The 55,893-nt window shown below is 62.0% G+C and carries 54 protein-coding genes and 1 other RNA gene (2 of these 55 cut by a window edge); 18 read left to right on the top strand and 37 right to left on the bottom strand.

Annotation, left to right across the window (positions count from 1 at the left end):
• The 7 genes from ACQ4WS_RS12485 to yacG form a co-directional block, all read left to right on the top strand.
• Nucleotides 1–928: the 3' portion of a cobyric acid synthase gene (locus ACQ4WS_RS12485; RefSeq protein WP_436476637.1), read on the top strand. It extends 536 nt beyond the left edge of the window; 928 of the gene's 1,464 nt are visible here — the last part of the coding sequence; the start codon falls outside the window, past its left edge; it ends in the stop codon at nt 926–928.
• A gap of 114 nt (nt 929–1,042) precedes the next feature.
• Nucleotides 1,043–2,515 (top strand): DHA2 family efflux MFS transporter permease subunit, encoded by a 1,473-nt coding sequence (locus ACQ4WS_RS12480; protein ID WP_436476635.1) that lies wholly within the window; start codon nt 1,043–1,045, stop codon nt 2,513–2,515.
• A 73-nt stretch (nt 2,516–2,588) separates the two neighbouring features.
• On the top strand, nt 2,589–3,785 hold the full coding sequence (locus tag ACQ4WS_RS12475; RefSeq protein WP_436476675.1) for a type II secretion system F family protein: 1,197 nt from the start codon (nt 2,589–2,591) through the stop codon (nt 3,783–3,785).
• A 106-nt stretch (nt 3,786–3,891) separates the two neighbouring features.
• Entirely contained in the window at nt 3,892–4,761 is an 870-nt protein-coding gene (locus ACQ4WS_RS12470) for a prepilin peptidase (RefSeq protein ID WP_436476633.1), read from the top strand.
• Nucleotides 4,762–4,795: 34 nt separating this feature from the next.
• Nucleotides 4,796–5,443: a dephospho-CoA kinase gene (coaE, locus tag ACQ4WS_RS12465; protein WP_436476631.1), complete on the top strand. Its 648-nt coding sequence runs from the start codon at nt 4,796–4,798 to the stop codon at nt 5,441–5,443.
• A 62-nt stretch (nt 5,444–5,505) separates the two neighbouring features.
• Nucleotides 5,506–6,261 carry a cell division protein ZapD gene (gene zapD / locus ACQ4WS_RS12460; protein ID WP_034748811.1) on the top strand — a complete coding sequence of 252 codons (756 nt, stop codon included), beginning with the start codon at nt 5,506–5,508 and terminating at the stop codon, nt 6,259–6,261.
• Between the two features lie 18 nt (nt 6,262–6,279).
• Nucleotides 6,280–6,471 (top strand): DNA gyrase inhibitor YacG, encoded by a 192-nt coding sequence (yacG, locus tag ACQ4WS_RS12455; protein ID WP_034748814.1) that lies wholly within the window; start codon nt 6,280–6,282, stop codon nt 6,469–6,471.
• 3 nt (nt 6,472–6,474) lie between these two features.
• Here the strand turns inward: yacG and ACQ4WS_RS12450 are convergent, their stop codons facing one another.
• The 5 genes from ACQ4WS_RS12450 to argJ all read right to left on the bottom strand — a co-directional run bounded on the left by ACQ4WS_RS12450 (nt 6,475) and on the right by argJ (nt 9,743).
• Nucleotides 6,475–6,891, bottom strand: coding sequence for a PIN domain-containing protein (locus tag ACQ4WS_RS12450; RefSeq protein ID WP_436476629.1), 417 nt, complete (start codon nt 6,889–6,891; stop codon nt 6,475–6,477).
• A 6-nt stretch (nt 6,892–6,897) separates the two neighbouring features.
• Nucleotides 6,898–7,107 (bottom strand): FitA-like ribbon-helix-helix domain-containing protein, encoded by a 210-nt coding sequence (locus ACQ4WS_RS12445; RefSeq protein ID WP_436476627.1) that lies wholly within the window; start codon nt 7,105–7,107, stop codon nt 6,898–6,900.
• A gap of 115 nt (nt 7,108–7,222) precedes the next feature.
• Entirely contained in the window at nt 7,223–7,645 is a 423-nt protein-coding gene (locus tag ACQ4WS_RS12440; RefSeq protein ID WP_436476625.1) for an NUDIX domain-containing protein, read from the bottom strand.
• Nucleotides 7,642–8,508, bottom strand: coding sequence for an ATP-binding protein (locus ACQ4WS_RS12435; RefSeq protein WP_436476623.1), 867 nt, complete (start codon nt 8,506–8,508; stop codon nt 7,642–7,644). The genes ACQ4WS_RS12440 and ACQ4WS_RS12435 overlap by 4 nt, the downstream gene beginning before the upstream one ends.
• Complete coding sequence (gene argJ, locus ACQ4WS_RS12430; protein WP_436476621.1) at nt 8,505–9,743, bottom strand: bifunctional glutamate N-acetyltransferase/amino-acid acetyltransferase ArgJ; 1,239 nt, start codon at nt 9,741–9,743, stop codon at nt 8,505–8,507. The genes ACQ4WS_RS12435 and argJ overlap by 4 nt, the downstream gene beginning before the upstream one ends.
• A 231-nt stretch (nt 9,744–9,974) precedes the next feature.
• On the opposite strand from argJ, the gene ACQ4WS_RS12425 reads away from it, so the two are divergent.
• Nucleotides 9,975–11,222: an alpha/beta hydrolase gene (locus ACQ4WS_RS12425; protein ID WP_436476619.1), complete on the top strand. Its 1,248-nt coding sequence runs from the start codon at nt 9,975–9,977 to the stop codon at nt 11,220–11,222.
• A 76-nt stretch (nt 11,223–11,298) separates the two neighbouring features.
• Here ACQ4WS_RS12425 and secA read toward each other — a convergent pair whose 3' ends face one another.
• Nucleotides 11,299–14,067 (bottom strand): preprotein translocase subunit SecA, encoded by a 2,769-nt coding sequence (gene secA / locus ACQ4WS_RS12420; protein ID WP_436476618.1) that lies wholly within the window; start codon nt 14,065–14,067, stop codon nt 11,299–11,301.
• A 279-nt stretch (nt 14,068–14,346) separates the two neighbouring features.
• Here secA and ACQ4WS_RS12415 point away from each other — a divergent pair, with 279 nt between their 5' ends.
• Nucleotides 14,347–14,859: a DciA family protein gene (locus ACQ4WS_RS12415; protein ID WP_436476616.1), complete on the top strand. Its 513-nt coding sequence runs from the start codon at nt 14,347–14,349 to the stop codon at nt 14,857–14,859.
• A 125-nt stretch (nt 14,860–14,984) separates the two neighbouring features.
• Here ACQ4WS_RS12415 and lpxC read toward each other — a convergent pair whose 3' ends face one another.
• From lpxC to ACQ4WS_RS12400, 3 genes are all read right to left on the bottom strand, one after another.
• Nucleotides 14,985–15,920 (bottom strand): UDP-3-O-acyl-N-acetylglucosamine deacetylase, encoded by a 936-nt coding sequence (gene lpxC, locus ACQ4WS_RS12410; RefSeq protein ID WP_436476614.1) that lies wholly within the window; start codon nt 15,918–15,920, stop codon nt 14,985–14,987.
• Between the two features lie 61 nt (nt 15,921–15,981).
• Nucleotides 15,982–16,824, bottom strand: a complete 843-nt coding sequence (locus ACQ4WS_RS12405; protein WP_436476673.1) for a DMT family transporter — start codon at nt 16,822–16,824, stop codon at nt 15,982–15,984.
• A 160-nt stretch (nt 16,825–16,984) separates the two neighbouring features.
• Nucleotides 16,985–17,758: a helix-turn-helix transcriptional regulator gene (locus ACQ4WS_RS12400; RefSeq protein WP_436476612.1), complete on the bottom strand. Its 774-nt coding sequence runs from the start codon at nt 17,756–17,758 to the stop codon at nt 16,985–16,987.
• Between the two features lie 104 nt (nt 17,759–17,862).
• On the opposite strand from ACQ4WS_RS12400, the gene ACQ4WS_RS12395 reads away from it, so the two are divergent.
• On the top strand, nt 17,863–18,630 hold the full coding sequence (locus tag ACQ4WS_RS12395; RefSeq protein WP_436476610.1) for a class I SAM-dependent methyltransferase: 768 nt from the start codon (nt 17,863–17,865) through the stop codon (nt 18,628–18,630).
• 36 nt (nt 18,631–18,666) lie between these two features.
• Here ACQ4WS_RS12395 and ACQ4WS_RS12390 read toward each other — a convergent pair whose 3' ends face one another.
• From ACQ4WS_RS12390 to rnpB, 17 genes are all read right to left on the bottom strand, one after another.
• Nucleotides 18,667–19,173, bottom strand: coding sequence for a peroxiredoxin (locus ACQ4WS_RS12390; protein WP_436476608.1), 507 nt, complete (start codon nt 19,171–19,173; stop codon nt 18,667–18,669).
• A gap of 184 nt (nt 19,174–19,357) precedes the next feature.
• Nucleotides 19,358–20,566: a cell division protein FtsZ gene (gene ftsZ / locus ACQ4WS_RS12385; protein ID WP_034784974.1), complete on the bottom strand. Its 1,209-nt coding sequence runs from the start codon at nt 20,564–20,566 to the stop codon at nt 19,358–19,360.
• Between the two features lie 154 nt (nt 20,567–20,720).
• Nucleotides 20,721–21,953 (bottom strand): cell division protein FtsA, encoded by a 1,233-nt coding sequence (gene ftsA, locus ACQ4WS_RS12380; protein WP_010394955.1) that lies wholly within the window; start codon nt 21,951–21,953, stop codon nt 20,721–20,723.
• Nucleotides 21,954–21,998: 45 nt separating this feature from the next.
• On the bottom strand, nt 21,999–22,817 hold the full coding sequence (locus ACQ4WS_RS12375) for a cell division protein FtsQ/DivIB (protein WP_436476606.1): 819 nt from the start codon (nt 22,815–22,817) through the stop codon (nt 21,999–22,001).
• 1 nt (nt 22,818) lies between these two features.
• Nucleotides 22,819–23,787, bottom strand: a complete 969-nt coding sequence (locus tag ACQ4WS_RS12370; RefSeq protein WP_436476604.1) for a D-alanine--D-alanine ligase — start codon at nt 23,785–23,787, stop codon at nt 22,819–22,821.
• A gap of 1 nt (nt 23,788) precedes the next feature.
• Nucleotides 23,789–25,192: a UDP-N-acetylmuramate--L-alanine ligase gene (murC, locus tag ACQ4WS_RS12365; protein WP_436476602.1), complete on the bottom strand. Its 1,404-nt coding sequence runs from the start codon at nt 25,190–25,192 to the stop codon at nt 23,789–23,791.
• Between the two features lie 10 nt (nt 25,193–25,202).
• The gene (murG, locus tag ACQ4WS_RS12360; RefSeq protein WP_436476600.1) at nt 25,203–26,297 is read right to left on the bottom strand and encodes an undecaprenyldiphospho-muramoylpentapeptide beta-N-acetylglucosaminyltransferase; all 1,095 of its coding nucleotides are present in this window, start codon (nt 26,295–26,297) and stop codon (nt 25,203–25,205) included.
• The gene (ftsW, locus tag ACQ4WS_RS12355; protein ID WP_436476598.1) at nt 26,294–27,505 is read right to left on the bottom strand and encodes a putative lipid II flippase FtsW; all 1,212 of its coding nucleotides are present in this window, start codon (nt 27,503–27,505) and stop codon (nt 26,294–26,296) included. The genes murG and ftsW overlap by 4 nt, the downstream gene beginning before the upstream one ends.
• Complete coding sequence (murD, locus tag ACQ4WS_RS12350) at nt 27,505–29,061, bottom strand: UDP-N-acetylmuramoyl-L-alanine--D-glutamate ligase (protein ID WP_436476596.1); 1,557 nt, start codon at nt 29,059–29,061, stop codon at nt 27,505–27,507. The genes ftsW and murD overlap by 1 nt, the downstream gene beginning before the upstream one ends.
• Nucleotides 29,061–30,236: a phospho-N-acetylmuramoyl-pentapeptide-transferase gene (gene mraY / locus ACQ4WS_RS12345; protein WP_436476594.1), complete on the bottom strand. Its 1,176-nt coding sequence runs from the start codon at nt 30,234–30,236 to the stop codon at nt 29,061–29,063. Before mraY ends, murD begins: the two co-directional genes overlap by 1 nt.
• A 2-nt stretch (nt 30,237–30,238) precedes the next feature.
• A complete protein-coding gene (locus tag ACQ4WS_RS12340) occupies nt 30,239–31,669 on the bottom strand; it encodes a UDP-N-acetylmuramoyl-tripeptide--D-alanyl-D-alanine ligase (protein WP_436476671.1) in 1,431 nt (476 codons plus the stop codon).
• A gap of 11 nt (nt 31,670–31,680) precedes the next feature.
• A complete protein-coding gene (locus tag ACQ4WS_RS12335; RefSeq protein ID WP_436476593.1) occupies nt 31,681–33,189 on the bottom strand; it encodes a UDP-N-acetylmuramoyl-L-alanyl-D-glutamate--2,6-diaminopimelate ligase in 1,509 nt (502 codons plus the stop codon).
• A gap of 8 nt (nt 33,190–33,197) precedes the next feature.
• Nucleotides 33,198–34,976, bottom strand: a complete 1,779-nt coding sequence (locus ACQ4WS_RS12330; RefSeq protein ID WP_152254313.1) for a peptidoglycan D,D-transpeptidase FtsI family protein — start codon at nt 34,974–34,976, stop codon at nt 33,198–33,200.
• On the bottom strand, nt 34,976–35,245 hold the full coding sequence (ftsL, locus tag ACQ4WS_RS12325; protein WP_034748894.1) for a cell division protein FtsL: 270 nt from the start codon (nt 35,243–35,245) through the stop codon (nt 34,976–34,978). Before ftsL ends, ACQ4WS_RS12330 begins: the two co-directional genes overlap by 1 nt.
• The gene (gene rsmH / locus ACQ4WS_RS12320) at nt 35,242–36,213 is read right to left on the bottom strand and encodes a 16S rRNA (cytosine(1402)-N(4))-methyltransferase RsmH (RefSeq protein ID WP_436476590.1); all 972 of its coding nucleotides are present in this window, start codon (nt 36,211–36,213) and stop codon (nt 35,242–35,244) included. The genes ftsL and rsmH overlap by 4 nt, the downstream gene beginning before the upstream one ends.
• A gap of 9 nt (nt 36,214–36,222) precedes the next feature.
• Entirely contained in the window at nt 36,223–36,651 is a 429-nt protein-coding gene (mraZ, locus tag ACQ4WS_RS12315; RefSeq protein WP_034748899.1) for a division/cell wall cluster transcriptional repressor MraZ, read from the bottom strand.
• 660 nt (nt 36,652–37,311) lie between these two features.
• Nucleotides 37,312–37,651: RNase P RNA component class A (rnpB, locus tag ACQ4WS_RS12310), an RNA gene on the bottom strand.
• 213 nt (nt 37,652–37,864) lie between these two features.
• Here rnpB and ACQ4WS_RS12305 point away from each other — a divergent pair.
• The gene (locus tag ACQ4WS_RS12305) at nt 37,865–39,568 is read left to right on the top strand and encodes a thiamine pyrophosphate-binding protein (RefSeq protein WP_436476588.1); all 1,704 of its coding nucleotides are present in this window, start codon (nt 37,865–37,867) and stop codon (nt 39,566–39,568) included.
• A 73-nt stretch (nt 39,569–39,641) separates the two neighbouring features.
• Here ACQ4WS_RS12305 and ACQ4WS_RS12300 read toward each other — a convergent pair whose 3' ends face one another.
• The 10 genes from ACQ4WS_RS12300 to ACQ4WS_RS12255 all read right to left on the bottom strand — a co-directional run bounded on the left by ACQ4WS_RS12300 (nt 39,642) and on the right by ACQ4WS_RS12255 (nt 49,309).
• A complete protein-coding gene (locus ACQ4WS_RS12300; protein ID WP_436476586.1) occupies nt 39,642–40,193 on the bottom strand; it encodes a hypothetical protein in 552 nt (183 codons plus the stop codon).
• Between the two features lie 152 nt (nt 40,194–40,345).
• A complete protein-coding gene (locus ACQ4WS_RS12295; RefSeq protein WP_436476584.1) occupies nt 40,346–41,416 on the bottom strand; it encodes a porin in 1,071 nt (356 codons plus the stop codon).
• 974 nt (nt 41,417–42,390) lie between these two features.
• Nucleotides 42,391–42,828, bottom strand: a complete 438-nt coding sequence (locus ACQ4WS_RS12290; protein WP_436476582.1) for a nuclear transport factor 2 family protein — start codon at nt 42,826–42,828, stop codon at nt 42,391–42,393.
• Entirely contained in the window at nt 42,825–43,592 is a 768-nt protein-coding gene (locus ACQ4WS_RS12285) for an SDR family NAD(P)-dependent oxidoreductase (RefSeq protein WP_436476580.1), read from the bottom strand. Before ACQ4WS_RS12285 ends, ACQ4WS_RS12290 begins: the two co-directional genes overlap by 4 nt.
• On the bottom strand, nt 43,589–44,152 hold the full coding sequence (locus ACQ4WS_RS12280; protein ID WP_436476578.1) for a DUF3833 domain-containing protein: 564 nt from the start codon (nt 44,150–44,152) through the stop codon (nt 43,589–43,591). Before ACQ4WS_RS12280 ends, ACQ4WS_RS12285 begins: the two co-directional genes overlap by 4 nt.
• Complete coding sequence (locus ACQ4WS_RS12275) at nt 44,140–45,423, bottom strand: MFS transporter (protein WP_436476576.1); 1,284 nt, start codon at nt 45,421–45,423, stop codon at nt 44,140–44,142. The genes ACQ4WS_RS12280 and ACQ4WS_RS12275 overlap by 13 nt, the downstream gene beginning before the upstream one ends.
• Nucleotides 45,420–45,968 (bottom strand): chalcone isomerase family protein, encoded by a 549-nt coding sequence (locus tag ACQ4WS_RS12270; RefSeq protein ID WP_436476574.1) that lies wholly within the window; start codon nt 45,966–45,968, stop codon nt 45,420–45,422. The genes ACQ4WS_RS12275 and ACQ4WS_RS12270 overlap by 4 nt, the downstream gene beginning before the upstream one ends.
• Before the next feature lie 2 nt (nt 45,969–45,970).
• Nucleotides 45,971–47,185 (bottom strand): class I SAM-dependent methyltransferase, encoded by a 1,215-nt coding sequence (locus ACQ4WS_RS12265; RefSeq protein WP_436476669.1) that lies wholly within the window; start codon nt 47,183–47,185, stop codon nt 45,971–45,973.
• A 23-nt stretch (nt 47,186–47,208) separates the two neighbouring features.
• Nucleotides 47,209–48,006 carry a DUF1365 domain-containing protein gene (locus ACQ4WS_RS12260; RefSeq protein WP_436476572.1) on the bottom strand — a complete coding sequence of 266 codons (798 nt, stop codon included), beginning with the start codon at nt 48,004–48,006 and terminating at the stop codon, nt 47,209–47,211.
• Nucleotides 47,996–49,309 carry an NAD(P)/FAD-dependent oxidoreductase gene (locus tag ACQ4WS_RS12255; protein ID WP_436476570.1) on the bottom strand — a complete coding sequence of 438 codons (1,314 nt, stop codon included), beginning with the start codon at nt 49,307–49,309 and terminating at the stop codon, nt 47,996–47,998. The genes ACQ4WS_RS12260 and ACQ4WS_RS12255 overlap by 11 nt, the downstream gene beginning before the upstream one ends.
• A gap of 217 nt (nt 49,310–49,526) precedes the next feature.
• On the opposite strand from ACQ4WS_RS12255, the gene ACQ4WS_RS12250 reads away from it, so the two are divergent.
• From ACQ4WS_RS12250 to rpoH, 5 genes are all read left to right on the top strand, one after another.
• On the top strand, nt 49,527–50,456 hold the full coding sequence (locus ACQ4WS_RS12250) for a MerR family transcriptional regulator (protein WP_436476568.1): 930 nt from the start codon (nt 49,527–49,529) through the stop codon (nt 50,454–50,456).
• 164 nt (nt 50,457–50,620) lie between these two features.
• Nucleotides 50,621–51,688 carry a signal recognition particle-docking protein FtsY gene (gene ftsY, locus ACQ4WS_RS12245; protein ID WP_436476566.1) on the top strand — a complete coding sequence of 356 codons (1,068 nt, stop codon included), beginning with the start codon at nt 50,621–50,623 and terminating at the stop codon, nt 51,686–51,688.
• Between the two features lie 8 nt (nt 51,689–51,696).
• Entirely contained in the window at nt 51,697–52,440 is a 744-nt protein-coding gene (locus ACQ4WS_RS12240; RefSeq protein ID WP_436476564.1) for a cell division ATP-binding protein FtsE, read from the top strand.
• Nucleotides 52,437–53,357, top strand: a complete 921-nt coding sequence (gene ftsX, locus ACQ4WS_RS12235; protein ID WP_436476562.1) for a permease-like cell division protein FtsX — start codon at nt 52,437–52,439, stop codon at nt 53,355–53,357. Before ACQ4WS_RS12240 ends, ftsX begins: the two co-directional genes overlap by 4 nt.
• Before the next feature lie 426 nt (nt 53,358–53,783).
• Nucleotides 53,784–54,677: an RNA polymerase sigma factor RpoH gene (gene rpoH, locus ACQ4WS_RS12230; RefSeq protein ID WP_436476668.1), complete on the top strand. Its 894-nt coding sequence runs from the start codon at nt 53,784–53,786 to the stop codon at nt 54,675–54,677.
• A gap of 90 nt (nt 54,678–54,767) precedes the next feature.
• Here rpoH and ACQ4WS_RS12225 read toward each other — a convergent pair whose 3' ends face one another.
• Nucleotides 54,768–55,034, bottom strand: a complete 267-nt coding sequence (locus ACQ4WS_RS12225) for a hypothetical protein (protein ID WP_353658831.1) — start codon at nt 55,032–55,034, stop codon at nt 54,768–54,770.
• 178 nt (nt 55,035–55,212) lie between these two features.
• On the opposite strand from ACQ4WS_RS12225, the gene ACQ4WS_RS12220 reads away from it, so the two are divergent.
• Both ACQ4WS_RS12220 and ACQ4WS_RS12215 read left to right on the top strand, forming a co-directional pair.
• Complete coding sequence (locus tag ACQ4WS_RS12220; protein ID WP_436476560.1) at nt 55,213–55,668, top strand: hypothetical protein; 456 nt, start codon at nt 55,213–55,215, stop codon at nt 55,666–55,668.
• 63 nt (nt 55,669–55,731) lie between these two features.
• Nucleotides 55,732–55,893: the start of an ABC transporter ATP-binding protein gene (locus ACQ4WS_RS12215; protein ID WP_436476558.1), read on the top strand. It continues 570 nt past the right edge of the window; the window shows 162 of its 732 coding nt (coding positions 1–162); its start codon is at nt 55,732–55,734; the stop codon falls past the right edge of the window.

Raw genomic sequence — 55,893 nt, 5'->3', positions numbered from 1 at the left:
CGGCACCCTGGCGTGCCTGTCTGACAGCGAACGGGCACGCATCATCGGCTTCGTCATCAACCGCTTCCGCGGCGACATTTCACTGCTCACGCCTGGCATCGAGTGGCTGGAACAGCAGACGGGCAAACCCGTGCTGGCCGTGCTGCCCTACCTGCAAGGCCTGTTCCTCGACGCGGAAGATGCCGTGGTAGCCATGCAGGCCGAACGCGGCGCCTTCAAGGTGGTGGTACCGCAACTGCCGCGCATCAGCAACCACACTGATCTCGACGCGCTGCGCGCCCACCCCGATATCGACCTGCAATTCGTCCAGCAGGGGCAGCCGATTCCAGCGGCCGACCTGGTGATACTGCCCGGCAGCAAGAACACGCGCGGCGACCTGGCCTGGCTGCAGCAGCAAGGCTGGCCCGCCTATCTGGCCAAGCACCTGCGCTATGGCGGCAAGGTGCTCGGCATTTGCGGCGGCTTCCAGATGCTGGGACAAAGCGTGCGCGATCCGCTGGGCGTGGAAGGCGCGGCGGGAGAGTCAAAGGCACTGGGCCTGCTCGACATGGCGACTGAATTGACGGCGGAAAAACGCCTGCGGCAGGTCACCGGCCACTGCGCATTTGCCGGCGCGGCCGATGCGCGCGTGGCAGGCTATGAAATCCATATGGGGGTCTCGCACGGCGCGGCGCTGGCGCAGCCGGCCTTTGTCATCGATGGGCGCGCGGAAGGAGCCGTGTCGGACGACGGCCAAATCCTCGGCAGCTATTTGCACGGCATGTTCGACACGCCCGCCGCGTGTTCGGCGCTGCTGCGCTGGGCCGGTCTGGAATCCGGGCACTCGGTCGATACCGCCGCCCTGCGCGAAGCGAGCCTGGAGCGCATTGCCGATGCGGCGCTGCCATTGATGGAAGCGCTGGACGCATTGGACGGGCTGGGACGCTGATCGACATTTCCCTGTTGCAACAATGGCGCGGTGCGGCGGTGACGCAGCGCGCCTATTTATGTGACAATTGCTGGCATACCACAGGCGCAGCATCCCTTACCAGGCCCCGCATCCATGACCAGTTCCCCGATTAAAAGCTACCTTCCGTGGGTGGTCGCCACCGCCCTGTTCATGGAGCAACTCGACTCCACCATCGTCAACACCGCCATCCCCGCCATGGCCGCCAGCCTCAACGTGACGCCACTGAGCCTGAAGGCCGTCGTCACCAGCTATATCCTGAGCTTGGCCGTGTGCATTCCCATCAGTGGCTGGATGGCCGACCGCTTCGGCACGCGGCGCGTGTTTTCCGCCGCCGTCGCCATCTTTACCATCGCCTCCATCCTGTGCGGCCTGTCCGTGAATGCGCCCATGCTGGTGGCAGCGCGCCTGCTGCAAGGAGTGGGCGCGGCCATGATGATGCCGGTGGGCAGGCTCACCATCATCCGTACCTTTCCCAAGTCGCAATTGCTGGCGGCGATGAACTTCGTCATCATCCCCGCCCTGATCGCCCCCCTGCTGGGGCCCACGGTGGGCGGGCTGATCGTGCACTGGCTGTCGTGGCGCGAGATTTTCTTCGTCAACGTGCCGGTCGGACTCGTGGCCTTATACCTGGCACACCGCTACATGCCCGATTACTACGGTGACAAGCCCCGTCCGCTGGACCTGATCGGCCTGGTGCTGTTCGGCACGGGCATCGCGCTGCTGTCGTGGTTGCTGGAAATTTTCGGCGAACACCGCATCGACGGCACCTCGTTTGCCGTGCTGCTGTTCATCTCCATCAGCCTGCTGGCCGCGTATGCCTGGCATTCGAGCGAAGTGCTGCATCCGCTGCTGCGCCTGACCCTGCTCAAGATCCGCACCTTCCGCGTCTCCGTGGTAGGCGGTTTCGTCACGCGCCTGGGCGTGGGCGGCCTGCCCTTCCTGTTGCCGCTGCTATACCAGCTGGGCCTGGGATTGCCTGCCTGGCAATCGGGCTTGCTGATGATGCCGTCGGCTGCGGCCGCCATGGGCATGAAATTCATTTCCGCGCGCGTGCTGGCCCGCTTCGGCTACCGCCAGGTACTGATCGTCAACACGGTGCTGATCGGCGTCACCATCGCCATGTTTTCGCAGGTGGGCGTGGGCACGCCGCTGTACGTCATCGTCGCCATCAGCCTGTGCATGGGTTTTTTCAATTCGCTGCAGTTTTCCAGCATGAACACCATCGCGTATGCCGATGTCGACAAGAGCGATTCGAGCATGGCCAGCACCATCGCCAGCTCGATGCAGCAACTGTCGATGAGCTTTGGCCTCGCCTTCGGTTCGTTGATCACGGGCTGGTACCTGGGTGACATGCCGCAGTCGGACCGCGCCATGCTCAGCACGGCCCTGCACCACACCTTCCTGACTCTGGCCGCCCTGACGGTGCTGTCCTCGCTGACCTTCTGGACCTTGCGCCGCGACGATGGCGAAAGCATCAGCAAGGGCACGGACAGCGACGAGGACGATGCGGCCGACGTGAAGGCCCAGGCCCTTGTGCAAACGGAAGTGCAAAGCACAAAAGGCTGAGCCACATCAAGCTTGCCGCCAGAGCCACTGGTGCTTTTGCCTGACGCTGCTACCGTGACGGCAGGAGGTGCACATCGTGGCCGAGCGACGCTTTGCGTGGAAAGGCACGGACCGCCATGGCAAGGCGGTCGATGGCGTCTTGCGCGCGGCCGATGCCAGCGCTGCCAAGGCCACATTAAGAAGCCAGGGCATCCTGGCCACCCGGGTGCAGGCTGCGCGCGCCGCGCCCGGCAAGGCCATCACGCGCAACGATATCGCGCTGTTTACGCGCCAGCTGTCGACCATGATGGCGGCCGGCGTGCCGCTGCTGCACGCCTTCGACATAGCCGGCAAGGGCCACGCCAAACCTGCGATCACTGAGCTGATGCGCGACTTGCGCCACGACATCGAAGCGGGCAGCAGCCTGCAGCAGGCATTCCGCCAGTTCCCGTTGCTGTTTGACGAGCTGTATTGCAAGCTGCTGGCGGCGGGCGAACAGGCCGGCATCGTGCAGGACTTGCTGGCACGCCTGGCCACGCACCAGGAAAAGGCCATCGCCCTGCGGCGCAAGGTACGCGGCGCGCTGATGTATCCGCTGGCCATCGTGCTCGTCGCCATCGTCGTCACGGCCATCATCATGAGCGTGGTCGTGCCCGCCTTTCACCAGGTTTTCGACAGCTTTGGCGCACCCTTGCCGCTGCCCACCCTGTTCGTCATGGGCTTGTCCGCCTTTCTTGTCCGCTACTGGCTGGCTCTGCTGGCGGCGCTCGTGCTGGCTTGCCTGCTGCTGCTCCTGGCCTGGCGGCGCTATCCCGCCTGGCGGCGCAACACGCAACTGCGGGCATTGCGCCTGCCCGTGTTCGGCCCCCTCTTGCGCAAGGCGGCGATTGCCCGCTGGACGCGCACCCTGGCCGCCATGTTCGCCGCCGGCGTGCCGCTGCTCGACTCGCTCAGTCTGGTGGGCGCCGCCTCCGGCCACGCGCTGTACCAGGAAGCGACGACACGCATCGAACGCGAGATCCGCGCCGGCGGCAGCCTGGCCCTGGCCATGGAGCACAGCGGGGTATTTCCCCCGCTGCTGACGCAACTGGCCCTGATCGGCGAGGAATCGGGCGCACTCGACGCCATGCTGTCGCGCGCGGCCGATATCATCGAGGCCGATATCGACGCCACCGTGGCCACCCTTTCCACGCTGCTGGAACCGGCGCTGATGGTGGTGCTGGGCGTGCTCGTCGGCTCCCTCGTGATCGCCTTGTATTTACCAATTTTCAAGCTGGGCGCAGTGATTTGACTGCGTACCCTGCGCAAAAGATCCCCATGTGCGGGCAGATGTTTTACACTGCGGCAGTGCCAGGCAATGTTTGCGCGGCAACATCATTACTTCAGACAAATCCACCATGCTGCAAGATACCCTGCTGTTCGCCGCGCCCGGCAACCTGTCCGTCGCCCTCGTCGCCGCCCTGTTCGGCCTGATCGTCGGCAGCTTCCTGAATGTGGTGATCCACCGCGTGCCGAAAATGATGCAGCGCGAGTCCGATAATTACGTGGCGGAAGAAAGCGGCTTGCCCTTGCCGCACACGGATCGCTACAACCTGATGCTGCCGCACTCGAACTGCACCGCTTGCGGCCACCGCATTACGGCCATGGAAAACATCCCCGTCCTCAGCTACCTGCTACTGCGCGGCAAGTGCAGCGCCTGCAATGCACCGATCTCCGTGCGCTATCCGCTGGTGGAACTGCTGACGGGCGCGCTGTCGGCCCTCCTGATCTGGCACTTCGGCAGCGGCTGGACGGGCCTGGCCACCCTCGTGTTTGCCTGGCTGCTGATCGCCATGACCTTCATCGACGCCGATACGCAAATGCTGCCGGACGATCTCACCTTTCCCCTGCTGTGGGCGGGATTGCTGGTCAATATCAACGGCACCTTCGTGCCGCTGCAGGACGCCGTCATCGGCGCGGCCGCCGGCTACCTGGCTTTGTGGACCGTGTACTGGGCCTTCAAGCTGGCGACAGGCAAGGAGGGAATGGGCTATGGTGACTTCAAATTACTGGCTGCGCTCGGTGCGTGGCTGGGCTGGAGCATGCTGCCGACGATCATATTATTGTCATCGCTGGTCGGCGCCGTGGTCGGCATCGGCCTGATCGTGTTTGCCAAGCGGGGGCGCGACAAACCGATTCCGTTCGGTCCTTACCTGGCGGCGGCGGGCCTGATCGCGCTGCTGTACGGTACGCCCCTGTCGCGCCTCACGCTGGGCCTGACCGGCTGACCGGTGCAGTACCGCACACCTAATGGATAAACACATGCAACAACAAAACGCCCCTTATTTCAGCGTGGGCCTCACCGGCGGCATCGGTTGCGGCAAGAGCACCGTGGCCGACCTGTTCGCCGCGCGCGGTGCCAGCATCGTCGATACCGACCAGATCGCGCACAGCCTGACGGCGCAAAATGGGGCGGCCATGCCAGCCCTGGTGGCGGAATTTGGCCCCGACTACGCCGATGCGCGCGGCGCCCTCGACCGCAGCAAAATGCGCAACCTCGTATTCTCCGACGCCGCCGCCAAGGCGAAACTGGAAGCCATCCTGCACCCGCGCATCCGCCAGGCCACACTGGCGGCGGCCGCCGAAGCGACGGGCAGCTATGTGGTCTTCGCCGTGCCCCTGCTCGTCGAGTCCGGCGGATGGGTGGAGCGTGTCAACCGCGTGCTGGTCATCGATTGCCTGGAAAGCTTGCAAGTGTCGCGCGTGATGGCGCGCAATGGCTTGTCGGAAGAACAAGTCAAAGCCATCATGGCCACGCAGGCTACGCGGGCCATGCGCCTGGCGGCGGCGGACGATGTGATCGACAATAACGGCGATTTGGCCGCCCTGGCGCCGCAGATTGCCCAGTTGCACGATTTATATCTGGCATTTTCAAAAAGAATGGCCGGAATCGGGCCGCAACGTTTGTAATTTGTCGACGCTTGGTTCAAAATCACGGGATTGTTTGCAGGTCCTTACTTAAGGGAATTATTTTGATTGTCTACGAATACCCTTTCAACGAACGCATACGTACCTTGTTGCGGCTGGAAGACCTGTACGACAAATTCAAGTTCTTCATCCAGCAAGAGCATGCAATGCAGCACCATGTTGCCTTGGCAACTATTTTCGATATGCTCGAAGTGGCTGGCCGTGCCGACCTGAAGTCCGACCTGCTGCAGGAACTCGAGCGCCAGCGTCAGAGCCTGCTGGGCTACCGCAGCAATCCGAATGTGGAACCGGAAACCCTCGATGCCATCCTTGGCGAACTCGACAGTGTCAGCGGCGCCCTGGTGGCGGCGCAAGGCAAGACGGGGCAGAATATCCGCGACAATGAATGGCTGATGAGCATCCGCGGCCGCACCATCATCCCCGGCGGCGCCTGCGAATTTGACTTGCCGTCGTACTTTGCCTGGCAAAAACGCAGCTCCGAGCAGCGCCTGACCGACATCCACGCCTGGTTCGCCCCGCTGGCGCCTCTGTTCGATGCGCTGGCCTTGGTATTGCGCCTGCTGCGCGATTCTGGCGGACCCGTTAAACTGATCGCCAATGGCGGCAGCTACCAGCAAATGCTGCAAGGCAAGGTGTATCAGATGCTGCGCCTGAGCCTGGATGAAAACAGCGGCGCCATCCCGGAAATTTCCGCCAACAAATATATGCTGTGGGTACGCTTCACCACCCAGGGCGGCGACTTGAAACCCAAGCCGCTGGAGGAAGATGTCCCGTTCGAGCTCACGCTCTGTAATTTTTAACTGTTACTTATTTGCCCCATCATGACCGTCGTTAATTGCCCTACCTGTGCCGCCAAAGTCGAATGGACTGAAGCCAACAAATTCCGCCCCTTCTGCTCGGAACGCTGCAAGCAGATCGACCTGGGTGCCTGGGCCGAAGAAAAATACACGATTCCCGCTGCCGATCCGTTCGAAGATCCGCTGGCAGACGAAGACAACAAACCGCAATAATCCTCAGGAAAACGGATTTTCCAGGCGCAGCCCCTGCGCCACGAAACTGTCGAGCCTGCCGCTGACCACCGTCAAGCCATACGCGATGCCCATTGCCGCGATCTGTCCATCCACGCCGTGCGCGTGGCCGCGAGCATGCAGGCGCGCCCACACGAGCGCGCAATCGAGGTCGAATTCCAGCAGCCGCGGCGCATACTCTGCCTGCACGGCATCCAGCCAGCCTTCCAGCGCCAGTGCTTCCAGCGCCGCTTCGCGCCGCCAGCTGCGCTGTATGCCTGCGCGCAATTGCGCGATCACCTGCACCGGCACATAGCGCATTTCCGGTGCCACCCGTTCGAAAAAATCGAGCACGCCTGCCGGCGCAACGCCGCCCTTGCGCGCTGCAACGATCACATCCGTGTCGACCAGATAGGCGGGCATGGCACGTCAGGAGCGGCGCTCGAAATCCGTGGCCAGCCCCACGTCGGGCATGCCGCGCAGAATATCCTCGAGCGGGCGCTTCGGCAGCGGACGCAAGGCGCTGCGCAAAATGTCGCGGTGCTCGTCTTCGATGCTGCGTCCATGCGCGCGGGCACGCTTGTGCAGCGCGGCGATCAGCAATTCATCGGTATCGGTAAAGGTCAGTGTCAGCGGCATGCGAAACTCCCCAGTGCTTGATGCAAGCACTCTAGCGCAAAGCGCCGACTATACAAGGAAAGTAACAGGAAGGCTTGCGCCAGCGCGCAGCATGCTGCTGCCTGCTGGCACCAGATCAGGCAGGCGCCAGGGATTCCCGGCGCACTTCGTCGAGCCATTCCAGCAGGGGAATGGTGGCAGGCAGCAAGGGTTCCACGCCGACCGTGCCCTGCCAGGCGAACGCCTGCCCTTCCAGGCTTTGCGGCTCGCCACGCCATTCGCGGCTGATATAGAAATGCAGGCGCACATGCGCGTGCGGATACACATATTCGACACCGCACCAGGCCTCGGCGCTGTCGATATACAGCCCCAGTTCCTCGACAAACTCGCGTTTCAAGGCATCAAAAATGGCTTCGCCCGGTTCAACTTTTCCGCCAGGAAATTCCCAATAGCCGTCATACGGCTTGCCGGCCGGGCGCTGGCCCAGCAGTACGTCACCATTCGGCTTCATCAGGATGCCGACGGCCACGTCCACGGGTATGACTTTCACTTCGCTCATTGCGGCAGCTTTCCCGCGTAGTCGCGCGCAAACTGCCACGCCACCCGGCCCGAACGGGAACCGCGCTGCAAGGCCCAGCGCAGGGCGTCGCCGCGCGCCTGCGCGATCTGTTGCGGCGTGCAGCCGAACGAGGCGAGCCAGTGCGCCGCGATATCGAGGTAATCGTCCTGCTTGAACGGGTAGAACGACAGCCACAGGCCGAAGCGCTCGGACAGCGAGATTTTCTCTTCCACCGTCTCGCCCGGATGCAAATCGCCATCGTCGTCCGTCTTGTAGCTGCTGTTGTCGGACATGCGTTCCGGCATCAGGTGACGCCGGTTCGACGTGGCATAGATCAGCACATTGTCCGATTGCGTGGCGATGCTGCCATCGAGCGCCACTTTCAGCGCCTTGTAGCCGCTCTCGCCCTCTTCGAACGACAGGTCGTCGCAAAAGATGATGAAGCGCTCGGGGCGCGCCGCCACCAGGTCGACGATGTCGGGCAAGTCGGCCAGGTCGGCCTTGTCGACTTCGATCAGGCGCAGGCCCTGGTCGGAAAACTGGTTCAGGCAAGCCTTGATCAGCGACGACTTGCCCGTGCCGCGCGCGCCCGTCAGCAGCACGTTGTTGGCTGGACGGCCATTCACGAACTGGCGCGTGTTCTGTTCAATTTGCGCTTTTTGCGTGCCGATATTGTGCAAGTCGTCCAACGCGATGTTCGACACGTGGGCCACCGCCTGCAAATAGGCGAGCGCGCCCGGGCGCCGGCGCCAGCGAAAGGCAAAGCTGCTCCAGTCCGGCGCGGGTGTCGGCTGCGGCAGGATCGCTTCCACGCGCGCCAGCAAGCTTTCCGCGCGCAGCAGGAATTGATCGAGGCCGGTCATGAACGGTAGTCGGCGTTGATCGACACGTAGTCATGCGACAGGTCGCACGTCCACAGGGTGGCCGTGGCATCGCCGCGCGCCAGCTTGACGCGGATGGTGATTTCGCTTTGCTGCATCACGCGCTGGCCATCCTGCTCCTGGTAGTCCGGGTTGCGGCCGCCATTCTTGGCCACCCACACGTCGTCCAGGTACAGGTTCAGCTGGCCCACGTCCAGGTCGTCCACGCCCGCATAGCCGATGGCGGCCAGGATGCGGCCCAGGTTCGGGTCGGAGGCGAAGAAGGCCGTTTTCACCAGCGGCGAATGGGCGATGGAATAGGCGATCTTGCGGCATTCGTCCACGTTGCGGCCGTCTTCCACGGTCACGGTCATGAACTTGGTCGCGCCTTCGCCGTCGCGCACGATGGCTTGCGCCAAAAAGGTCGACAGTTCGGTGACGGCAGCAGCCAGTTCCGCATAGTGCGGTGTATCGGTCGAATCGATGACCAGGCTGCCGGCACCCGTCGCCACCAGCATGAACGAGTCATTGGTGGAGGTGTCGCCGTCGATAGTGATGCAGTTGAACGATTTATCGGCTGCCTGCTTCACCAGCTGGTCCAGCACGGGCTGGGCCACGGTGGCGTCGAACGCGAGGAAACCCAGCATGGTGGCCATGTTCGGCTTGATCATGCCGGCGCCCTTGCTGATGCCCGTCAGGGTGACCGCGTGGCCACCGATGGTGACGCTGCGCGAACCGGCTTTCGGCTGCGTGTCGGTGGTCATGATGGCTTCGGCGGCCGAGAACCAGTTATCCGATGTCAATGCCGATACGGCTTGCGGCAAGCCGGCGACCAGGCGCTGCACAGGCAGCGGTTCGAGGATCACGCCGGTGGAAAACGGCAGGATTTGCTGCGGCGTGCAGCCCAGCAGCTCGGCCAGCGCGGCGCAGCTGGCCTGCGCGTCGGCCAGGCCCGATTCGCCCGTGCCCGCATTCGCGTTGCCCGTGTTGACCAGCAGCGCGCGGATAGGCGCGGCGCCGGCCGTCACGGCCGCCAGGTTGGCTTTCGCAATTTGCACGGGCGCGGCGCAGAAGCGGTTCAAGGTGAACACGCCAGCCACGGTGGCCGTCGGCGCCAGTTTCAATACCAGCAAATCCTTGCGGTTGGGTTTCTTGATGCCGGCTTCGGCAACACCGATTTCAATGCCGGCGACGGCTTTCAGGTCGGCGGCGACGGGCTTGGGAGAATTGACGGCCATGGTGATTTCTTCTGCGAGGGAAAAGGGAAGCGCTATTGTAGCGCCTTCGCGGCCCCGTTGAACATGCGGCGTGCATCCGGGAACGATACGCCTGCCATCAGCCAGCGCGCCATGCGCTTGCGATTTGTCATGGCAGGCCAGGCCGGCGCAGCTAAAGTAAAAAGACACGGCATCCCCGCCCGTCCTGCCCGCGACCGGGCAAGGTACTACCCGCAAGAGGAGACTGCCATCATGAACCGAAAAAAGTGTCTGAGCCTCGCATGCATGGCTTTGCTGTGCAACATGCTCACGGCCTGCACCATCATCGAGGGACAAGGAAACATAGGCAGTGCCGACCTTGCCTCGCAAGCACCGCCATCCGTCGCGCCCATACCGCTGCCAGTACTGGCAGCGCCACCGCCGCCGGAAGCAAAAGCGCCGCACAAGCTCGTCCTCTCCGGCTCGAGCCCGGGCATAAGGGGCAGCACGGCACCGTTGCCGCAGGCCCCCGCCGGCGCGATGCTGGTCAAGGTGTATTACGCTACCGACAGACAATTCCAGCCGGGTAAGAAAAACTATGGCTGGCAACCGAACCGTACGGCGCCGCATCTGAGCTACGGTAGCGTGCTGGTCAGCGTTCCTGACAAGCGCGCCTATGGCGAGACGCCACGGCCACCATGGTGGTATTTTAATTTCAGCAACAGAGCTGAAAAATACATGCTCATCCAGGAAACGCAGCGCTGGTCGCGTGCCAGCTTCCTCGCCGCCGTCAAGGAGCGCATGCGCGCCGTGCCCGGCCGCCAAGCCGCCTTCATCTATATCCACGGCTATTCCAACTCTTTTGCCGACGCCGCCCTGCGCACGGCGCAGATGGCCGTCGACCTCGATATCGGCGCCATGCCGGTGTTCTACAGCTGGCCCTCGAAGGGGAAACTGGCCAGCTATATGTTCGACGACAATGCCGCGCAATGGACACAAACCCATCTGCAAGATTTTCTGGCCGATTTCGCCCAGCATTCCAGCGCCACCGATATTTACCTGATCGCGCACAGCATGGGCAACCGCCCGGCAACCATGGCGCTGGCCAACTTGCTGGAACAGCGCCCGGATCTGCTGCCACGCTTCAAACAGGTCGTGCTGGCCGCACCCGACATTAACGCCGACGTGTTCCGTGAGCAGATCGCGCCGCGCCTTGCCAGGCTCAGCCTGCCGGTAACCCTGTATGCGTCGAAAAACGACAAGGCGATCCGCAGCGCCTACCGCTTTTCCAGCTGGGACCGGATCGGCGACATACGCGGCCCCGTCGTCGGCGTGCCCGGCATGGACTTTGTCGATGCCTCGAACGTGACCATGAACTTCATCGGCCATGACTACGTTGCCAGCAACCGAGTCTTGCTGACCGACATCGCCACCATGATCAAGACGGGTGGCCGGGCCAAGGACCGCGGCGGCTTGCGCGGCCGCCCAGCGCCTTCGCCACGGCATTGGGAATTTCCCTGACCCCGCCGGCGACACGGGCGCACCATAAAAAACGGAGACCGCAGTCTCCGTTCTTGTTCAAGCCATGAAGCCAGCTTTAGGCCAGCTTGCCGTGGCAAGCCTTGTACTTCTTGCCGCTGCCGCAAGGGCATGGGTCGTTGCGGCCCACTTTGACGCCCATGCTCACGCTCATGTCGTCGACGCTGTCCATGTTGCCGCCGGCCACAGGTGCCAGCAGTTCTTCCGGCGCCGCATTCGGGTCGAATTCAGCGTGCTGGTAATGCACGTTTTCCACGTGCGACTGCTGCATCGCCTGTTCAGCTGCGTCGACTTCTTCGCGCGACTGGATGCGTACCGTCATCACGTGCTTGGTGACGTCGTTCTTGATCATGTCGAGCATCTGGCCAAACAGTTCAAACGCTTCGCGCTTGTATTCCTGTTTCGGGTTCTTCTGCGCATAGCCGCGCAGGTGTATACCCTGGCGCAGGTGATCGAGCGCCGCCAGGTGTTCGCGCCAGTGGCTGTCCACGCTTTGCAGCATGACATTGCGCTCGAAGCCGCCAAACGATTCCTTGCCAACGATATCGATCTTCGACTGGTACACGGCATCGGCCGCGACCAGCACTTTTTCCAGGATCTCTTCGTCCGTCAGGGTCGCATCGGCTTCCAGCATCTGCTGCAGCGGCAAGTCGAGCTGCCATTCGCTGGACAGGGTGTTTTCCAGGCCCTTGATATCCCACTGCTCTTCCACCGATTCATGCGGCACGTACTCGTGCACCAGGTCGGTGAACACGCCATGGCGCAGCGAGCCGATCATGTCAGAAATATCGGTCGTTTCCAGCAACTCGTTACGCTGCTGGTAGATGACTTTACGCTGGTCATTGGCGACGTCATCGTATTCCAGCAATTGCTTGCGGATGTCGAAGTTGCGCGCTTCGACTTTGCGCTGGGCCGATTCGATCGAACGCGAGACGATGCCCGCCTCGATCGGTTCGCCTTCCGGCATTTTCAAACGGTCCATCACGGCGCGCACGCGGTCGCCGGCGAAGATGCGCAGCAACGCGTCGTCGAGCGACAGGTAGAAGCGCGACGAACCCGGATCGCCCTGGCGACCAGCACGGCCACGCAGCTGATTGTCCACACGACGCGATTCGTGGCGTTCTGTGCCGATGATGTGCAAACCGCCCGCATTGACCACGTGGTCATGCAGCGATTGCCATTCATCGCGCAGCTTCTGCGACTGGGCGGCCTTGTCGGCGTCGCTCAGTTCAGCATTGGCTTCGATGAACTTGATCTGGTTCTCGACGTTGCCGCCCAACACGATGTCCGTACCGCGACCGGCCATGTTGGTGGCAATGGTGATGGCTTTCGGACGGCCTGCCTGGGCGATGATTTCCGCTTCGCGGGCATGCTGCTTCGCGTTCAGCACGTTGTGCGGCAAACTGGCCTTGTTCAGGATGCCCGACAGCAGTTCCGAGTTTTCGATCGAGGTCGTACCCACCAGCACGGGCTGGCCGCGCTCGTAGCAATCGCGGATGTCGTTCAACATCGCGTTGTATTTTTCCGCCGACGATTTGTAGACCTGATCCTGGCGATCCTTGCGCTGCAACGGACGGTTTTGCGGGATCACGACCGTTTCCAGGCCGTAGATTTCCTGGAATTCGTACGCTTCGGTATCGGCCGTACCCGTCATGCCGGCCAGCTTGGCGTACATGCGGAAGTAGTTCTGGAAGGTGATCGAAGCCAGGGTCTGGTTCTCGTTCTGGATCTTGACGCCTTCTTTCGCTTCGACGGCCTGGTGCAAGCCATCGGACCAGCGGCGGCCCGTCATCAGACGGCCCGTAAATTCATCGACGATGACGACTTCACTGTTCTGCACCACGTAGTGCTGATCCTTGAAGTACAGCGCGTGCGCGCGCAGCGCCGCATACAGGTGATGCACGAGGGTGATGTTGGCCGAATCGTACAGCGAAGCGCCTTCCGGCAGCAGGCCCATTTCCATCAGAATGCGCTCGGCCTTTTCGTGGCCCGCTTCCGTCAGCAGCACCTGGTGCGCCTTTTCATCCTTGGTATAGTCGCCCGGCACGTCAACCTTGCCCTTGCCGTCCGGCGTTTCTTCGCCGATCTGCAAGGTCAGCAATGCAGGCACTTCATTGATCTTGTAATACAGGTCCGTATGGTTCTCGGCCTGGCCCGAAATGATCAGAGGCGTACGCGCTTCATCGATCAGGATCGAGTCGACTTCATCGACGATGCCGAAGTTCAGGCTGCGCTGCACGCGCTCACGCGCTTCGTAGACCATGTTGTCGCGCAAGAAATCGAAACCGAATTCATTGTTGGTACCATACGTGATGTCGGAGTTATACGCCTGCTGCTTGGCGCTATGCTCCATCTGCGACATGTTCACGCCCGTCGACAGGCCCAGCCAGGCGTACAGGCGGCCCATGGTCTCGGCATCGCGCTGCGCCAGGTAATCATTGACGGTGACGATATGCACGCCCTTGCCCGACAAGGCATTCAGGTAGGCTGGCAAGGTGGCCATCAGGGTCTTGCCCTCGCCCGTGCCCATCTCCGCGATCTTGCCAAAATGCAAGACCATGCCGCCGATCATTTGCACATCGAAGTGGCGCATGCGCAGGACGCGCTTGCTGGCCTCACGGCAGACGGCAAAGGCTTCCGGCAACAAGGCATCGAGTGATTCGCCAGCGGCGATGCGTTCCTTGAAGGCAGGCGTCTTCGCTTGCAGCTCGGCATCCGACAGCTTTTCGATGGCCGGCTCGAGCGCATTGATCTCGCGTACCGTTTTTTGGTATTGCTTGAGCAGCCGCTGGTTGCGGCTACCGAAAATCTGGGTCAGTAATGACATGCTTGAATTCTTGAAAAAACGCCGTTAAAAAAAGCTCGGTAGGTGACAACGAGATAACAATCGCGTGACCGCACGGAGTTCGACTATGGCAAAAGACGATGATTTTATCATGCGTTCCCGCCAAGGTTGGGCTAATGCACCATATAACAATAGCTTAATGACAAACAAATGGCAGAAATTGCGGACATTTCCCATACTGTAAGGCAATACGGCCCGCACGCCTGCACGGCACCCGCCGCCGCACTCGTCATGCACGGGCGAGTGTGCTATGTTTCGGCCATGCGAACTCCCTCTTACTCTCCGGCACCGCGCCGCGGCTACGGCTTTGCCCGTTCAGGCCCGGCCGTCACGGGCGCGACCGATTTTCTGCGCGGCAACGCCACGATGGCCTCCCTGATGCCCACCGTCACGCGCCTGGCCGCCCTGCAAAAAGATTGCGCCAAGGCCTTGCCGGCGATGTTCGAGCATTGCGACATCCTGCAATTCGAGGGTGGCCAACTGGTGCTGGCCACGCCGAACGCGGCGCTGGCGGCCAAGCTCAAGCAGCAATTGCCGAAGTTGCAAGGGGAACTGGAAAGAAAGGGTTGGCAGATTTCAGGCATCAAGCTGAAAGTGCAAGTCATCAAGAGCATCGCGCCCATCGTGCATACGCGGGCGCTGGTCTTGCCGGAAAAAGCCATGTCGGCCCTGGAAGAGCTGAGCACGGCCCTGCCCGCGTCGAAGCAGAACGAGCAACTGATCGCGGCGCTGCGCAACATGGTCCGCCACCACCGCGAACCTGGGAACACCTGAGAAAAAGTCCATGGCGGCGTTGCATTGCCTGGCCGTACTATTCGTACTGCCTGCGGCAATGCGCCTTGCCCTGAACATTTTTCAGGCGTTCCCGTTAAAGAGCCACATAAAAACAGCAGAAATCGTCAAGTCAAAGACCACTCGCGTTCCATTTGACGAAGATACGACTGCGGTGCCGCCTCGTTGGTGGCGAACGACACGATTTCATACGCTTCCGGCTGCTCCAGCAGCGCCAGCAGCAACTGGTTGTTCAGCGCGTGGCCGGACTTGTGCGCCGTGTAGTACGCCAGCAAGGGGTGGCCCACCAGATACAGGTCGCCGATGGCGTCGAGGATCTTGTGGCGCACGAATTCGTCTTCATAGCGCAAACCATCGGCGTTCAGGATGCGGTACTCGTCCATGACGATGGCGTTTTCCAGCGAACCGCCACGGGCCAGGCCCATGCCGCGCAAGCTTTCCACGTCCTGCATGAAACCAAACGTGCGCGCGCGCGCCACATCGTGCACATATGACACGTCGCCGAAGTCGACCGAGGCGCGCTGCATCGTGCCATCGACGGCCGGATGGTTGAATTCGATGAAGAAATCGAGCTTGAAGCCATCGTACGGCGACAATCGCGCCCATTTCTCGGCGTCACCCTTGCCGTGACGCACTTCCACCGGCTTGATGACCTTGATGAATTTCTTCGCCGCCTGCTGCTCTTCCACGCCAGCCTGCTGCAGCAGATAGACGAAGGACGAGGCGGAACCGTCCATGATGGGAATTTCTTCCGCATTCACATCGATAACCATATTATCGATGCCCAGGCCAGCCGCCGCCGACATCAGGTGTTCCACGGTGGACACCCTGGCGCCGTCCTTGATCAGCACGGAAGCCATGCGCGTATCTCCCACGGCCATGGCGCTGGCGGGGAATTCCACGATGGGATCGAGGTCGATGCGGCGAAACACGATGCCCGTATCGATCGCGGCAGGACGCAAGATCAGCTCCACCTTGGTGCCAGAGTGCAAACCGACACCGATGGTGCGGACCTGTTGTTTGATAGTGCGTTGTTTTAACATTTCACGATTATATCCAGTTGCGGCCCGGCATGCCTGCCGCCGAAAAAAGCACCATTCGGCATCATGGATGCTCGCTCTCGGCGTGCACAGCCTCCCTGCGCACGAGGTAAATGCCGCTGCCGATGATGATGGCCGCGCCAATCAAGGTGTATTCGTCGGGCAAGGCACGCCACAGCATCCAGTCCAGGGCCATGCCCCAGGCCAGGGCCGAGTATTCGAACGGCGCCACGCTGGATGCCTTGCCAAAACGAAATGCCTCCGTGATGGCCAGCTGCCCCAGGAAGCCACTCAGTGACAAGCCCGCCAGCAGCCACCAGTCTTCGCGGCGGATACTCACCCACTCGTGCGCCGACAGGGCCACGCCGCCAAAAGCCATCATCACCATCAGCCAGAAGACCATGCTTTCGCTGGCGTCCGTGCGGCTCAGGATGCGCCCCGTGACGGCGGAAATGGCGTAACAGGCAGCCGAGCCCAGCACGGCCAGTCCGGCCAGCGAAAAGAATCCCGAACCGTCGGGGCGCAGCGCCACCAGCACGCCCAGCAGACCCACGGCGACGGCGCACCAGCGCGCGAAGTCGACTTTCTCCTTGAGGATAAAAACCGACAGGACCGTGATCAGCAAGGGCGCGACGAAGAACAGCGCATACGTCTCGGCCAGCGACATGCGCTTCAAGCCGTAGGCGAACAAGGTGATCATCAGCACACCCAGGGCGCCGCGCAGCAAGTGCAACGGCCAGCGCACCTTCAGCACGTTCCTGAAGGCGCCACGGTACAGCAGGTACAGACAGACGAGCGGCAAGGATGACAGGGCGCGCAAGGCCGTCACCTGCATGGGCGGATAATGGGCGGACAACAGCTTCATGGCCGTGTCCATCAGGGAAAACATGGCGACGGCGACCAGCATCACATAGATGCTGCGCAGGTTTTGATTGCGGGGTAGCAGGACAGACTCCTGGCGAAAGAGCGGGACCGTCATCATGGCGACGGCCGGAGCCAGGACAGCATGGTCTGGAAAGTCAGGGCCAGGCGGTCAGCCCGATTATAGCAAGCGCGGCCGTCTTACCTTATGACACCGGCAACAGCATCACCAGTTTCAGCTCATGCTGGCGCGCCAGGTGCAAGGTCACCTGATTGAACGCAAGCAGCCCCTTTTGCGCGTGCTGGAACTGACGCAAGCCGCCATCGCGGCCCTGCACCTGCTGCGCGCCCCACCACTGGCGAAATTCAACGCTGGCGCCGGCCAGCTCCGCGATCAGGCCGGCCAGCGGCGCCTGGTCCGCCTGGCGGCCGATATCGGCGCGAAACTCCGCCACCAGGCGCTGCGCCCGTTCGGGCCAGCCAATCACCAGGTCGCGCGCCCCCGCGTCCTGGAACATGAAGCGCAACTGGTTCGGTGCGGCCGCGTCGCCCTGCAGCCAGCCGGCAAACAGCGTGGACGCCGCCCCGTTCCACGCCACGGCGTTCCATTCCCGGTCCAGGATGTACGCGGGCGCGTCGATGGCGGCAACGATGGCGGCAAGCTCGGCGCTAGCAAGCCCGCCGCCCTCGCCTGTGCCATGGCTGGGGTCATGCTTGTCGGCCACCTCGAACAGATAGGCCCGCTCGGCCGCGCTCAGCTGCAACACTTGTGCCAGGCGGGCCAGCATCTTGGCCGACGCCGACACGGGCCGCCCCTGCTCCAGCCACGTCAGCCAGGTGGGGCTGACATCGCACAGCTGCGCCAGCTCTTCACGCCGCAAGCCCGGCGTGCGTCGCCGCCCGCCACCAGGCAAGCCGGCCATGGCGGGCGTGACGGCTTCGCGCCGGACACGGATAAATTCAGCGAGTTTATTTGACATGAGATGCCTGCATGGTAGTGGATATACCAGTATAAGTTATGGCCTTGTTACAGGATAATTTTATCCTTATTCTGCAGGAACTCACCCATCAACAGGAGAAAACCATGCAGCAGCACGATGTCGTTACCGAACAGTTTGGCAAGACGGCGAATGCCTACCTGAGCAGCGCAGTACACGCGCAAGGGGCCGACCTGGTGCTGATGCAGGAATGCGCGCGCCGCCATGGCAAGCCGGTGGTACTGGACCTGGGCTGCGGCGCCGGCCACGCCAGCTTCGCCGTCGCCCCCGTGGCGCAATCGGTGGTCGCCTATGACCTGGCGCAGCCCATGCTCGACGTGGTCGACTGCGCCAGGGTGCAGCGCGGCTTGCACAACATCCACACGCAGCAGGGCGACGTGGCCCGCCTGCCGTTTGCCGACGCCAGCTTCGACATGGTAGTCACGCGCTTTTCCGCCCACCACTGGAACGACGTGGCCGCGGCCCTGGCCGAAGCCTGGCGCGTGCTGCGCCCGAACGGCACCTTGCTGGTGATCGACATCGTTGCGCCCAAGACGGCCCTGTACGACAGCACCTTGCAGGCGGTGGAAATGCTGCGCGACGCATCCCACGTGCGCGACTACCGCAGCTGCGAATGGGGCGCGAAGTTCGACAACGCGGGATTCACGCACAGCTTGCGCAGCGTGTGGAAACTGACGATGCAGTTTGACGAATGGGTGGCGCGCATGCGCACGCCAGTAGAAAGAGTGGCGGCCATCCGCAATCTGTTCGATGGCGCGCCCGAGGAAGCGCGCCGATATTTCGCGCTGCAGGACGACTATTCGTTCAGCATCGATGCGGCCATGTTCGAGGCGACAAAGCCGCAGGTGCAATAAAAATGGGGTCGGACCCGAAGGGTCTGACCCCGACCATCAAGCCAGTTGGCCCAGCAGCGTCTCGGCATTCGACACTTCAAACTTGCCGCCCTGCTCGACGTTCAATTGCGTCACCACGCCATTGTCGACCAGCATCGAGTAACGCTGCGAGCGCGTGCCCATGCCGAACTTGCTAAAGTCGGCGTCCAGGCCCAGGGCCTTGCTGTAGGCGGCATTGCCGTCAGCCATCATGCGCACGACGCCGGTGGCTTTCTGATCGCGGCCCCAGGCACCCATCACGAACGCGTCGTTGACGGAGATGCACCAGATTTCATCGACGCCCGCAGCTTTCAGGTCGGCAGCGTGCTGCACGTAGCCTGGCACGTGCTGTGCGGAGCAGGTCGGGGTGTAGGCGCCTGGCAGGCCGAAGATGGCGATCTTCTTGCCCTTGACCAGGTCTTGCACGTTGAACGTGTTCGGGCCCAGTGCGCAGCCTTCGGTTTCGCTTTCGATGAATTCGGCCAGGGTGCCTTCTGGCAGGGTGTCGCCGATCTTGATGGTCATGTTGACTCCTTGTGTACTGTCGGTTGAGAATGCTGCCGGCATGATGCCGACACTGCGCAATAGTATGCCTGACTTGCCGTATTTGTGCAGAAAATGGCCGGAAATGCAAAGTCAAAAGTCAAAAACCGGGCAAAAAAAACGGCGACCCTCAGGCCGCCGTCATCGCTGCGTGCATCAAACCACCTTAGTCGGCTTGCTTGCGCAGGAATGCAGGAATGTCGTACGTTTCCATGCCATTCTTTTCCATCGCGCGCACTTGCTCGGAAGCCGATTCGCGGCGCCATACTGCCGGCGCCTTCATGCCGTCGAAACCGGCAGCAGGCGTGGCCACGCCAACCGTCGTCGTCGCCGCTTGCGCGCTACCCATGGCAGCCGATGGAGTCAGAGGGCTGTTGTGGGTGCCAGTGCGCAGTACTTGCTGCGGTACCAGCTGGATGTTTTTCTTCGCGCGGCCCAGGCCCGTGGCCACCACGGTAACTCGGATATCGTCGCCCATGGCGTCGTCGTAGGCGATACCTTGCGCGATCGACGCGTCCGGCGCGGCAAACGCGCGCACGGCAGCCATGACTTCCTTGATCTCTTTACCTTTCAAGCCACGGCTGGCCGTGACGTTGACCAGCACGCCGCGCGCACCAGACAGATCGATGCCATCCAACAGCGGCGAAGCGACAGCCTGTTCGGCGGCGATACGCGCGCGGTCGACGCCGGAAGCCGTCGCCGTGCCCATCATGGCCTTGCCCTGCTCTCCCATGATGGTTTTCACGTCGTTGAAGTCGACGTTGATATGGCCCGGCACGTTGATGATCTCGGCAATGCCGGCCACCGCGTTGTTGAGCACATCATCGGCGTGCTGCATCCATTCCAGCATGCTTTCATCTTCGTAGATCTCTTCCAGTTTTTCATTCAGGATGATGATCAGCGAATCGACGTGCAGGGACAGCTGCTCCAGGCCTTCGTCGGCGATGTCCATGCACTTCTGGCCTTCGTACGAAAATGGCTTGGAGACCACGGCCACCGTCAGCGCGCCCAGTTCCTTGGCCACTTCGGCCACGATAGGAGCGGCGCCCGTGCCCGTGCCGCCGCCCATGCCGGCAGCGATGAAGACCATGTGCGCGCCGCGCAGCGAATCGGCGATGCGCGCGCGCGATTCTTCCGCCAACTGGCGGCCAACGGCAGGCTTCATGCCGGCGCCCAGACCGGTATCACCGATCTGGATGATGTTGTGGGCCTTCGATGTCGACAGGGCCTGTGCGTCGGTGTTGGCGGCAATGAACTCCACACCCGACATGCCTTTGTTGATCATGTGTTGGACTGCATTGCCACCCGCACCGCCGACGCCGACGACCTTGATGACGGTACCTAAAGCTGTGTTATCGACCATATCGAACTCCATGATGTGCTCCTATCAGATGCGGTTTCCAAGCGCCAGGCCTCATATTGGTAGGAGAACTGGAGATTGAAAACTGCGGTTAAATATAAAATAAAGTTATGTGTGTGTACCTGCGATGCTGCCAAAAAACCTGTACTGCCGGGCGAAAATCATGCCCTTAAAAATTCCCTAAAAACCATTCCTTCATGCGCTGCCAGACTGCCTTCACCGAGCCGTCCTGACGCGTCACGATGTGGCCGCGCAGGTATTGCTTCTTCGCTTCCAGCAGCAGACCAAGCACCGTGGCATAGCGCGGACTGCGCACCACGTCGGCCAGCTGGCCCCGATACTCGGGCGTGCCAAGGCGCGCCGGTTTCAGGAAAATATCTTCCGCCATTTCCACCATGCCGGGCATGATGGAAGTGCCGCCCGTGAGCACGATACCCGACGACAGCACGCCTTCGTAACCGGATTCGCGCACCACCTGGTGCACCATCGCGAATAGCTCTTCGACGCGCGGCTCGATCACGGCCGCCAGCGCCTGGCGCGACAGGTTGCGCGGGCCGCGGTCGCCCAGTCCAGGCACTTCCAGCGATTCGCCAGGATCGGCCAGGACCTGCTTGGCCACGCCATAGCGGATCTTGATTTCTTCCGCTTCCGCGGTCGGGGTACGCAAGGCCATGGCGATGTCGTTGGTGATCTGGTCGCCGGCGATGGGAATGACTGCCGTATGGCGGATCGCGCCATCGGAAAATACCGCCACATCGGTCGTGCCGCCGCCGATGTCGATCAGCACCACGCCCAGTTCCTTCTCGTCAGGAGTAAGCACCGCATCGGCCGAGGCCATCGGCTGCAGGATCAGGTCCGACACTTCCAGGCCGCAGCGGCGCACGCACTTGACGATGTTCTGCACTGCCGACACGGCACCGGTGACGATATGCACCTTCACCTCCAGGCGGATGCCGCTCATGCCGATAGGCTCGCGCACATCTTCCTGGCTGTCGACGATGAACTCTTGCGGCACCGTGTGCAGCAATTGCTGATCGGTCGGAATGTTAACCGCTTTTGCCGTCTCGATGACGCGCGCCACGTCGGTCGCCGTCACTTCCTTGTCCTTGATGGCCACCATGCCGCTGGAATTGAAGCTGCGGATATGGCTGCCCGCAATGCCCGCGTAGACATTGCGGATCTTGCAGTCGGCCATCAGCTCGGCCTCTTCCAGCGCGCGCTGGATGGACTCCACCGTGGCCTCGATATTGACCACCACGCCCTTTTTCAGGCCCTTCGATTCGTGCTGGCCCAGCCCGATCACTTCGTGGCGCCCGTCGGACATCACTTCGGCTACCACCGCCACCACTTTCGAGGTGCCGATGTCGAGGCCGACGATCAGGTTTTTCGCGTCTTTTGTCATTTCTGTCGCCTAGTTTTTTGGGCTATTGTTAAATTGAGTATTCGGTTAAGTCGGTTTTTTAATCGGACTGCCATTTTTCTTCCTGATCGCTGGCGCCGGCCTGCCATCCTTGCCTTCGGCCGGTATCACCAGGCCGACGGAACTGAGTGCCAAGCCATTCTGGTAGCGCATATCGATCGTGTCGATATTTTCCAGCCGGCTCGCCAGCTGCGGGTAAATGCCCACCAGCCGGTCAACCCGCGCCTTCAGGGTCGTATGATTCTGCTCGCGCCCCAGCGCCACGCTCATGCCATTATTCAGTTTCACGGTCCACGCGTAACGACTAGACAGCGACAGGGTTTCCGGCACCATCTTCAGCGGCGCAAACCACTTTGCCAGCTGCAGGTAAGTGGCCAGCACTTCCTTTTCACTGCCATCCGGGCCGGCAAACGCAGGCAATTCATGGTCGTCCTCGGCTTCGGCCACATTGGCCGTAAACACATCGCCCTTGACCGACAGCAGGCGTCCATCCTCGCCCCATGTACCCAGTGCTTCGTGTTCTTCCAGCGCCACGATCAGCTGGTTGGGCCACTCGCGCCGCACGCTGGCACGGCGCACCCAGGGCACTGATTCGAACACCCCGCGCACGCTTTCCAGATTGGTCGTGAAGAAATTGCCCTTGATGCGGCCCAGAGTGCCGCTGCGCAGGGTCAGGTAATTCACATGGCGCAGCCCCTTGTCGTCCGCGCTTTCCACCTTGATCGTGCGCAGGTCGAACATGGGACGCTGCGACACCCACCAGACGCCGGCGGCCACGCACACGACAAGAACCGCGGCCAGCAAGCCGTTGGCAGTCGTATTGAGGCTTTTAGCGTCATGCCACATATCAGCGCTGTCCCTTGTGCATTTTCAAGCTTGCGCCGGCGACGATTTCCAGGCACAGGTCTTCATAGCTGGTGCCTTCCGCGCGCGCCGCCATCGGCACGAGCGAATGTCCCGTCATGCCGGGCGAGGTATTCACCTCCAGCAGGAACAGCTTGCTGTCGGCCGCGCGCATCAGCACATCCACTCGTCCCCAGCCTTCGCAGCCGAGCGCACGGTAGGCTGCCAGGGCGATGCGTTCCATTTCGGCCACGATCGCCGGGTCCAGCTGCGGCGGGCAGAAGTACTTGGTGTCGTCCGTGAAGTACTTGTTCTGATAGTCGTAATTACCTTGCGGGGCGACGATTTCAATCGGCGGCAGCGCGCGTGCCGTGGCGCCCTTGCCCAGGATGGCGACGGTGAACTCGCGGCCCGTGATGAATTCTTCGGCCAGCACCGAATCATCGAGGCCGGCGGCGATGTCGTAGGCCGCCTGGAAGGCTGATGCTTCGTTGACCGTCGTGATGCCAATGCTCGAACCTTCATGCGGCGGCTTGACGATCAGCGGCAAGCCCAGTTCCGCTGCCACCTTGGCCAGGTCGGAGCTATCGTCCAGCACCGCGTACTTTGGCGTCGGCAGCTGGTGCATCAGCCAGATCATCTTGGTGTAAACCTTGTCCATGCCCACCGAGCAAGCCATCACGCCGCTGCCCGTATACGGGATACCCAGTTGCTCCAGCGCGCCCTGCAGGCTGCCGTCTTCGCCGAAACGGCCGTGCAGCGCGATGAAGACGCGGTCAAATTGTTCAGCGGCCAGTTCGGCCAGGCTGCGTTCGCCCGTATCGAAACCATGCGCATCCACGCCATGGCTTTTCAGAGCGGCCAGCACGCCCGCGCCGGACATCAGCGACACTTCGCGCTCGGCCGAGCGGCCGCCGAACAGGACGCCGACTTTGCCCAATTGTTTAACGTCGATAGCTGAAGCTTGGTTCACGTCAGTCCTTTACAGTGTGAGATTGATACGTTGTCAGTTGTTGCGGGATGCCGCTGATGGAGCCCGCGCCCATGGTCAGCACGACGTCGCCGTCGCGCGCCACGCTCATGATGGTGTCGGCCATGTCCGTCATGAACTCGACGAAAATAGGTTCGATCTTGCCGCGCGCGCGCAGCGCATGCGCCAGGGCGCGGCCGTCGGCGGCGACGATAGGCGCTTCGCCCGCCGAATACACTTCAGACAGCAGCAGCACATCGGGCGCGCCCAGCACCTTGACGAAATCTTCGAACAGGTCGCGCGTGCGACTGTAGCGGTGCGGCTGGAACGCCAGCACCAGGCGGCGGCCAGGATACGCGGCGCGTGCGGCGGCCAGGGTCACTTCCGTTTCCACCGGATGGTGGCCGAAATCGTCGACCAGAGCGAAGCTGCCGCCGTTCGGTAGCGCCACGTCGCCATAGCGCGTGAAGCGCCGGCCCACGCCGGAAAACTCGGCCAGGCCCTGTTGCGTGGCGCTGTCGGCGATGCCGATTTCGCGCGCGATGGCGATCGCCGAGCAGGCATTTTGCACATTGTGCATGCCGGGCTGGTTCAGCACCACGTCGAGATCAGGATAGCCTTCCTGCAGCACCGTGAAATGCATTTCCAGTCCCACGGCGCGCGCGTTGATGGCGCGCACTTCGGCGTCTTCCGCGAAACCATAAGTGGTGACCGGTTTGGTGACGAAAGGGATGATGGCGCGCACGTGCGGATCGTCGATGCACAGCATGGCGCGGCCATAGAAGGGCAGACGGTGCGTGAACTGCACGAAGGCCTGCTTGAGCTTTTCGAAATCGTGCTCGTAGGTGTCCATGTGATCGGCGTCGATATTCGTGATCACTTCGATCATCGGCGTCAGATTCAGGAACGAGGCATCCGACTCATCGGCTTCGGCCACCAGGTAGTCGCCCGAACCGAGCTTGGCGTTCGCGCCCGCGCTGGTCAGGCGTCCACCGATCACAAAAGTAGGATCCAGGCCGCCCTGCGCCAGCACGGAAGCGACCAGGCTGGTGGTCGTCGTCTTGCCGTGCGTGCCGGCGATGGCGATACCACGCTTCAGGCGCATCAACTCGCCGAGCATCACGGCGCGCGGCACCAGCGGGATCTTGCGCGCACGCGCGGCCGCCACTTCCGGATTGTCTTGCGGGACGGCGCCCGAGGTCACCACCGCATCGGCGTCGCCGATGTTCTCGGCCGCGTGGCCCAGCATGACGGTCGCACCAAGGCTCGCCAGGCGCTGCGTCGCCGCATTGCTGCCCAGATCGGAGCCCGACACCTTGTAGCCCAGGTTGACCAGCACTTCGGCGATGCCGCTCATGCCGCTGCCGCCAATGCCGACAAAGTGGATATTGTTTACTTTATGCTTCACAGAGCTAACCTCATGCCAATTTTTCCAATACGTGTGCGATCGCCTCATTGGCGTCGCGCTTGCCTGCTGCCAGTGCCGCTTGCGCCATCTGCTGGCAGCTGTCTCGCGTCAAGGACGCCAGCAGGGTGCTCAGCGACGCCGCACTCATTTCCGTCTGCGGCAGATGAATCGCCGCGCCCTGCTTCGCCATCCATTGCGCGTTGTCGCGCTGGTGGCTGGTGGTTGACGCCACCAGCGGCACCAGCACGCTGGCCACGCCGGCCGCCGTCAATTCCGACAGGGTGATCGCGCCTGCGCGGCAAATCACCAGGTCGGCCTCGGTATACGCCCTGGCCATATCATCGATGAAATCGACCACATTGGCTTGCACGCCCGCCTGCGCATACGCGGCATGCAGGGCGTCGATATTTTTCTTGCCCGACTGGTGCGTCACCAGCGGGCGTTCGCTCTCCGGCATCAGAGCCAGCGCGGCAGGCAGATTGTCGTTCAGCGCTTTCGCGCCCAGGCTGCCGCCCACCACCAGGATGCGCAGCGGCCCGCTGCGGTCCGCGAAACGGGGCGCCGGCGGCGCCATGGCGAGGATCTCGGCGCGCACGGGATTGCCCGTGACGACGGCCTTGCCGGCGGCGCTGCCGAAATCGGCGGGAAAGCCGAAACACACTTGCTGCGCCAGCGGCACCAGGGTCTTGTTCGACAACAGCAGCGCCGCGTCGGCATTGACCAGCACCAGCGGCACGCCCTTCAGGCGCGCCATCAGGCCGCCCGGCACGGTGACGTAACCGCCCATGCCCATCACCACGTCCGGCTTGCGGCTGGCGATGAAGCGGCGGATGGCAAAAAAGCTGGCCAGCATCCTGAAGCCGCCCTGGATGGTGTGCGCCAGGCCTTTGCCGCGCATGCCGGAAAATTCGATTGCGTCCATGGGAATGCCGCTTTTCGGCACCAGTTCCTGCTCCATGCCGTGGGTCGTGCCCAGCCAGCTCACTTCCCAGCCGCGCGCGCGCATCGTCTGCGCAATCGCCAGGCCCGGGAAAATATGGCCGCCGGTGCCGGCCGCCATGATCATCAGTCTTTTCGTCGTTTTCAAGTTCGTCACGTTGTTCATAGCCGGCCTCCCCGCATCAGGATCCGGTTTTCGTAATCGATGCGCAGCAAAATCGCCAGGCCGATACAGTTAATCAGTACGCCCGTGCCGCCATAACTCATCAAAGGCAAGGTCAGGCCCTTGGTCGGCAGCAGGCCCAGGTTCACGCCCATGTTGATGAAGGTCTGCACGCCGATCCAGATGGCGATGCCTTTCGCGGTCAGGCCGGCAAAGGTCTGGTCGATGGCGATTGCCTGGCGGCCGATGTCGAACGCCCGCTTGATAATCCAGTAGAACATGCCGATCACGATCAGCACGCCCACCAGGCCCAGTTCCTCGCCGATCACGGCCAGCAAAAAGTCCGTATGCGCTTCGGGCAGGTAATGCAGTTTTTCCACGCTGCCGCCCAGGCCCACGCCAAACAGTTCGCCGCGCCCGAAGGCAATCAGCGAGTGCGTCAGCTGGTAAGCCTTGTTCAGCGCATTGTCTTCCTGCCAAGGATCGAGATACGCAAAAAACCGCTCGCGGCGGAATTTCGACAAGGCGATGATGGTGACGAAGATCGCCGTCAGCATGGCGCCGATGCCGCCGAACCAGATGGCGTTGACGCCGCCCAGAAACAGAATGCCCATGGCGATGCAGACGATCACGCCGAAAGCACCGAGATCGGGTTCCATCAGCAGCAGCAGACCGACGAAGCTGACGGCCAGCGCCATCGGCATGAAGCCCTTGGTCAGCTTGTGCATGTATTCCTGCTTGCGCACCGTGTAGTCGGCCGCGTACAGCACCATTACCACCTTCATCAGCTCGGACGGCTGCGGCCGCAGGCCCGGCAGGTTCAGCCAGCGGCGCCCGCCATTGACCGACACGCCCAGGCCCGGTATCAGCACCATCACCAGCAGCACCAGGGTGCCGATGAACAGCCACGGCGCGATCTTTTGCCAGGTGGCGACAGGGATGCGAAACACCAGCGCGGCGACGATGATCGACACGCCGATGAACATCGCCTGGCGCACGACAAAGTAATTGTTCGTGTAGGCGGCAAACTTGCGCGCGTCCGACAGCGAAATCGACGCCGAGTACACCATCACCATGCCCAGCAACATGAGCAGCAGAACCACCCACACCAGCGGCTTGTCATAGTCCATCATCTTCGACTGCCGCGCACGGCTATCCAGCGGCTTGGCAGCCGAGCCGGAACCAAAGCTGAAGGGCAGTTGGAAGGCCATCAGATATCCTGTCCGTTTTCCAGGGCGATGTCGCGCACGGCGTCGACAAACACCTGCGCGCGGTGCGCATAGTTCTTGAACATGTCCAGGCTTGCGCAGGCGGGCGACAGCAGCACGGCATCGCCGGCCAGCGCCAGGCTGCTGGCGCGCTTGACCGCTTCCGGCAAGGTGGCGCAGTCGACGATGTCCACGCCGGCCGGTTCGAGCGCCGCGCGCAAGGCCGGCGCATCGCGGCCGATCAGCACCACGGCGCGCACATAGCGCGACACGGGTTCAGCCAGCGGCGAGAAATCCTGCCCCTTGCCGTCGCCGCCGGCGATCAGCACCAGGCGCTGCTGCGCGCCGCCAAACGCCTTGCCCAGGCCGAACAGGGCCGCCACTGTCGCGCCCACATTCGTGCCCTTGCTGTCGTCGTAGTATTCGACTTCATTCACGGCCGTGATCAGCTCCACCCGGTGCGGCTCGCCCTGGTATTCGCGCAAGCCATGCAGCAGCGGCGCGAATGGCAGGCCGATGGCGCGGCACAGGGCCAGCGCCGCCAGCGCATTCGAGGCATTGTGCTGGCCACGGATTTTCAGCGCATCGGCCGGCATCAGTTTCTTGGCCATCGTCGGCACCGGTTCCGGCGCCGGATCGTTCTTCTTGCGTTTTTTCTCGATCACTTCTTCGCTGGGCACGGCTTGCGCCAGCCAGAAGATGCCCCGTTCATTGACCAGGCCAAAGCTGTCCACGTCAAGCGGCTCGCTCGTGCCAAAGGTGATGGTTTCGGTCAGCGGATCGGCCATGTGCATCACGGCGGCATCGTCGCGGTTCAGGATGCGCACGGTCTGGTCGCCGAAGATGCGCGCCTTGTCGCTCGCATAGGAGGCCATGTCGCCATGCCAGTCCAGGTGGTCCTGCGACAGATTCAGGACCGTGGCCGCATCGGCCTGCAGGCTGAAGGTTGTGTGCAACTGGAAGCTGGACAACTCCAAAATCCACGCCTGGGGCAAAGTGCTGGCGACGGGTTCGGCCACTTCAGCTTCCGCATCCACCGGCTGCGGCGCAGGCTCGGCATCGAGCACTTCGCGCAGCACATCCAGCGCGGCCGGGCTGATATTGCCGGCCACGCGCGTGGCCAGGCCCGCGCGTTCACACAGCAAGCCTACCAGGCTGGTCACCGTCGTCTTGCCATTCGTTCCCGTGATGGCGATGACTTTCGGCGCATAGCCGCGTTCCGCCTTGAGCGCGGCCAGCGCCTGCGCGAACAGTTCGATCTCGCCCCACACGGGGATATTTTTTTCCAAAGCGGCCGGTGCGATTCCAGCCAGTTCGCGCTGCGGCGCCAGGCCGGGACTGACGGCGACGAAGTCGACGCCGTCGAGCAATTCGGCCGTGAAGGCGCCGGCGATGAACTGCGCCTGTGGCACAGCGGCCTGCAACGCGGCCAGGCGCTCCGGGGTTTCCCTTGTATCTGCCACGCGCACGCAGGCACCGCTGCGGGCCAGCCACAGGGCCATGGCCAGCCCCGATTCGCCGAGGCCCAGTACCAGTGCTGTTTTAGCGTCGTACATCATCAGCGCAGCTTCAAGGTGGTCAGGCCGAGCAACACCAGCATCATGGTGATGATCCAGAAACGCACGACAACCTGCGTCTCTTTCCAGCCTTTTTGTTCAAAATGGTGATGCAATGGCGCCATCAAGAAAACGCGGCGGCCCACGCCATAGCGCTTCTTCGTATACTTGAACCAGACGACCTGGATGATCACGGACAGCGTTTCGACGACGAAGATGCCGCCCATGATGAACAGGACGATTTCCTGGCGCACGATGACGGCGACGGTGCCCAGTGCGCCGCCCAGTGCCAGCGCGCCCACATCACCCATGAACACTTTCGCGGGGTGCGTGTTATACCAGAGGAAGGCCAGGCCGGAACCGGCCAGCGCGCCACAGAAGATCACCAGCTCGCCGGCGCCCGGGATGTGCGGGATGAACAGGTAGCGCGCGTACGTGGCGTTACCGGTCAGATAAGCGAACAGGCCCAGGGCCGTGCCCACCATCACGGTCGGCATGATGGCCAGGCCATCCAGACCGTCCGTGAAATTGACGGCGTTGCTGGTGCCAACGATGACGCAATAGGTCAGCGCGATGAAGCCCCACACGCCCAGCGGGTAGCTGATGGTCTTGAAGAACGGGACGATCAGGTCGGCCTTCGGCGGCAAGTCCATGGCGAAGCCCGATTGCACCCAGGCGTAGATCAGATTCCACACCTGGCCCGCATCCGGTTCCGACACAGAGACGGAAAACGCCAGGTAAAACGCGGCGGCGATGCCGATCAGCGACTGCCAGAAATATTTTTCGCGCGAGCGCATGCCTTCCGGGTCCTGGTGCACCACCTTGCGGTAGTCATCGGCCCAGCCGACGGCGCCAAAGCCCAGCGTGACGATCAATACGGGCCAGATGAAGCGGTTCGACAGGTCGGCCCACAGCAAGGTGGAAATGCCGATGGCGATGAGGATCAGCACACCGCCCATGGTCGGGGTGCCGTGTTTTTTCAGATGCGTTTGCGGACCGTCCGTACGCACGGCCTGGCCGACCTTCATGCGCGTGAGCATGCGGATCACGGCGGGACCGGCGCACAGACCGATCAAAATCGCCGTCAGGGTGGCGAAGACGGCGCGGAATGTGATGAAGTTAAAGACCCGCAGTGGGCCAATGTCGTCCTGGAAATAATGAGCGAGCCAGAGCAGCATGATTAGTGAGCTTCCTTGTTATTGTTGTTTGAACCAATCAAATGCTGCACGGCCCGTTCCATCTTCATGAAGCGGGAGCCCTTGATTAATACTGTTGCATCCGAACGGCCGGACAAATGCGCATCAAGCGCCGCCAGCAAACCGTCGAACTGTTCGAAATACTCCACGACCGTGCCTGATTCCTGGCTCGCGGCAGCCTGCGCCGCATTCACCAGATGGCGCGCCAGGCCGCCCGTCGCCAGCACGTGTTCGATGCCTTTGGCGGCGGCGTAGGCGCCGATCTCTTCGTGGAACTGCTGCCCCTGCGTGCCGACTTCGCCCATCTCGCCCAGCACCAGGATGCGCGGTGCCGCGGCCTGCGCCAGCACATCGATGGCCGCGCGCGCCGAATCCGGATTGGCGTTATACGTGTCGTCGATGATGGTGGCGCCATTGGCGGCACGTTTTTTCTGCAGGCGGCCATTCACGGGAGAAAACGCCTCCAGGCCCTGCTGGATATGTTCAATGGCAATGCCGGCGCCAATCGCGCATGCCACGGCCGCCAGCGCATTGCGCACATTGTGGTCGCCCGCCGCCTGCAAGCCGACGAAGAACTGGCGCAAGCTGCCGTCCAGTGCGCGCACGCTGACGAACAGGTCGCTGCCAAAATCCTCGGCCGCGCGGTGCGTGCAACTCACATCCGCCTCTTTCGACAGGCCAAACGTGATGACGGTGCGTGCACCGGCCAGTTCGCGCCACACGGGCGTGAATTCATCGCCATGCGGGAAGACGGCCACGCCGTCGGCGGCCAATGCCGCCAGCGCGGCGCCGTTTTCGCGCGCCACCGCTACCACCGTGTGCATGAACTCCTGGTGCTCGCGCTGCGCATTGTTGACCATCGCCAGCGTCGGCGCGGCGATTGCCGCCAGGCGGGCGATTTCGCCCGGATGGTTCATGCCCATCTCGATCACGGCCGCCTTGTGCTGCTCGCTCAGACGGAACAGGGTCAATGGCACGCCGATCTCATTATTCAGATTGCCGCGCGTGGCCAGGCGAGCTTCTTCGCCAAAGGCCGTCGCCAGGATGGACGAAATCATCTCCTTGACGGTGGTCTTGCCATTGCTGCCGGTGACGCCGATGACGGGCAGGTTGAAACGACCGCGCCAGTCATTGGCGATGCGGCCCAGCGCGACCAGGGTATCGGCCACCACGATGGCGGGCACCTTGCTGCTATCCCAGCCTGCAGGCAGGCGCTCGACCACCACGGCGGCGACGCCGCGCGCAGCTACCTGATCGAGGAAATCGTGGGCGTCGAAATTCGCGCCGCGCAAGGCGACGAAGAGCGAACCGGCTTGGGCATTGCGGCTGTCGGTGGATACGCCGTCAAAAACGGCATTGCCCGTCAGTTGCGCGCCATCCAGCGCTGGCATCAGTTCTGTCAGGGTCGCATGCATGAGGCTATCCATCAGTTCGTCCTCATCATCGTCAGGCGCGCGGACAGGGCCAGCTGCGCATGGTCGGCATCGGAGAACGGCAGTTTCTTGCCCTTGATTTCCTGGTACGGTTCATGGCCCTTGCCCGCCAACAGGATCACGTCCGGCTTGGCGGCATGCTTGACGGCTGACAAAATGGCACCGGCACGGTCTTCGATGGCCTGCGGCTGCGGACCGTCGGCACGCATGCCGGCGACGATCTGCGCGATGATGGCGTGCGGATCTTCGCTGCGCGGATTGTCGCTGGTGACCAGCACGTGATCGGCCAGTTGCGCGATGGCGCCCATCTGCGGACGCTTGCCCGGATCGCGGTCGCCGCCGCAGCCGAACACGCACCACAACTGTCCGCCCCGCTCCTGCGCCACCTGGCGCAAGGCGGCCAGGGTTTTTTCCAGTGCGTCCGGCGTATGCGCGTAATCGATGACGACCATCGGCGCTTCCTGGCCGCCCACCTGCTGCATGCGGCCGGGGGCCGGCTGCAGGGATTCGATGCCGTCGATGGCCGCGCGCAGGCCGGTGCCGTGCGCCAGCAAGGCGCCCAGCACGGCCAGCGCATTGCTGATATTGAAGTGGCCCACCAGTTGCGTCTTGACCAGTGCCACACCCAGCGCGCATTCCAGGTGGAAGTCGGTACCGGCATGGCGGCTGCGGAACTGGCTGGCGCGCAGCATCAGCACACCCGGCAGATCGGGCAGAGTTGCCGCATCCTGCAGGGTGTAGCCGATGACAGGATACTCACCCGCCAGCTTGCCTTCCACATGGCGCGCCAGGCGCAAGCCCATGGCGTCATCCAGGTTGATGACGGCCGTTTTCAGGCCGGGCCAGTCGAACAGCTTGACCTTGGCCGCCTCGTAGGCCGCCATGTCGCCATGGTAGTCGAGGTGGTCGCGCGTCAAATTGGTAAACATGGCCACGTCGAAATGCATGCCGGCCGCGCGGTCCTGGTCCAGGCCGATCGACGACACTTCGATGGCGACGGCCTTGGCGCCGGCGTCACGCATGGCAGCGAGTTTGCGCGCCAGCAGCACGGCGTCCGGCGTGGTATAGCCGGTGACGTCGAATTCGATGGCGCCGCGCGGCTTGCACAAGCCTACGCCCAAAGTCCCAATGACGGACGAGGTGTCACCTAGGCGCGCCAATGCCTGCGCCAGCCATAGCGCGCAGGAGGTTTTGCCATTCGTGCCCGTCACGCCAGCGCTGAACATGGCGCTGTCGGGCATGTCGTAGAAAGCATGCGCCACGGGGCCGGCCAGGCGTTTCAGGTCGCTGACCAGCAGGTGCGGCACGCTCCATGCGGCGTTCCATTCGACGGCATCATGCACGATGGCGGCGGCGCCCTGCTCAATGGCGGCGGCGATGAAATGCGTGGCGCCCGCGTAGGCGAAAAACACGTCGCCGCGCTGCACGCGGCGCGAATCGGACGTCAGCTGCCCGGACGGGGCAGCCGTTTTGATCCACAAACTGATGTCTTGTATGGTCATGAGTGACTTCACATGGCCTCCGGGCCGGCATTGGCCGGGACCACGATTTCGGTAACGGAGGAATCAGGCGGTACGTTCATCGCGCGCAGCGCGTTGGTCGCAATCGCCGCGAAAGCGGGAGCGGCAACCTGGCCACCATAGTGGGCAGGTCCGGTCGGTTCATCGATCATCACGGCAATGATGAAGCGCGGCGCCGACATCGGCACCATGCCCACGAAAGAGCCGATGTATTTGCGCGGCATCGCATAGCGGCCGTTTTCCACTTTGTACGCGGTACCCGTCTTGCCGCCCACGCGGTAGCCGGCGACCTGGGCGCGCTTGGCCGAGCCGTGCGCGCCGGAGACCACGAGTTCGAGCATGGCACGCATTTCGGCGGCCGTCTTCGGCTTGATCACTTGCTGGCCCACGGGCAGTTCATTGACCTTCTGGAACGACAGGGGAATCGTGTCGCCGTCGCGCGCGAACATCATATAAGAGCGCGCCAGCTGAATCAGCGACACGGAAATGCCGTTACCGTAGCTCATGGTGGCTTGCTCCACCGGGCGCCACGATTTATACGGACGCACGCGGCCGGCCACGGCGCCGGGGAAGCCCCATTTCGGCTGCTGGCCGAAGCCCACCTTGGTAAACATTTCCCACATTTCCTGCGACGGCATGCCCAGCGCGATTTTCGATGTGCCGATGTTCGACGACATTTCGATGATCTCGGAGACATTGATCACGCCGTGCGGCTTGGTGTCGGTGATCGTGCGGTCAGCGATGGTGTAGCGGCCCGGGCCCGTGTCGATCAGGGTGGTCGGCTTGACCCGGCCCGTGTCGAGCGCCAGCGACACCGTGATCGGTTTCAGGGTCGAACCGGGTTCAAAGGTATCGGTCATGACGCGGTTGCGCAGCTGCTGGCCCGTAAGCTTGCGGCGGTCGTTCGGGTCGTAGCTGGGGTAATTGGCCAGGGCCAGCACTTCGCCAGTGTGCACGTCGAGCACCACGGCGCCGCCAGCCTTGGCGTTGAATTTTTCCACCGCTTCCTTCAACTGCGTGAAGGCGATGTACTGGATCTTGCTGTCGACGGACAGGGTCAGATCCTTGCCATCATGCGGTTCGTGGATGAAGCCGATGTCTTCGACGATGTGGCCCAGGCGGTCCTTGATCACGCGGCGGCTGCCGGTGGTGCCGACGAGGGTCTTCTGCTGCGCCAGTTCCATGCTTTCCTGGCCAACGTCTTCCACATTGGTAAAGCCGACCACGTGGGTCATCACTTCGCCCTGTGGATAAAAGCGCTTGTACTCCTTGCGTTCGTCGATGCCGTCGATACCCAGCTTGGAAATCTTGTCGGCTACGTCCATCTCGACCTGGCGCTTCAGGTAAACGAAGCTGCGGTCCGAATCGAGCTTCTTGCGCAATTCGTTGACGTTCATTTCCAGCAGGCCGGCCAGCGCATTGATTTTCTCGGGCGACGCCTGCAGCACGTCGTCGGGAATGGCCCAGATGGCTTTCACGGGCACGGACGAGGCGAGCACCTGGCCATTGCGGTCGGTGATCTTGCCGCGCGTCGCCGGCAATTCCAGCGTGCGCTCATAGCGCGCCTTGCCCTGTTTTTGCAAAAACTGCGTCGACACGCCCTGCAGCCACAGGGCGCGCGCGCCCAGGCCGGCGAAAGCGAAGAACAGCAGGAACAGCACGACGCGCGAACGCCAGACGGGCAGGCGCACCGCCAGTACGGGGTTCTTCGAGAATGGCACGCCTTTCGATGCCGCCACCCGGCCGTTGCTGTTACCGCCCAGCTTCATTATTCGCCCTCCGTCAGGTATTGCGTACGCGCCGCCGTCAGCGGCGTCATGCTCAGGTCGCGCCGTGCGATCGATTCGATGCGTTCATGCTTGCCCAGAGTGGACTGGTCCAGCTGCAGTTGCGCCCAGTCGATGTCGAGCTGGCGCGACAGCGCTTGCGCGCGCTCCAGGTCGATCAGCAGGTGACGCGACTGGTACTGCGCGTTCACCAGCGACAGGCCGCAGCACACCAGCAGGGCCGACAGCACGACACACAGCTTGCCAGTCATCGGGAGCCGCCACGAACTGGGATGGGCAAACGCTGCGCCACGCGCATCACGGCCGAACGCGAACGGGGATTGCCCTCGATTTCGGCGTCGGACGGCTTCATTTTCGAAATCAGCTTCATTTCCGGCTGCGGCAAGTCGACCGCGCGGATCGGCAGGCGGCGGTCAGGCTGCTCCACGTTCGCCTTCGAGGCGAAGAAGCGCTTGACCATGCGGTCTTCCAGCGAGTGAAAGCTGATCACGGCCATGCGCGCGCCGGGCGCCAGGCAGGCATACGCCTGATTCAGGCCGATCTCGAGATCCTCGAGCTCTTTGTTAATGAAAATGCGTATGGCCTGAAAGGTGCGGGTAGCGGGGTCCTTACCCTTCTCGCGGGTCTTGACGGCGCCTGCCACGATGCCGGCAAGCTGTCGTGTGCTTGAAATTGGCTGGACTGCCCGGCCAGCAACAATCGCCTTTGCAATCTGAAAAGCAAACCGTTCTTCCCCATAATCGCGTATCACTTTCTCTAAATTCTGCTCGGTCTCCACCGCCAGCCATTCGGCCGCGGAGATGCCGCGCGTGGTATCCATGCGCATGTCCAGCGGTCCGTCGTTGCGGAAGCTGAAACCGCGCGCCGCGTCGTCGACCTGCGGCGACGAGATGCCCAGGTCGAGCAAAATGCCATCGACCTGCTGCACGCCACGTTCGGCCAGGCTGGCCGTCATGGTGGCAAAGCTGTCGTGGACGATCTGGAAACGGGGGTCGCCGATCTGTTCGGCCGTGGCGATGGCCTGCAAGTCCTTGTCGAAGCCGATCAGGCGCGCGTCGGGCGCCAGGCGCGACAAGATCAAACGGCTATGACCGCCGCGGCCAAACGTGCCGTCGACATAAATGCCGTGCGCGCGGTCGCCCGACAGGTCGAGCGCATCGACCGCTTCATCGAGCAGCACCGTGCGATGCTGAAATTCCGGCACCGTGAGTTGTGTCATTACGGAGCCTTAGAAAGAAAAATTGGAAAGTACATCGGGAGTGCCGGCATCGATCGCCTGCTGTTCTTTGTCGGCCAACTTGGCGGCATCCCATATTTCAAAGTGGCTGCCCATGCCGATCATCATGACTTCGCGCGCCAGCCCGACGGCGTTGCGCAATTCAGGCGAGATCAGCACGCGGCCGGCCGAGTCCAGCTCGACGTCAACGGCGTTGCCGAGGAAGATGCGCTGCCAGGCGCGCGCCGACATGGGCCAGGCGGCGATTTGCTGGCGGTGGCTTTCCCACACGGGACGGGGGAAAAACAGCAGGCAGCCATCGGGGTGTTTGGTGAGTGTCAAACGGCCTTCGCATTGAATCGCCAGCGCGTCACGGTGCTTGGCAGGGATAGACATCCTGCCTTTGGCATCGAGATTGATTGCGGACGCGCCTTGAAACACGGAAGACCTTTTTGAGCTTGGATTGCGACGCTTGCGCATCACGATGAAAAGGGAAAATTTCCCACAAAAACACACTTTTTCACACAGTTGCCCACTTTAGAGGAAGCAAAGATAGTGGTCAAGCGGTTTCCGATTGGCAAAACAGGAATTTTATTAATGAAATTAAGGACTTAGCGCATATCGTTGAAGGAGTCTCAAATTAAAATATATCGATAAATTAGATACTTATGAAAGATAGTGAATGTGCTACCTCATCTGCACACATGTGTTTTCCTACCGTAAACATCGAAAAAAACGAAATCGAAAAATTGAATTTTTTACAGTTAGTTGACACATGACAATAGTTTCGTCATCCGGACACAACAGCAATCAGCCACCGAAAAAGACTTGGTTTAAAGCAAAAGAAAAGCACCCATGACGCGTATCGGCCCTGTTTTCCGGGGCTGGCCTGTCACAGGAAAATTATTTTTGCAAGGCAGCAATTAATTGTAACCAAGAAACTTTAACCAATTATTCATCTTTAGTTGTATATACAACTTTATCTCGAATGCTATATTTTTGGAAACAAAAAAAGCCCCGTTGCGGGGGCTTTTTGGCGGCGCGCAGCAAGAAAAACACTGCCGCCGATATACTCCCTGACAAGCCAGGGAACAGGAATTCAAGTGAAGCAGGCCGGTAGGCCGGATTTTGTTACGGCGCCTTCCCTTGCAGGTTGGCGCTATGACAGTCATTCCTCTAGGCGCCAGATTACTCGGGCGCTCAAGCTTTCTACCCGCACGCTCCGCGAGCAGCATCATCGCGTGCCTATTTGAAATTGCACCAGGTGGAGGTTACCGCGTTTCACCGTAACTTAATACGCTCGTCTCTGTGGCCCTATTCCTCGCCTTATACCTTGCGGCTTTCGACGGACGGCCGTTAACCGTCACCCCGCTCTATGGAGTCCGGACCTTCCTCCCGCCAGCACATTGCTGCGCCAGCCAGCGACTGTCTGGCCTGCTTCACCCGCCATTGTACCGCGCTGCAGCATGTTTCTGCAAAAAGGCCTGTGCAGGCCCCTCGCCCCCCTGCCCGGGGGATTGTGTAATTCGGTGTCGCCATTTCAAAAGCCGGGCCAAATCGGCTCACATAGAATGAGGCAAGCTGCTTGCATGCAGGCGCATGCGCACCGCTTGCCCCACTTCTTTGCCACCCACTAGAATATAAAGAGCCGAACATGACGCAACAACCCCGTACCGGCGGCCAGATCCTGGTCGATGCCCTGCAGATCCACGGTGTCGACACCGCCTTTGGCGTGCCTGGCGAAAGCTACCTCGACGTACTCGACGCCCTGCACGATTCGGGCATCCGCTTCATCATCAACCGCCAGGAAGGCGGCGCCGCCTTCATGGCCGAAGCCTACGGCAAGCTGACGGGCAAGCCGGGCATCTGTTTCGTCACGCGCGGACCGGGTGCCACCAACGCCTCGATCGGCGTGCACACGGCGTACCAGGATTCCACGCCGATGATCTTGTTCATCGGCCAGGTGGGCAATGATTTCGTCGACCGCGAAGCGTTCCAGGAAATCGACTACCGCCGCATGTACGGCCAGATGGCCAAGTGGGTGGCGCAGATCGACCGCGCCGAGCGCATCCCCGAATACCTGGCGCGCGCCTTCCAGGTGGCCACTAGCGGGCGTCCCGGCCCCGTCGTGCTGGCCCTGCCGGAAGACATGCTCATTTCCATGGCGACGGTGGCCGACACGCGCGCCTACCAGCCGGTGCAGGCGGCGCCATCGGACGCCCAGCTGCAGCAGCTGCGCGGCATGCTGGCCGGCGCGAAGCGGCCGCTGGTCTTGCTGGGCGGCACCACCTGGACCCCGCAAGCGTGCGCCGACCTGCAGCTGTTCGCGGAAAGCAACCACCTGCCCGTCGCCTGCGCCTTCCGTTTCCAGGACTTGCTCGACAATGCCCACCCGAACTACATCGGCGACGTCGGCATCGGCATCAACCCGAAGCTTGCCGCGCGCGTGAAAAATGCCGACCTGGTCATCGCCATCGGCCCACGCCTGGGCGAAATGACGACGGGCGGCTACACGCTGTTCGACTCGCCCGTGCCGCGCCAGCGCCTGGTGCACATCCATACGGATGCCGAGGAGCTGGGCAGCGTTTACCAGGCCGAACTGATGATCAACAGCGGCATGCCGCAAGTGTGCGCCATGCTGGTCGCCATGGCACCCGTAGACGCTTCCGCATGGAAACAGTCGCCGGCCGAAGCGAAGGCCGAACTGGCTGCCTATCAGGAGCAGCCGCCCATCTTCCAGGATGGCCAGGCGCCGCTGGACCTGTGGCAAGTGACGCAGGAAATCATGGCGCAAGTGCCGGCGGACACCATCCTGACGAACGGCGCCGGCAATTATGCCTCGTGGGCGCACCGCTTTTATCGCTATGGCGGCATGCGCACGCAGCTGGCGCCGACGAATGGCGCCATGGGCTACGGCGTGCCGTCCGGCGTGGCGGCGAAGATCGTGCATCCGGAGCGCACCGTGATCACCTTTGCCGGCGATGGCGAATACATGATGAATGGCCAGGAACTGGCCACGGCCGTGCAATACCAGGCGGGCGTGGTCATCATCGTCTTCAATAACCAGATGTTCGGCACCATCCGCATGCACCAGGAACGCGACTACCCGGGCCGCGTGTCGGGCACGACCCTGCACAACCCGGATTTTGCGGCGCTGGCGCAAGCGTATGGCGCGCATGGCGAAGTGGTGAATACGACAGCAGAGTTCGCTCCCGCCCTGCAGCGCGCGCTGGCGCACGCCAAGGCCAACAACTTGCCGGCCCTGATCGAACTGCGCTACGACGGCAACCTGATCACGCCGAACGCCACTCTGGCCACCATCCGCGCCACGGCGGAAAAGGCGCAGGCGGCCAAATAAGCCGCTTGCAAGCCGAGAAATAACAAAGGCCCGGTCGATACCGGGCCTTTGTCTTTTTGATAGCAGCAATCGTTCAGGCAGCGGGCGCTGGTGCGCTTTCCTCGGCAGGCACTGCTTCGGCCGGCACTTCCGGCACCGGTGGGCATGGCGTGCAATGTTTCAGGGGGCGGCCGAAATCGCGCACGCGGCTCAGTTTCATGGGCATGCGCACGTTGCCGCCGCAGTAATCCCCCTCCAGGGTCAGGGTCTGCCCATCCCTGGAAAATTTGCCGACAATGGTGCGCTCTTCACTGTCGGCGCCGGCGATGGTGAAGTCGAAGGCGCCCGTAGCGGCATCCAGGTTGACATCGCTGGCCACGATAGGCCAGCTAAGGGCGCCAGCCGTGAATTCATAGATGACGGAATCGGCTTCGGCAAAGCGGTGCAGGGTGACGCGCTGGCCGCCGATTTCGCCGCTATCCTTTTGCAGGCACAGGTCAGAGTAGACGGCCACGCCATAGCGCTCCAGTCCGGCCGGCTTCTTGCTTTTGACGGCAGCGGCAGCTGCGCCCGTGGCGCCAGCGAAAAACAACGCGCCCAGCGCGGCCAGCAGGGCGGCCAGGCGCGGCGAGGTGAGTGAATACATGGCATTCCTTTACTTGAGTAACGGCGCCATTATAACTGGCGCCGCACATGCAAAAACGCGCCGCCAGGCCGAAGCCAGACAGCGCGTTTCCTTGCTTGCCAACACCCCCGGAGGGATGCTGACAGCGGTACTAAGCTTCGCTTGCGCGAATATTAGAACGAGTGACGAACACCAACGTTGAAGGCTTTGTCGCCCGTACCGACGTTGCTGTTGTTGCCAACAGTGTAGCCAGCGTTGTTTTTGTTCTTGATCTTGGCGTACGAAGCGTAGGTGCTCGTGCGCTTCGACAGAGCATAGGAGTAACCCAGTGCCCATTGATCAGCATCAGCGTTAGCAACGGTTTTGTCGTTCGTGCGAATGAACGAAGCCATTACGGTGCCAGCTGGGCCAACAGGTACGGTTGCGCCGACCAGGATGTTGTTGCTGTCGGCGCTAGGAGCTGCCGATGCTTGGGTCAGGCTGTAAGCAAAACGGTCTTCGTTGTTGTGCTTAGCGCTGTTTTGGCCTTTGTTCACGCCGTATGCGACGAAAGCTTTAGCAACTGCGAAGTCGTAGTTAGCTGCAGCCAACCAGTTACGGCCGCTGCCAACTTCGGTCGTTGCGCTGTCGTTAGCGGTGTTGTTGTATGCCAGACGAGCATTCAAAGGACCGTTCGAGTAACCAACCGACGCGCCAATTTTACGGCCGATTTTGTTCGACTCAGCTTGCTCGCCGAAGGTGTAAGCTACGTCAGCGTCAAAGCCGCTGAAGTTTGGCGAGGTGTACAGCACGGTGTTGCTGGTGCGGGTGTTCGCTGGGAACAAGTTTTTAGCGGAACCAGCGTAACCAGCTGCGAATGGATCAGCAACTTTCGACAGGGTGTTGTACCAAGGCGTGTATTGACGACCCAGGGTCAGGGTACCGGTCGTTTTGCTGCTCAAGCCTACGTAGGCTTGACGGCCGAACAGGCCTTCGTCTTTACCTTGCGCGCCGGAGTCAACGTTGAAACCCGATTCCAACAGGAACAGTGCCGACAGGCCGCTGCCCAGATCTTCGGTGCCTTTGAAGCCCAGACGGGAAGCCGAAGCAACGCCGCTGTCCAGTTTGTTAACGTTGCCTTTAACACCGCCGCGCTCGCTGACGAAACCAGCGTCAACGGTACCGTAGATAACAACGCTCGATTGAGCTTGGGCTACGCCAGTGGCTGCTGCCAGGACTGCCAGGGTGATCAGAGTTTTTTTCATTGCGATTTCCTTTAATTTTGAAGCAAAAAGTAATACAGCCTATGCATCTCGAGCTGCGCTCTAACAGAGCGCTTTTTATGAGTGAGGGCAAGGTCTCCACCTGCCACATTGCTGTTCCGGTCAGGGGAACAATTCATATCGGTATCGGCACGCTATTGCACCGATAAGCTTGAAGGCTGCACAGCGACCGTAATTCATGCGCCGGTTCGGTGCTCAAAGGGCACCGGAAGCGGCACTATAACGACCGTTTCACATTCCATCAAGTTCCAACATGTTACTTCCGGTACCAGGCCACGTGCTTTTTCAGGCATCCCGACCATCGCCAACCGTACTACGCGACAGAGCCACTGCCCCTTGCCAACCAATGCATTGGCCTGATTGACCATTCCATCATAGCGCATGCCTTGTCGACACCCGTTGTATTAGTGCAACAGTATCAAGCGCATGATTAAAACATCAACATGCTTTACCCATCATTCGCCCTGCATGATTTACGCGACAAAGCGCACAATTTGTCAGGCGATAATGGATAAACGGGACGAAGCATACACGGCATCGCCAATGTTTGCTGCCGGATGGCCAAAAATGGGAAATAATGTGCTCTATTTTGGTGCGTTGCCGCATTATTCAGGGGCGTAGGCGGCTTTTTCGACGTCGGTGCGCGCGGCGGAAAAATAGGCAGAGTATCAACACAATTACTGACTTTGCGGTAATTTAAATTGCTCGCATAGAAAGGTTTTCCATGTTTTGCAGCCAACTCTTCAGAAACACACCTAGAACGGATGAGGACGACTTTTGCTTGCAAATTGCGCATCATTTGAAACAATTTCTTACAATGTTGCCTTCTCAATATTTCGACATATTTGTGTCAAAAAAACGACACATTGAGCGAAATCAAGTTTTCGCAGCCCCCATTCCGCACAATTTACTTTTTCTTTTTCGCATTTTTTGCTCAAAAGCATCAGAAAACACGCTCAACGCTGGCTGGCGCGCCGGAGCATGCGCATGAAAGGGCCCAGCACCGGCAATTTTTCATACAGCTCTTCCGCCGCATCCCAATAATCGCGGTGCAATACCACCCTTCCCTGTGTATCGAAACGCACATGTGTCGCGCCACGAATACATTGTTCGCCGGATACCAGGCGTTTCATACGGAAGCGGAACTCCCACGTCAGGAACGCTTGCTCCCCCTGCCCCAGGCTTTCCAGCACGACAAACCGGGGTGCATCGACTTGCACGAACATGTGCTCGAAGATGGCCAGGATGGCGGCATGCCCCACCACCTGATTGAACGGGTCCTTGAAATGGGCTTCTGGCGCATACACGGTGGCCAGCTGGGCCAGGCTCTCGATGCTCAGGTGCTCATAAAACGCCACCAGGCGCGCCAGCGCACCTTCCATGGTTGCGCTCATAGGCCCGTCACCTTGCGGATCAGCCAAAAATAGACGCGGTACGGCAACAGCCGCGCCAGGCGCATGCTATTGGTAAAGCGCTTCGGGAAATGGATGTGAAACTGCCCCCGCTCGATGCCGTCGAGCATGGCGGCGGCCGCGGCCTGCGCCGTCATCAGGGCCGGCATGGTGAAATCATTGTCCGCCGTCAAGGGCGTGGCCACGAAACCGGGATTGATCTGATACACGCCGATGCCGCGCGGATGCAAATCCAGGTACAGCGACTCCGTCAGGTTGATCAGCGCCGCCTTGCTGGCGCCATATGCGAGCGCCTTGGGCAAGCCACCATAGCCGGCTACCGAGCCGACAATGCCGATGCCGCCGCTGCCCTGGCGCAACAGCCACGGCAAGGCCTGTTCCAGGCAATTGAAGACGCCGCCCACATTCAGGGCCAGCAAGCCCTGGGCGGCTTCCAGGTCAAAGCTATCGGCGCGCATGGCCTGATAGCCGCCAGCGACTACGAGTATCAGGTCAATATGCGGCCACTGCTGCATGAGTTCGGCACAGACGGCCCGCAGCTGCGGCGGCTGGGTGATATCGAGCGGCAATGCCTGCGCCAGCGGGTGCCCCTCGCATAGCCGTTCGAGGCTGGCGCGGTGGCGGGCTGACAAGGCTACGCAGGCGCCCTGTTCCAGCAACAAGGTGGCGCAGGCGGCGCCGATGCCGCTGGAAGCGCCGATGACCCACACGCGCTTGCCGGCCCAGCTGGTGATCTTGCGATTCATGGGCTCGCCTGTGGTGGACGCTTGCTGAACGATAAAGTAACGGCGCCCAGGCTGAAGCCGAACTTGCTCATGGCAGCGCGATTGAGCATGACCTTATCATCCATCAGGAACATCCAGTCCTCGAAGTCGACGTGGTAGACCGTGCCATCGACGGGCAGCGCCAGCACGTATTGCCAGCGCAAGGCATTGCCGGCCACTTCGCCGATGGCCTCGCCGATCACATCGGGCGCCGTGCCGATGAAGCGCCCGGGCGCCGTCTTGCGCAAGGTCCACACGCGCCGTTGTTTGCTTCCGTCCGAATACGTGAAGTCTTCATCCAGGGTGCCAATCTCGCCCGCCCAGCTGGCCCGCATCACCACGGTGAAACGCTTGACTACCTTGCCGGAGCGGTCCTGGAAGATGCCGTGGGCGTCGAGCGTGCCGTTGAAGTACTGCTGCAGATCCAGTACGGGCAGTTCCTGCGCGTACGTGGCGGGCAAGGGCGACGTGGAGCAGGCGGTCAGCGCCAGCAACAAGGCGGCGGCCGTCAGGCCGCGCCGGCAGCATTTCATGAGGTACATGGTCGGTTCTCCCCGGGTTCACTATATATATGTTGTAGAGGCGCGCGCCACAGCAGCAGCGCCGCCAGCAGTTTCAAAGCGCAGGGCAGCAAGGCGTAGGCCGCCGTCAGGGCCGGCAAGCCACCGCTGCTGCTGCCCGGCACATACCCGAGCCAGGCCAGCAGGGGCAAGGCGATGCCGGCCGCCAGGGCTAGGCTCATCTGCACGCCCCAGTTCCACCAGCCGAAATACGCCGCCTCATGCCGCCCGGCATGGCCGGCCGCGCCGATCAGCCCTGCCAGCAGGGCCGGCGGCAAGGCCAGGTCGGCGCCCAGCGCCAGGCCCGACAGCAGGCAGATACTGGCAAAGCCCCAGGCGGCGCCCGCGCCCAGGCCATACGCCCAGACAAACACGGCCGCGGCCAGCAGCATGGCGCCGCCCCAGGCGCGCGCTTCGCCAAAGCGGCGCGCCAGGGCTACCCACACAGGCATCGAGGCGGCCGCCGCGCAAAAGTAGACGATCAGGAACGCTCCGGCGTAATGGCCCAGGCGCAAGTAATCGGTGGCAAAGAACAGGAACAGGGTGGCGGGGATGGCGGCCGCCACGCCGTTGACGAGCAGGACGGCAAACAGCCAGCGAAACGCGCGCTGGCGAAATGGCAGGCGCCAGGCGCCAGCGGGCAGCGCCTCCATGCCTTGGCGCAAGGCCGGACGCGGCGCGCGCGCCAGCAGCAGCGCGCCCGCCGCCAACAGGCAGACGGCAAAGGCCAGCGACAAGCCGTCATAGCCGAGCACGGAAGTCAGCCCCGCCGCCAGGATCACGCCGAGCAAGCCGCAGCCTTCGCGCACGGCCGCCACCCGCGCCCGCTGCGCGCGCGCCTGGCTCAGGGCCGCGCCCCAGCTCTGGTGCGCGATGCCGGCCAGGCCATAGGCCGCATACACGAGCAGCAAGGCGGCCAAAAACCAGGCCAGGGTGGCCGCTTGCGGCATGGCCGGTGGGTGGAACAGGGCGCCGAAGCCCAGCAGCAGCAAGGGTAGCGACGCAGCGACATAGATGGCATAGCTGCGTCCGCCCCGCGCCATCCAGGCACCGAGGGCAGGATCGATGAAGGCGGCGGCGATGCGTGCTGCCAGCAGCACGGCGCCGATCTGCGCCAGGTCAAGACTGCTGCGCTGCGCATAAAACGGCGCAACATATATATAGATGGGCAGCGCCAGCATGGCCAGCGGCAAGCCGAACAGGCCATAACTGAACAAGGCAGGCAAGGTCAAGGCGCTGGCCCCGGCAGTCATGGCAGCGGCGCCGCATTCTGCAGCAAGGCCGCGCGCAGCTTCGGCGCCGTGGTCGACGGCGACAGCCAGATGGCAAAGAAGGCGCGCGCAAAGTCGCCATCGCTGACATCGGCCAGCACTTTGCCATCCAGATAAAAACGCACGCCGGGCGCGATGCCGGCCCGGTAGGCGCCCGCGATGCGCTGGTCTTCCTTGACGTCAGGAAAGATGCGCTGCATGGTGGCCAGCCAGGCCAGGCGCTGCTCCGGCGTGCCGGCGCCGACTTTCTGCATCTGTTCATAACTTGCTTCGGCGATCTTCTTGCCGTCGAGCGCACGCGCGTAGCGCAATTCCAGCGCGAACGGCGCCGTTGCCGACGCCGCGCCCTGGTAGCCGTTCGCGCCCACCCAGAGTTGCGCCCGATAAATACGCATGCCGAACCACGTGTATTCGCCTTCGCCCGCCAGGCGGGCCTCGGGCACGTCGGCAGCGATAAAGGCAGGCGGCGCGGCCATGGCGCCGGACATGCTCAACGACAGCACAACAGTGGCAAGCAGGCGGCGCATGGTCAGTCCTTGATCAGAGTAAATTGCATCACATCCGTATTGTGCGCCTGGAAGGCGGCCTCGCAATACGCGAGGTAAAACTCCCAGGTCAGCAGGAAACGGCCATCGAAACCCTGCTTTTCCAGCGCCGTGCGCTGGGCCAGGAAGCTGGCGCGCCACTGGCGCAAGGTTTCCGCGTAATCGAGGCCAAAGCGGAAAGCGTCTTCCACGCGCAAGCCCTGTGCCTCGGCGGCGCGGCGAAACTCGGCCGGCGAAGGCAGCATGCCGCCCGGGAAAATGTACTGTTGAATAAAATCCGTGCTCTTGCTGTAGCGCTCGAACAGTTCGTCGGCAATGACGATGGTCTGGATGCAGGCACGTCCGCCCCGCTTCAGGTTGCGCGCCACGCACTCGAAATAGCCGGGCCAGTAGCTTTGCCCCACGGCTTCGAACATCTCGATCGAGGCGATGGCGTCGTACTGGCCGTGGCTGTCGCGGTAGTCGCACAGCTGCAAGTCGGCCTGCCCTGCCAGCCCCGCATCCTGCAGGCGCTGGCGCGCATACGCAAGTTGCTCGGACGACAAGGTCAGTCCCGTCACGTGGACGCCGTAATCGCGCGCCGCCGTTTCCGCGAAACCGCCCCAGCCGCAGCCAATTTCCAGCACGCGCGCCCCTTGCTGCAGTTGCAACTGGTCGGCGATGCGCGCGTATTTCGCCCCCTGCGCCGCTTCCAGGCTGGCGCCTTCACTAAACAGGGCGCTCGAATACGTCATCGATGGATCCAGCCACAGCTGATAAAAGGTGTTGCCGATGTCATAATGGGCGTGGATATTCTTCTTGCTGCCGGCGCGCGAATTGCGGTTGAGCAAATGCCGAGCCTTGTAGACGAGGTTGCCCCACCAATTGCCGTAGATCAAGGACTCTATGTGCGCGCGGTTGCGTATCATCAGCTCGATCAAGCCCGGCAAATTGTCCGTGCGCCAGTCGCCGGCGATGAAGGTTTCCGCAAAGCCGATGTCGCCAGAGCGCAGGACGGCCGCACACAAACGCCAATTGTGCAAATCCAGCGTGACGGGGTGGCTGCCATCGCCGCACAGCAAGATACTGCCGTCCGGCGTACGCAGGCGCAGGGCGCCATATTGCAATTTTTGCAGCAAGCGCACAATCATGCGCGCGCTAGCTGGCATGTCCAGATGATCATGCACATGCTCGGGAGTGGCGCTGCTGCGCGCATGCATGCCGGTCGGCAGGGAATCGGAGCTCATCGGGACACCTTTTCTTGTGGAGGGTGGGGTTTGCTGAAAAACGGCACGCGGCGCAGCCACAGGCGCAAGGCTTGCCAATGGATGCGCGCCATCACGCCAAACGTCATCAGGGGATAGCGCAGCAAGGCCCAGGCGATGGCGCCATCGCGCAGCGGCTGCGCCGTGCCGGACAAGCTCGTCTGCAGCAGCGGGCCGTCGAGGTCGTCGTAATCGACACGGGCCAGGTGGCGCTCACCGCCCTGTTCGCTATTGCGCAGGAAACGGAAGCGATAGTGTCCTTCCACCTTGCAAAACGGCGACACGTGGAAAATTTTCTTGGCGGCCAGTTCGCTGCCATACGCGATGGCGCCGCCCTGCTCGAGCAAATACAGGTGGCGTTCGCCAAAGGTATTGCGCACATCGCAGACCACGGCGCGCAACGCGCCATCCGGGCGGTGGCAAAACCAGAAGCTGACGGGATTGAAGACATAGCCGAACATGCGCGGCATGGTTTGCAGCCAGATCTCGCCGCCCGCGTCCAACACGCCATGCTGGTGCAGCAAGCCATCGATCCAGTCCAGCAGCGGCGTCGCGCCATCGCCATGGTCGCTGTCGCGGAAGGACAGCACATTGGCGCCGTTGCGCGAAATCAAACGGGCAGGAAAACCGTGCGTACCCAGGCTGCGCAGGGGCAGGCGCAGATAAAACATGCCGTAAGCAAAAGCATGCGCGCGCGGCCTCGACCGCGCATGGCGCACCCGTCCCAGACACAGCTGGGGCTGCGGCGGCACGGGCGGCGCTGGATCACGCGGCATGGCCAAGCTCCGCCGACGCCAGGCCATTGAGCGCTTGCGCCACGGCCAGGCCCGACTTCAAGCCGTCTTCATGGAAGCCGTAGCCCGTCCAGGCGCCCGCGAACCACGTATGCTGCGTGCCCTGGAAACCGGCCAGGCGCGCCTGGGCGGCAATGGCCGCGCCATCGAACACGGGGTGGGCATACGAAAACTCGTCGAGGATGGTCGATGGATCGGGTTCGTCGAGCGGATTGAGCGAAACGATGACGGGCGTGGTGAACGGCAGCGGCTGCAACTGGTTCAGCAAATAATGCACGCACACTTGCGGCGCCTCGCCTTCCTCCACTGCCGGCCGTCCCTGGTAATTCCAGGCCGACCAGGCACGGCGGCGCTGCGGCAGGCAGGACGCATCCGTATGCAGCACGGCCCGGTTCGGCTGGTAGCGCACGGCTTCGAGCACGCCGCGCTCGTCGTCGCGGATATCTCCCAGCAAGGCCAGCGACTGGTCGCTGTGGCAAGCGAGCACGACGTGATCGACATGCTCGACGCCGGCGGCCGTGTGCAGCTCGACCATCCGCGCGCCAGCGTGAGCCTGGCGGCGCACGGCCAGCACGGGACACGCCAGGCGCTGCTGCGGGATGCCCGCCAGCAGTTTTTCCACGTACACGCGCGAACCGCCCCGCACCGTGCGCCATTGCGGCCGGTCGCTCACTTGCAGCAAGCCATGGTTGTGGCAGAAACGGATGAAGGTGGCCAAGGGAAAGGCCAGCATCTGGCGCGCCGGGCACGACCAGATACAGGCGGCCATCGGCAGCAGATACCAGTGGCGGAACTCGTCGCCATAGCCGTGCAGGTCGAGAAACTCGCCCAGCGACATGGCCGGCGCCGGCACGCTGGCCGTTGCCAGCGCGCTGGCCTGCCGGTTGAAGCGCAGAATATCGCGCAGCATGCGCAGGAAGGCGGGACGCAGCAAGTTGCTGCGCTGGGTAAACACGGTATCGAAATTGGCGCCCGCCCATTCCAGCACGCGGGCATCGGGGGTGCTGCCCAGCGGCATCTTCACGGAAAACGACATATCGCTGTCGGCCGCCTCGATGCCGAGTTCGTCAAACAGTTGCACCAGGTGCGGATACGTGGCGTGATTGAACACGAGAAACCCCGTGTCGACGCCATGCGTGACGCCATCGAGCGTGACATCCACCGTGTGGCTATGGCCGCCAAAGTAATCGCCCGCCTCATACAAGGTAACGTCCTGGCCCGCCTGCGCCAGGCGATAGGCGCACGACAATCCTGCAATTCCTGCTCCGACGACGGCAATTTTCATGAGTACACCTGTGTTAAATTTGTCCTGGACAAAACGTGCCTCATGGATAATCGATGAAATATTGATTTATGTCAATGAGCGCCCTTGGCCGTTCAAAAACTTATACGCCGGCAATTTCTAATTGGATTCAGCTATTTGGTATGGGGCGGCGGAAGGCGTAAAATGCATGCCACGTTCTTCCGCAAGCGAGCAAAGCCACCTTGGTATGGATACTGACATGCAACCTACTTACGCCTTCAGCATCAGCGATGTCGAACGCGACACGGGGCTGGCCAAGGAAACCTTGCGTGTGTGGGAGCGCCGTTACGCCTTTCCCCAGCCTCAGCGCGATGCCTTTGGCGAGCGCAGCTATCCGGCCGAGCAAGTGCAAAAATTGCGCATGCTCAAGCGCTTGCTGGACCTCGGATTCCGTCCGGGAAAAATCATGCAGCACAGCACCGTGCAATTGCAGCAGCTGGCCAGCGCCGGCAGCGCGGCGCCGTCAACGCCGGCCCCCCAGCTCGAACACTACCTGGCCCTGTGCCGCAGCCACCAGATGGAGGAACTGGGCGACGCCCTGCGTCAGGCGCTGGCCGTGCTGGGCCTGAAAGCGTTCACCATCGACGTCATCGCGCCCCTCACCGGCATGGTGGGCGAAGCGTGGGCTTGCGGTAACCTGGCCGTGTATGAAGAGCATATGTATAGCGAAACCTTGCAAACGGTGATGCGCCATGCCATCTTTTCCCTGCCACAAGCAAGCAGCCCGTCCACGCGCACGCCGCGCATCGTCCTCAGTACCTTGCCGCAGGAGCGCCATGGCCTGGGGCTGCTGATGGCCGAGGCGCTGTGTGCGGCGGCCGGCGCCCATTGCATGTCGCTGGGCGTGGAAACGCCGCTGACCGACATCGTCGCGGCCGCCCGCGCGCAGCGGGCCGATATCGTGGCACTGTCGTTTTCCAGTGCCAGCAAGCAACGGCAGACGCGCGACAGCCTGCAGCAGCTGCATGCAAACTTGCCACCAAGCATGGAATTGTGGGCCGGGGGACGCAGTCCCGTCCTGAGCAAGCAGCCGCCGGCCTTTTTGCATGTGCTGGACTTGCGGCAAGTCGACGAAAGCATCGCCGACTGGCGCCGCCGCCATCAGGCGCACGCCCTGCAAACCCACTGAACCGGCTGAAAAGCGCGGCAACTGCGGCGATCTCCGTGGATAGCGGCGCAATGTTGCCAATCGAACAGTAAAGCATGAAGGGCGGGGCGCGCTCTGGTAGAATAGCCCGTAACACAGTGTCCGGCGCCGCCGGGCCTTAGGTCAGCACCCGCCACCACACACCCATGTTTAGTTTCTTCAAGAAAAAACCCATCGCTCCCGAGGCGGCACCAGCCGAGCCTCTCGTCCTTCCCGCCATCACGCCGCCTGCCGCGCCAGCAGCTGCTCCGTCCGCTTCGCCCCTGAGCGGTGCGCCGGCCGAGCTCGTGCCCGTGATCGTGGCCGCCGAACCCGAGAAAAAATCGTGGATGACGCGCCTGAAAGCAGGCCTGTCGAAAACCTCGAACACCTTATCCGTGCTGTTCGTCGGCGCGAAGATCGACGACGCCCTGTACGAAGAGCTGGAAGCGGCGCTGCTGATGTCCGACGCGGGCGTCGACGCCACGCAATTCCTGCTCACGGAATTGAAGAAAAAGGTCAAGGAAGACAAGCTGCTCGACGCCGCCGCCGTCAAGGCCGCGCTGAAAGTGCTGCTGATCGACCTGCTCTCGCCGCTGGAAAAGCGCTTCGAGCTGGGCCGCCACAAGCCGTTGGTGATGATGATTTCCGGCGTGAATGGCGCCGGCAAGACCACCACCATCGGCAAGCTGGCCAAGCACATGCAGTCGAACAATCAATCCGTGCTGCTGGCTGCGGGCGATACCTTCCGCGCCGCCGCGCGCGAGCAACTGATGGTCTGGGGCGAGCGCAACAACGTCACCGTGATTTCGCAGGAATCGGGCGACCCGGCCGCCGTGGCCTACGATTCCGTGCAATCGGCGAAAGCGCGCGGTATCGACGTGGTGATGGTCGATACGGCAGGACGCTTGCCGACGCAGTTGCACCTGATGGAAGAATTGAAGAAAATCAAGCGCGTGATCGGCAAGGGCATGGAGGGCGCGCCACATGAAACCTTGCTCGTCATCGACGGCAACACGGGCCAGAACGCCCTCACGCAAGTGAAAGCCTTCGATGATGCCTTGCAGTTGAGCGGCCTGGTGATCACCAAGCTGGACGGTACCGCCAAGGGCGGCGTGCTGGCGGCGATTGCCCGCGTACGTCCAGTGCCCGTGTATTTCATCGGCATCGGTGAAAAAATTGAAGACTTGCAGCCTTTCGTGGCTGCCGAATTTGTCGAAGCGCTGCTCGGATAAGCCTATACATGATTGAATTTCAGCACGTCTCCAAGCAATACTCCGCCGACGCCGTGGCGCTCAGCGACATTTCGCTCAGTATTGCCAAGGGCGAACTGGTGTTTCTGGCCGGCCCGTCCGGCGCCGGCAAATCGACCTTGCTGAAAATGATCGCCGCCATGGAACGCCCCACCTCGGGCAAGCTGATCGTCAATGGCCAGGACATGGCGAAGATCAAGCCGGCCGGCGTGCCGTTTTTGCGCCGCAACATGGGCCTGATCTTCCAGCAGCAAAAATTGCTCAACGACCGCTCCATCCTGGCCAATGTCATGCTGCCGCTGCTCGTCGTCGGCGCGCATAAAGTTGCCGCCGAACAGCGCGCGCGCGCCGCGCTCGACAAAGTGGGACTGCTGGACCGCGCCATGGCGCGTCCGCTGTCGCTGTCGGGCGGCGAGCAGCAGCGCGTCTCGATCGCACGCGCCATCGTCAACCGGCCGCAGATCATCCTGGCCGATGAACCGACGGCCAACCTGGACCGTACCAGCGCCAACAAGGTACTCGACGCCCTGAAAGCGTTTCATTCCGTGGGCGTGACCTGCCTCATTTCCAGCCATGACGAACAGATGCTCGACGCCGCCGCCCGCGTGATCCACCTGAAAAACGGCCAGCTGGTGGCCATCGACAAGGCCACGCAGGCGCCCGTCTTCGCCCCGCCCGATCCCGATTTTGCGCCCTCCCCCGGCTCCGACGATGCGCTGGGAGAACAGGCATGAGAGGCTGGTTCCGTCAACACCGCTTCGCCCTCGGTTCGGCGCTGATTCATTTGCGCAAGTCGCCGGGCGGCTTTCTATTGAACGTGCTCGTCGTCGCCATCGCCCTGTCGCTGCCGTTCGCCGGCTTGACCATGCTCGACAATGTGCGCCCGATGTCGGAGCAAATGTCGGTCGACCCGGAAATCAGCGTTTTCCTGAAGATCGACACGCCGCGCGAGCAAGCCGTGGCCCTGGCAGGCGCCATGCGCAAGATCGTCGGCGAGCAAAAGGCGAAGATCGTCTTCATCCCGCGCGAACAGGCGCTGGACTCGCTGAAAAACAAGAGCGGCCTGGCCGATGTGCTCAGCACCCTGGGCGACAATCCCCTGCCCGACAGCTATGTGCTGAAACTCGATGCCTTCAGCAGCGCCAGCGAAGCGCTGGATGTCGATGCGGTGGCGGAACAGTTGCGCCAGCTGCCATTCGTGGAATCGGCGCAAGTCGATTCGGCCTGGGTCAAGCGCCTGGCAGCCCTGCTGGGCGTGCTGCGCCTGGTGCTGCTGCTGCTGGCCATGACCCTGGGCGTGGCCGTGATCGCCGTGGTCTTCAATACCATCCGCTTGCAGGTGATGCAGCAGCGCGATGAAATCAGCATCTCGAAACTGATCGGCGCCACCGACACCTTCATCCACCGCCCCTTCTATTACACGGGCGCCCTGCTGGGCCTGTGCGCGGGTGCCTTGGCCCTGGGCGCCGTGGCGCTGGCCTTGCAGCCACTGAATACGGCGATTGCCGAGTTTGCGCGACTGTATGCATCCGAATTCCAGCTGGTGCCGCTGGCGCCGCTGCCGATGGCCGGCTTGCTGGCTCTCAGCGCCGGCCTGGGCCTGATCGGCGCCTTCCTCTGCGTACAGCGCCACCTGGCGCGCCTGAACTGACCTTTCCCCCTCCCATGGCGGCGCTCATGGCGCCGCCATGCGCCGCGTCATCCTTCTATTGCTGTTATCTTGATATTAAACAAGTATTCTTAAGGTTCGCTTCAGCCAGAGGCCGTAGACTAACTACCTTGTCGTAAAGCGACCTGTAGCGCTGTTCAGATCGCCGCTCATACACATATATCAAGCATTCATTCGCCATAGCATTTAGGCTATCAGGTTGATTAAATGTGCTGATTGGCACTCTCAAGCAGAGAGTGCTAATATAGGGACATACCAACAGCAGAACCGCCATGGTCGCCAGATGAAGATGGTGCCGCGATCTGCAAAGTGCAAGACCGAATACGCAAAAACGAACAGACAAGCGGACCACGTCGCGTGACGTGGCCAACTGGAACAAAGCAAGACTACGAGGGAGAAAACATGACTATGATGTCCGCAACGTCCGCATTGGTGCCGACCAAAAGTAATGCGCTGGGCCTCGGGTTCACTGGCAATCTGGGCAATATCGATGCCTATATTTCGGCCGTGAACCGCCTGCCCATGTTGACCCATGACGAAGAAATTTCGCTGGCGACACGCCTGCGCGAAAAAAATGACCTGGCCGCCGCGCAAGAACTGGTGCTGTCGCACCTGCGCCTGGTGGTCTCGATTGCCCGCGGCTACCTGGGCTATGGCTTGCCGCACGCCGACCTGATTCAGGAAGGCAATATCGGCTTGATGAAAGCCGTGAAACGTTTCGATCCGGACCAAGGCGTGCGCCTGGTGTCGTACGCCATGCACTGGGTGAAAGCCGAGATGCATGAGTACATCCTGAAAAACTGGCGTCTGGTCAAGGTCGCGACGACGAAGGCACAGCGCAAGCTGTTCTTCAACCTGCGCAGCCACAAGACGGGCCTGGATGCGATGACGCCGAAACAGATCGATGCGCTGGCCAAGCTGCTCGACGTGAAGCGCGAAGAAGTGATCGAAATGGAAACGCGTTTGAGCGGCCGCGACATCGCCCTGGAATCGCCGACCGACGATGAAGACGACAAGTTTTCGCCGATCGCCTACCTGTCGTCGGAGCAAAGCGAGCCGACCAAGGTGCTGGAAGCGCAACAAGTGACGCGTTTGCAATCGGAAGGCCTGGAAACGGCACTGTCCAAGCTGGACGCCCGTTCGCGCCGCATCATCGAAGCGCGCTGGCTGGCCAACGACGACGGTTCCGGTGCCACCCTGCACGCTTTGGCAGAAGAGTTCGGCGTATCGGCCGAGCGCATCCGCCAGATCGAAGTGGCGGCACTGAAAAAAATGAAGGGCGCCCTGGCCGCCTGGGTGTAATCGAAAGCAATGCCGCAATGCAAAAGGCGCCGCAAGGCGCCTTTTAGTTTTACAGTTTGATGTTTATCAACAGATAAACATTGTCAGCCTTTACGCTGCAGCCAAGCCCTTGGTGATCAGCTCGGCGACCAATTCATTCAGATCCGCGCCGCGTTCCTTGGCCAGGGTCTGCAATTGCAACACCAGATCGCTGTTCAGCTTGACGGCGAATGGCACCAGGCCCAGGGCCTGATCGCGCTTGCGCTGTTCGCGGCGGTCGACGACGACCGCTTCCTTACCGAATGCACCGGCGCCGGGAACATTCATCTTTCCCATCAGTTTCTTGGCATCGCTTTTCGCCAGGGCAGTTTTTTTCATGATTGTTTCCTGATTTTCAAAACAGCCATTTTACGCAGTAATCGGTGCGCCGCGTGGCCGGCGCATCAATTCATCGGCAGCGCGCCAATAGTGCGCCGAAAAAATATCATTTTGTTACCATCATTTTATCCCCCGCGTGAACAAGCACGCCGGGGAGGCTCCGCCTGAAAGGAAAACCATGCATTCTCTGACCCGCTCTTACCGCACCGTGCTGCTTCCCCTGTTCTTCGCCTGCCTGGCCATGCTGGCTGGCTGCGGCGCGGCCGGCAGCGCCGGCGACGCGGAAAACACGCCGCGCAGCGTCACCCACGTACTCTCGCCGGGCGAACAAGTGGCCATCACGGCCACCGACACCCTGAAACTGGAGCGCGTCAACGACAGCCGCTGCCGCAAGGGCGCCGTGTGCGTGTGGAAAGGCTACGTCAGCTACAGTTTCAGTTTGCTCAACAGCACGGGCGCGACGGACATCGTCTTGTCCGATTCCATGCCAGGCGCCGCCAGTTCCGTCAGCGTCAACCACCTGACGTTCACCCTGCTCGACGTCGACCCGGCCACGCCGCCCGCCCTGAACGCGGCCGCACCCGCGTACCGGGTCAAAGTAAAAATCACGCAGGGCGCGCTGGAACGCCAATAAATCGACCAGGCCCGGGGAGCACGCTATCATCTTGCCATTGTTAACATGCTTGCAGGGCACACGATGATCGCATTCCAGGGCTTGTCCAAACGCTACGGTACCTTCGACGCCGTCCACCCGCTCACCTTGCAGGTGGGGAAGGGAGAAGTCTTCGGCTTCCTGGGACCGAATGGCGCCGGCAAGACCACCACCATCCGCATGCTGATGGGCATCCTGGTGCCCAGC

Origin of the sequence: Janthinobacterium leeuwenhoeki (assembly GCF_051380795.1) — a bacterium.
Classification (GTDB): Bacteria; Pseudomonadota; Gammaproteobacteria; order Burkholderiales; family Burkholderiaceae_D; genus Janthinobacterium.
This window is presented reverse-complemented; position numbering and strand designations above follow the sequence as displayed.

Bases quoted from the DNA above. Each gene is read 5' to 3' on its own strand.
- ACQ4WS_RS12480 (WP_436476635.1), top strand. From the start codon at position 1,043: ATGACCAGTTCCCCGATTAAAAGCTACCTTCCGTGGGTGGTCGCCACC.
- ACQ4WS_RS12470 (WP_436476633.1), top strand. From the start codon at position 3,892: ATGCTGCAAGATACCCTGCTGTTCGCCGCGCCCGGCAACCTGTCCGTC.
- coaE (WP_436476631.1), top strand. From the start codon at position 4,796: ATGCAACAACAAAACGCCCCTTATTTCAGCGTGGGCCTCACCGGCGGC.
- ACQ4WS_RS12450 (WP_436476629.1), bottom strand. From the start codon at position 6,891: ATGCCCGCCTATCTGGTCGACACGGATGTGATCGTTGCAGCGCGCAAG.
- ACQ4WS_RS12445 (WP_436476627.1), bottom strand. From the start codon at position 7,107: ATGCCGCTGACACTGACCTTTACCGATACCGATGAATTGCTGATCGCC.
- ACQ4WS_RS12440 (WP_436476625.1), bottom strand. From the start codon at position 7,645: ATGAGCGAAGTGAAAGTCATACCCGTGGACGTGGCCGTCGGCATCCTG.
- ACQ4WS_RS12435 (WP_436476623.1), bottom strand. From the start codon at position 8,508: ATGACCGGCCTCGATCAATTCCTGCTGCGCGCGGAAAGCTTGCTGGCG.
- argJ (WP_436476621.1), bottom strand. From the start codon at position 9,743: ATGGCCGTCAATTCTCCCAAGCCCGTCGCCGCCGACCTGAAAGCCGTC.
- ACQ4WS_RS12425 (WP_436476619.1), top strand. From the start codon at position 9,975: ATGAACCGAAAAAAGTGTCTGAGCCTCGCATGCATGGCTTTGCTGTGC.
- secA (WP_436476618.1), bottom strand. From the start codon at position 14,067: ATGTCATTACTGACCCAGATTTTCGGTAGCCGCAACCAGCGGCTGCTC.
- ACQ4WS_RS12415 (WP_436476616.1), top strand. From the start codon at position 14,347: ATGCGAACTCCCTCTTACTCTCCGGCACCGCGCCGCGGCTACGGCTTT.
- lpxC (WP_436476614.1), bottom strand. From the start codon at position 15,920: ATGTTAAAACAACGCACTATCAAACAACAGGTCCGCACCATCGGTGTC.
- ACQ4WS_RS12405 (WP_436476673.1), bottom strand. From the start codon at position 16,824: ATGCTGGTCGCCGTCGCCATGTTTTCCCTGATGGACACGGCCATGAAG.
- ACQ4WS_RS12400 (WP_436476612.1), bottom strand. From the start codon at position 17,758: ATGTCAAATAAACTCGCTGAATTTATCCGTGTCCGGCGCGAAGCCGTC.
- ACQ4WS_RS12395 (WP_436476610.1), top strand. From the start codon at position 17,863: ATGCAGCAGCACGATGTCGTTACCGAACAGTTTGGCAAGACGGCGAAT.
- ACQ4WS_RS12390 (WP_436476608.1), bottom strand. From the start codon at position 19,173: ATGACCATCAAGATCGGCGACACCCTGCCAGAAGGCACCCTGGCCGAA.
- ftsZ (WP_034784974.1), bottom strand. From the start codon at position 20,566: ATGGAGTTCGATATGGTCGATAACACAGCTTTAGGTACCGTCATCAAG.
- ftsA (WP_010394955.1), bottom strand. From the start codon at position 21,953: ATGACAAAAGACGCGAAAAACCTGATCGTCGGCCTCGACATCGGCACC.
- ACQ4WS_RS12375 (WP_436476606.1), bottom strand. From the start codon at position 22,817: ATGTGGCATGACGCTAAAAGCCTCAATACGACTGCCAACGGCTTGCTG.
- murG (WP_436476600.1), bottom strand. From the start codon at position 26,297: ATGAACAACGTGACGAACTTGAAAACGACGAAAAGACTGATGATCATG.
- ftsW (WP_436476598.1), bottom strand. From the start codon at position 27,505: ATGGCCTTCCAACTGCCCTTCAGCTTTGGTTCCGGCTCGGCTGCCAAG.
- murD (WP_436476596.1), bottom strand. From the start codon at position 29,061: ATGATGTACGACGCTAAAACAGCACTGGTACTGGGCCTCGGCGAATCG.
- mraY (WP_436476594.1), bottom strand. From the start codon at position 30,236: ATGCTGCTCTGGCTCGCTCATTATTTCCAGGACGACATTGGCCCACTG.
- ACQ4WS_RS12340 (WP_436476671.1), bottom strand. From the start codon at position 31,669: ATGCATGCGACCCTGACAGAACTGATGCCAGCGCTGGATGGCGCGCAA.
- ACQ4WS_RS12335 (WP_436476593.1), bottom strand. From the start codon at position 33,189: ATGACCATACAAGACATCAGTTTGTGGATCAAAACGGCTGCCCCGTCC.
- ACQ4WS_RS12330 (WP_152254313.1), bottom strand. From the start codon at position 34,976: ATGAAGCTGGGCGGTAACAGCAACGGCCGGGTGGCGGCATCGAAAGGC.
- ftsL (WP_034748894.1), bottom strand. From the start codon at position 35,245: ATGACTGGCAAGCTGTGTGTCGTGCTGTCGGCCCTGCTGGTGTGCTGC.
- rsmH (WP_436476590.1), bottom strand. From the start codon at position 36,213: ATGACACAACTCACGGTGCCGGAATTTCAGCATCGCACGGTGCTGCTC.
- ACQ4WS_RS12305 (WP_436476588.1), top strand. From the start codon at position 37,865: ATGACGCAACAACCCCGTACCGGCGGCCAGATCCTGGTCGATGCCCTG.
- ACQ4WS_RS12300 (WP_436476586.1), bottom strand. From the start codon at position 40,193: ATGTATTCACTCACCTCGCCGCGCCTGGCCGCCCTGCTGGCCGCGCTG.
- ACQ4WS_RS12295 (WP_436476584.1), bottom strand. From the start codon at position 41,416: ATGAAAAAAACTCTGATCACCCTGGCAGTCCTGGCAGCAGCCACTGGC.
- ACQ4WS_RS12290 (WP_436476582.1), bottom strand. From the start codon at position 42,828: ATGAGCGCAACCATGGAAGGTGCGCTGGCGCGCCTGGTGGCGTTTTAT.
- ACQ4WS_RS12285 (WP_436476580.1), bottom strand. From the start codon at position 43,592: ATGAATCGCAAGATCACCAGCTGGGCCGGCAAGCGCGTGTGGGTCATC.
- ACQ4WS_RS12280 (WP_436476578.1), bottom strand. From the start codon at position 44,152: ATGTACCTCATGAAATGCTGCCGGCGCGGCCTGACGGCCGCCGCCTTG.
- ACQ4WS_RS12275 (WP_436476576.1), bottom strand. From the start codon at position 45,423: ATGACTGCCGGGGCCAGCGCCTTGACCTTGCCTGCCTTGTTCAGTTAT.
- ACQ4WS_RS12270 (WP_436476574.1), bottom strand. From the start codon at position 45,968: ATGCGCCGCCTGCTTGCCACTGTTGTGCTGTCGTTGAGCATGTCCGGC.
- ACQ4WS_RS12265 (WP_436476669.1), bottom strand. From the start codon at position 47,185: ATGCATGCGCGCAGCAGCGCCACTCCCGAGCATGTGCATGATCATCTG.
- ACQ4WS_RS12260 (WP_436476572.1), bottom strand. From the start codon at position 48,006: ATGCCGCGTGATCCAGCGCCGCCCGTGCCGCCGCAGCCCCAGCTGTGT.
- ACQ4WS_RS12255 (WP_436476570.1), bottom strand. From the start codon at position 49,309: ATGAAAATTGCCGTCGTCGGAGCAGGAATTGCAGGATTGTCGTGCGCC.
- ACQ4WS_RS12250 (WP_436476568.1), top strand. From the start codon at position 49,527: ATGCAACCTACTTACGCCTTCAGCATCAGCGATGTCGAACGCGACACG.
- ftsY (WP_436476566.1), top strand. From the start codon at position 50,621: ATGTTTAGTTTCTTCAAGAAAAAACCCATCGCTCCCGAGGCGGCACCA.
- ACQ4WS_RS12240 (WP_436476564.1), top strand. From the start codon at position 51,697: ATGATTGAATTTCAGCACGTCTCCAAGCAATACTCCGCCGACGCCGTG.
- ftsX (WP_436476562.1), top strand. From the start codon at position 52,437: ATGAGAGGCTGGTTCCGTCAACACCGCTTCGCCCTCGGTTCGGCGCTG.
- rpoH (WP_436476668.1), top strand. From the start codon at position 53,784: ATGATGTCCGCAACGTCCGCATTGGTGCCGACCAAAAGTAATGCGCTG.
- ACQ4WS_RS12225 (WP_353658831.1), bottom strand. From the start codon at position 55,034: ATGAAAAAAACTGCCCTGGCGAAAAGCGATGCCAAGAAACTGATGGGA.
- ACQ4WS_RS12220 (WP_436476560.1), top strand. From the start codon at position 55,213: ATGCATTCTCTGACCCGCTCTTACCGCACCGTGCTGCTTCCCCTGTTC.